The following is a 43,072-nucleotide window of genomic DNA, read 5'->3' as shown; positions in this document are numbered from 1 at the left end:
TTATTTAATCTGATACCTCTTGAGTTTTTGAGTAACAGCTTGCCGGAGATTCAAAGGTGACTACTTTTAGCTGGGCTCATTTTTTAGTCTAAACTACAGTTATAAGATTAGGAAAGAGCGCGATGAAGCGCAACTACATACCTTGGCTCAAGTGCGCCATATCGAGAAAATCCCCAGATCTTAATAGTTGGGGATTTTCGTATTTGAATATGTCATTAAAAAATAGTTGCGAGTAGCGATACTTAAGCTAATTTGAACCAAAAAATCCCGATATTATCTTCGTCAATATAAAATATTTTTTTATATGAAATAACCAAGCACTATCTCAATACGCTAAAGAATTGGTTGAAAGCCTCTCTCTTTGGCGTAGAAATTAAAATCAGACGATTCATTACTCCAATCCTCGGACTTCTAGGTAGAGGTCGCTATCCCAGGTCAACTGTCAACTGTCAACTGTCAACTGTCAACTGTCAACTGAACGAACCTCGTTTCTTCTGTCACTCATCTGAGCTACCTCAAACAAGCGTCACTGAAAAAAGCGACTGTTAAAGCACTTTCCACCACAGCTACAACTAGGGAATAGCAGGTTCAAACAACTTGCAAACCACTAATCCCCAATAAAACCATGCAAACCACAAACGAAATTCACGCTCAATTACCGATGTGCTCTTCCTTGCCCACACTGCGACGAAATGATAGCAGCCCTGCCGCCAATAAAGACGTGCGCTATCTCCAACAATCCTTAGTTAAAAAAGGATATCCCGTAGCAACTGATGGATTCTTCGGCGCCAAAACCGAACAAGCAGTCATCAATTTTCAAAAGAAAAATAAGATTACTGTTGATGGCATTGTTGGCCAGCAAACTTGGACGAAATTAGGCGCTTGCGTTAGCGAACCTCCTTGTTAAATCACTGCCAACATTTGCCCGCACTTCTTTGTCGATCGCAACTTGCAAACAATAAATGGAGAATCCAACCATGCAAACCACAAACGCAACTCGCCTTGAATTACCTTCCTGCCGTTATTTTCCCCTACTCCAACGCAACGATGCTGTCACCCAAAATGAGGATGTCCGCTACCTCCAACGAGTTTTAAATGTCAGTGGAGCTTCCCTAGATACTGATGGATCGTTCGGCGCGAAAACCCAACAAGCAGTCATCAGTTTTCAACAGCAACAAAAAATCGCTGCTGATGGCATTGTCGGCCCAAAAACTTGGAATAAATTGGGCGTTTGTACAACTATATTTTAAAGTTTGTACTACCATATTTTAAACAGAGTAGGGCGTGCCGTGCGCGCCCTATCTTTTATAGCAACCGCGCCCGATGCTGAGGACGTTTTTAATTGCTGACACCAATGCGATCGATTCGGGAGCATCTCATTTTTGAAAAAAGCATTTTTTATTATAGTGCTGTCCCCGCTCAAAAAAGGATCGTAGTACGGACTTCAGTCCGCTCTTTAAAAAATGCTTCTTGCAAAACTGAGATGCTCCCAACTAAAGTCTTCTTCCCGAATCCCTGTTTTTACCAGAAGAGCAAAGCCGAAGCGAACCCTCTTCCTTAGGAGCGCGAATTAAATAATTTACACATATTTGTGGGATGGGCGTCCCGCCCGTCCAGAAAAGACGGGCGGGACGCCCATCCCACAAGAACAATAAAAATTGTAAGTTATTTAATTCTCCTTCCTTAGAAAAGCTGCCTACTTTTCCGCCCCGTCTTCCACCCCAGACCACCCCTCGGGTACTCCATACATTCGATACTTGCGAGAGCGCTTGAAATATAGCGTTGCTACCAGATCCTCAGGATTGATTTCTAAAATATTCTCAAATACTTTTTGAGCAGCAACAAATTTTTTCTGGTAGTAAAAATTGAGAGCTTCTTGAAAAATCTCCGCAGTTTGCTGTTTGAGGAGAATGCTTTGTTCTGTTTCTGCATCATAAATTTCAAATACCGACACAGCAGTTGTCTTTCCTTTCACCGTTACTCGATCGACAAATCTGTAGTTGTATGTTTCTGAATCGTCCAGGCGATCGATAATTTCACCGCTAACGAGAATTCCAGAGCCGTAAACCTTAGTCAATCCTTCCAAACGAGACGCGAGATTCACCGCATCAGAAATCACGGTACTTTCCATCCGTTCTCGCTCGCCAATTGTACCCAACATCAAATTGCCCGCGTGCAAACCAATGCCGATCGCGATCGGCAACAAGCCGTTTTGTTCTCGCTGCTCGTTGTAGATACTCAATTCTTTTTGCATATCAATTGCTGCTCGCACACCATCTGATGGAGATGTCGGAAACAAAGCCATGACTGCATCGCCAATATATTTGTTGATAAACCCGTTGTTTTCCCTGATTGCAGGACTCACCCTTCCCAAGTAACTATTAATAAATGCAAAGTTTTCGGCTGGTGTCATCTGTTCTGAAAGTACCGTAAAAGAGCGAATATCAGCAAAAAGTACAGTCATATTCTTTTCCTGATTGTCGCCTAATTTGACTTCAATAATACTCGGTCTTTCAAGCAAATCTAAAAAATCATGCGGCACAAACTTGCCGTAAGCTGCATTCAGTTTTGCCATACTAATTTGCGTCTTGATTCTGGCTAACAATTCCTTTTTGATAAAAGGTTTAGTTATATAATCATTCGCTTCTGAGTTAAAAGCTTCTACCAAGTCACTCGTTTGATTTTTGGCCGTCACCATCAGAATTGGTATTTCTAAAGGTGAGTATTGTTGGCGAACTGCTCGACAGACTTCATAACCAGTCATCTGCGGCATCATTACGTCGAGTAAAATCAAGTCTGGCTTAAATCCTGATTCAATCAGATTTAAAGCTTCTCTGCCGTTGATCGCTTGAGCGATCGCATAGTTTTCCAGAGCGAGATTATTGATAATGACCTGAATGTTAATTGGTTCATCATCGACCACTAAAACTTTTACTTTTTCACCTTCTTCTATCAAGTCCCTTTTGGTTAAGATAGTAGAATTTACTAGAGATGATTCGGAGTCTAATTCAGGAGCAAGCAAAATCTCCTCGCCCTCGGTTAAACCAGGCTGTTTGCTGTTAATTTCCGGCTGACTCTCTGAGACTGGTAAAGTAAAAATAAATTGGGAACCTACGCCTACACTTGAAGATACCGAGATTTTACCGCCGTGTAATTCCACTAATTTCTTGGCAACAGTTAACCCTAAACCCGTCCCACCATATTCTCTAGCAGTGGAACCGTCAGCTTGTTCAAATGATTCAAAAATTTGCTCTAATTTATTTTCGGGGATGCCAATGCCTGTGTCGGATACAGTAATCGCCAATTGGGGATTAGGTGATGATTCTTCATGGCTCGTTATCAATGCTGCTGAAATCTCAACTGTGCCGCTTTCAGTGAATTTAATCGCGTTGCCGATTAAGTTATAAAGTATTTGCTCCAAACGATTCTCGTCGGCTGCTATTGGTGGCAATTCCGGAGCAACTGAGTTAATCAATTGCAATTTTTTTGTGCCTACCAATGGCTGACATAATTTGAGAATCACAAAGACGATTTCTCGGAGGTTGACTGACTTAGTTTGCAGTTCAAGACTTTTGTGTTTGAGCTGAGAAAAGTCGAGGATATCGTTTATTAAAGAAGCCAATCTTTTTCCTGACGATGCAATCAAAGCTAAGTTGAAATTGGTCGTTTCTGGCAGTTTTCCGGTAGCACCGTCTATCAAAGATTCTGCAATCCCAATAATGCCGTTGAGGGGAGTGCGGAGTTCGTGGGAAGTATTGGCTAAGAATTCGTCTTTCAGTTTGTCCAGTTGCTGCAATTGGGTATTTTTAGTTTCTAAGGCACTAAAAGATGTTTGCAGTTGTGCTGCCATGCTGTTAAAAGCAGTAGCAAGCACGCCCAACTCGTCGGAACGATCGAGCTTGACAGTTCTGTCAAATTGTCCTTGAGACAAATCTATTGCTGCATCTTTTAATTTTAAAATTGGTTTGGTAATCCAGCGAGAAGTGCAAATTCCGATCGCAGTAGCTACAGCCAAAGCTGCCAGACATAGCAAGATTGTAGTTCTATTGCCGGCATTTATTTGTTCCATAAAATCGGCTTCTGGAACGACGACGACAATGAGCCAATCTAAACCTTTGCCATCTTGGAATGGCATAACTTTTAAAAATTGCTGCTTCCCGTTGATTTCAAAATGGATTAGTTTCGATTCGGTAATTTGCTGCAAGTCTTGAAAGTGACTTTCTAAGTATTTAGCTGTACTCTGGGTTACGATATCGCTGCTTTCTTTGACTTGAAACTGTTGTTTTTTACCGTTTTTGTTGCGGAAAGGTTTTTCTGGGGTGGAAGTTGCCAGCAGCGTTCCCTTTCTTTCGATAATAAAAGTTTGACCGGATTTGCCTATTTTGAGGCTGTTTAAAAATTCACTGATACTGTCCAGACGTAAAGCAGTAATTAATACTCCGTCTAGCTGTTTCTGGTTGTTGTAAACTGGTTGCAGCGCGCTGAGGAGCAGTGTGGGTTCTAGCGAGGAGACATCCACTGAACTCCAAGTGGTTTTGCCTGCTACAGAGGCATCTTTGTATAAAGGGTTCTGTCGGATGTCGAAGTTTTTGATGGTGGCTGCTATTTTTGTGCGATCGCCACTATCATTAGTATTGTAGGAATAAAAATTAAATTTGGTAGACGGGCCGGAGGCGTTAATCAATAAAGTCCCATTCGACATCTTTTCGCCAGTGCGGTATTCTCCATTGCGATTGGCGAATGAGGTAAAATTGATATAAGGATATAATTGCACTTGCCGCCACAGATACTTTTCCCAAGCTGGCAAGTCTTTGATGTTCACAAAACCCAACTTCAGTGCATCCAGCTTGCTTTGATTGATCTGGTGCGGAGTTTGCAAATAAGTTATCAAATTTTGCTCAATGCGATTGCTCACTTCCCCCATTAACTGATCTGCAAGATCGTTCACGGCTTTTTGAGAGTTCTTAAATGATAAATATCCCACAATTCCCACTGCCGCAAATACTTGCAAGACAAACGGAACTATGAGTACAGTTTGCAGCGTCGTTTTTCCTGAAAGTTTGGCAGCTAAGCGATTGAGAGAAAAAGTTGACATAACATTAATTTAGATTAAAAGACACGGTTTATACTCGGAGGGAAGCTACACCACTGTTAAGTATTGTAAACCTTGTTGTAGTTGAACAAAAGTTACACAATAACAGCCTGATTCTAGGTTGTTTCCTGAATCGCTGTCAAACCTGAGATTTTTTATAGAAACCAGGTTTTTTTTCGCATAGCTTTACGCATTATATTCGATTATGAAGTCAAACCTAGCGAACTCTACAGCGGATTTTCGGGGAAATTCCCCATTTTGGGTCTTCAGGCTTCGGTATGAATATATTATGACTGAGACTAGCTCCAGAAAAATCGATGAAGACCTGAAAATTTCTGACTTCAGATTGATGCTACTTTTACTACTTTTCATCCAAACATTCTATCCCCGACCATCCTTCTGGAACTCCATACATTTGATGTTTCAGAGAGCGCTGGCAGTAGATTGCTGCCAACTTATCTTGAGGATTTGTTTCGCAAATATTCTTAAAGATTTTTTGCGCTTTAGGAAAATTTTGCTCGACATAAAGCTGTATACCTTGTTGAAATACAGCAGCAGTTTCCTGTTTTAGCTGAATGCTTTGTTCTGTTTCTGCATCATAAATTTCAAACACCGACACGGCAGATGTTTTCCCTTTTACGGTGACTCGATCGACAAATCGGCACAGATATTGCGATCGATCGCCCAAACGCTCTAAAATTGATTCAGTAACGAGAATTCCAGAGCCGTAAACCTTAGTCAATCCTTCCAAACGAGACGCGAGATTCACCGCATCAGCAATCACGGTACTCTCCATCCGTTCTTCTTCGCCAATCGTACCCAGCATTAAAGTGCCCGCGTGCAAACCAATACCGATCGTAATTGGTGCGTAATCCCTTGTTTGTCGGCGATCGTTGAAAAGAATAACTTGTTTTTGCATTTCCACTGCCGCGCGAACAGCATCATCTGCCGACTCAGGAAATAGTGCCATAATCGCATCGCCAATATATTTATCAATGAAACCTTTGTGATCGCGAATTACCGGACTGACTCGACTGAGGTAGCTGTTGAGAAAATTAAAATTTTCTTGGGGAGTCATAGCTTCGGAGATAGTTGTAAAGGAGCGAATATCAGAAAATAAAACTGTCATTTCTTTCTGGATTTGATCGCCTAGTTGAACATCAACAATACTTTCGTGTCCCAAAAATCGCAGAAAGTCGTGGGGCACAAATCTACCATAAGCTGCATTGATTTTTGTGAGACGGATGTGAGTTTTGATTCGAGCTAGCAATTCATTTTTGAGAAAAGGTTTAGTTAAAAAATCATTGGCTCCTGCATTGAAACCTTGCACTAAGTCAGATACTTGATTTTTCGCGGTTAGCATGACGATTGGCAATTCGCTAGCCGTGAATTTCTCCCTGACTTTATCGCAAACTTCGTAACCAGTCATCCGTGGCATCATGATATCTAGCAATATTAGATCGGGTTTGTAGCCTCTCTCGATAAGAGCTAAAGCTTCTCTACCGCTGCTAGCTTCGGCGATTGTATAATTTTCAAGAAGTAGATTGTTAGTTAATACCTGAATATTTACAGGTTCGTCATCTACAATCAAAATTTTTACTTTGTTGTTTTTCAAAGAACATTTAATCGCACTCGAACTGTTATTGTTAAAATTTGGTGGAGCAGCTTCATTAATTATCAACTTGCGCTCTTCTGTTCTCGAAACTAAAGAATGTCGAGCAGTTGCTGGCAACTGCTTGTCATCGAGATATTGATTTTTAGAAATTGGCAAACTAAAGGTAAACTGGGAACCAACACCGAGTTCTGAAGATACTTGAATTTCGCCACCGTGCAGCTCGACTAACTGCTTTGTAACTGCCAAACCTAAACCAGTTCCTCCGTGTTCTCTAGCAGTGGAGCCGTCTGCTTGTTCAAAGGATTCAAAAATTCGTTCTAACTTATCTTCAGCAATGCCAATTCCCGTATCGGATACGGTAATTTGCAGTTTTGACCTGACAATTAAAGATAGAAGCTGGCTCGTTACTGAACTTTCTTTTTTTGCCAACTGCGGCGATTCCAAGCCGATCGCATTCGCCGAAATTTCTACAGTACCATTGTCGGTAAATTTAATCGCATTGCCGATCAAGTTGTAAAGAATTTGTTGCACCCGATTTTCGTCGGCATCCACCAGGGGAATGTCGGGAGTGACTGAATTAATCAACTGCAAGTTTTTTGTGCCAATTAGAGGTTGAGAAAGAGTTACTACGATATCGACAATTTCTCGAATGCCGACGGGCTTGATTTGCAGTTCAATATTTTTGTGTCTCAGCTTGGAGAAATCGAGAATGTCGTTGATGAGATTTGACAGTCTTCTGCCACTAGATGCAATAATTTCTAGATTGGAAATAGTCAGTGCTGGTAATTGTCCTGTAGCACCATCGATCAAAGATTCTGTTAAACCGATAATGCCGTTTAGTGGGGTGCGGAGTTCGTGAGAAGTATTGGCTAAAAATTCGTCTTTGAGTTTGTCAAGTCGCTGCAATTGAGCATTTTGATGCTCTAATTTTGTGAAAGATACTTCCAATTGACCGGCCATGCTGTTGAAGGCATTAGCTAATTTTCCTAGTTCGTTAGATGAGGCAATATTTACCCGAGTTTCCAATATGCCGCTAGTCATTTGAGTAGCTGCGGATGTTAGAGATTTTAAAGGATTTGTGAGCGATCGCGCAAAAGCGACTCCCAAGCCCACGGCGGCGAGGGCGCTGACGGTGGTAACTGCACCCATGACGTAGATGAGCGATCGCACAGGAGCGTAAGCTTCGGCTGTAGGTAGCTCTACAACCACCATCCACTGTACCCTGCGGACGATCGCACCCGTTCCCATGACTTCTTCCCCGTGCCAGCCTCGATAAACCAGCGGAGATTGCATTCCCGAAGCTAAAGCTAATTTCGATAACTCTCCCACAAACGATCGCCCTTTCAAATCTGGGAGTAAATACGGATTAACCTTGTTTCCTGTTTCCGAAATCAGCACCGAGCGGTTGTCGATAACATAGCTGTATCCAGTTTTTCCAACTTGCGATCGGGCTGCAATTTGAATTAAAAAGTTTAGACTTACTCTGGCAAATAATACTCCAGCAATTTTATTTTTACTGTCACGAATAGGTACGGCTAAATTAACAACATTAACCGTTGTCTTCATATCGACATCTACCGAGCTAACATAATTTTGAGCCTGTCGAAACGTCTCCCAAAATAGAGGCGCATCTCCCGAAATACCTGCTAAACTTAAGCTAGATGTAGAGTATGATTCGTAAGGCGACATTACTTGTACGACTTGACCTTTACTGTTTAAAATTCCCACCACTTCGTAGGCGCTGTTGCTATTGATTAATCCTTCAAGAATGCTGCGCTGAGTTTCAGTATTAAATTCTGTTAGGCCACGCAATTCTGACAAATAATTGAGTTGGCGCTGCAAGTTATCCAGATAAGCGCTAATTTGGGCGGCCGCAGCTTGCGATCGCTCGTACTGAAGCTGTTTTGTCTGTTCTATTTGTCCCCGAAAGCTGAGGTAAGCTAACGTACTCCCTGCCATCAATACGCTTGCCACAACAATCGAGACAAAACCATAACGCAGTTGATTGGCAATTGAGGACATTTGATTCTGCTACTTAACAGTTTTAACTCTCTTTCTCTAGGATACACCTAATTTCATTTTTCGTAGCGCTGCTACAATCGCCACCTTTAATTTATCGTTACCTTTGGCTAACTTGTGGTTTTATAAATCTAATTTTTGTTTCCAGATCCGATCTTCAATCCAAATTCGATCCGGCAGGAGTCCCAACCTAAAGAAAATTTCAGCAATGCGTTGTTGTTCTTCAACTGCCCTATCTTGAATTGGTAACAAATCGTAGGTACGGCTTTTAGTTAAACTTCTAGCTGTGGTTTTTTTCATTCCGGTTCGAGCGGTAATAAAGTCTACTGCTCGCTCGGGATTTTTAGTTATCCAATTAGCCATCTGTCGCGTTTCTCCCATGACTGTTTTAACAATATCGGGAAAGTCGCTAGCAAAAGAGCGACTTGCCAAATAGAAGTTTCTGTCATTGATCAGTTGCTCGCTATCAGTCAGGAAATGAGCAGGCATGGTTTCCTGTAACTTAGCTAAAAACGGCTGCCAAACCGCCCAAGCATCAACTTCGCCTCTCAGAAATGCTTCCTGAGCTTTTGGCGGAGACAAATCGACTAATTCGGCATTTTTTAACTTCAATCCGCCTTGAGTTAACGCCCGAATTAACAAATAGTGAGCTGATGTTTTCCGAGTGGCTGCTATTTTCTTGCCTTTAAGATCTGCGAGAGTCCGAATAGGAGAATTTTCAGGAACTATGATGCCAATGCTGCCAGGTAAAGCTGAATCATTAGCAATATAAACGAAAGGTATGCCCTCTGATTGGGCAAAAATTGGCGGCGTAACTCCTGCATAACCCAGATCGATTTTTCCTTGTCCTATTGCTTTTAAAATTGGTGGCCCTGTGACAAATTCCGTCCATTCTACAGACCATCCCATTTTTGCTAAACGGGTTTCCAAAGATCCTTTAGCTTTGAGATAAAACAGGGATCCGAAAGGCTGATGGCCGATTCTTACTATTTTTGTTAAGTTTGAGAATGAGTTTGTTTTTTTTGCTGTAAAGCTATTTATCAGATCGGAGTTGCAACTTGCTACAGTTAAACTCAAGCAAAAAAATAGTATAAATAGCAGCGAATATTTCCAAGCCAAATGCTGTTTAATATTTTGAATCAAAAACGATAATTGAAACCTCGGCTTTTTGTGGCTCATAAAATATCGTCGAAGTAGGTTGTGCAGGAGTAATATTTTCCAGATGTTTTTGACAATACTTATATTACAATACGGTTCAGTTAACAATCTAATTGCTTTGCGCGCAGATAAATTCATTGAGAAGCACCATAGTCTTTGCGATTGCTTCGCTAAGAGCTCGCAATGACATACTTCGCTAACCCAAGCGTATTGACTTATATTATGTCCGCTGATTTCCGGGTGTTAAAAAAGGTAGAATTAAATATAAAATTTTGGCTGGCTGTCTCTGAAATTAGCGACCAAATTAAGCTATATTATAGCAGATTTCAGGAATGTGAGATTTGCTATGGCTGACTCTATTGCTCGCCGTTTGGAACAATACACGATCGCCCGATCGCACGAAGTGTTAATCGTGAAGGCCGAAATAGACGGCGAATTCGACGAAATTGCTATTTTTAAAGGGTTTTCTAGCTCCCTGGTGCGATCGACCGCGAGCGATCCAGAAGTGCCAGTTTTGCCGGAGACAGCAAAGATTGTTAGTGTCGATCGGCTCTATAGTCCCTACAATCCAAATAACCCCCGCTATATCGAGCAAGGGCTATCTTGGGAAACAATGCAATTTCTCTTGTCCGAAGCCGGAGTTTAGAAGACCGGGCGGTTTCAACCGCCGTCTATACAAGAACACCGGGCGGTTTCAACCGCGTCTATACAAACAAAACCCTTCTAGTGCGGGTTGAAGAACTGGCGGTTAACATTACGTTATTTTCTTCAGTCCGCGGAGGCGGACTTTGTTTTTGTAGGCGCGGTTTCAACCGTACGTCCTATCTAAATCGTGCCGCCGGCCGCTTGAAAACGAGCTCTCGCGCGTTTGATTGCTTGCTTAGCTTGAATTTGCTCTTGCAAAGTGCCACTAGCAGAGCTTTCCAAACGAGCTTCTGCTTCGGTGTAAGCAGTACGAGCAGCTTCTTTATCAATCGTTTCGCCTTTCTCAGCGCCGTTGACAAGGATAGTTACTTGGTTTTCTTGGATTTCTGCAAAGCCGCCCATCAGAGCAATAGACACCCATTCCTTACCAGGACGGACGCGCATCACTCCGGTATCCAAAGCAGTCAACATCGGAGCGTGACCGGTCAAGATACCCAATTGGCCTGTCGTGCTTGGCAGAATTACTTCTTCAGCATTAGAATCCCAAACAGTTTTGTCTGGGGCCACTACGCGCACAGTTAATGTCATAAATAGTGAATTGGGAATTGGGAATTGGGAATTGGGAATTGGGCATTGGGCATTGGGCATTGGGCATTGGCCAAACAGGTAATTGGTTATTTGTTAGTTTCAATAACCAATAACCAATTACCAATTACCAATTACCCATTACCCATTACCCATTCCCTACTTTCTACTTAGCGTCAGCCTTCATTTTTTCAGCTTTGGCGATCGCTTCGTTGATATCGCCAACCAAATAGAAAGCTTGTTCAGGTAACTCATCAAGTTCGCCACCCAAAATCATTTGGAAGCCCTTAATGGTATCAGCCAACTTGACGTACTTACCGGGGGAACCGGTGAACACTTCTGCTACAAAGAACGGTTGAGACAAGAAGCGTTCAATTTTGCGAGCGCGAGAAACAGTCAAGCGGTCATCTTCCGACAGCTCGTCCAAACCCAAAATCGCAATAATATCTTGCAATTCCTTGTAGCGTTGCAAAATAGACTGCACCTGACGCGCAACACCATAGTGTTCTTCGCCTACAATGCTAATTTGCAACATTGTGGAGGTAGATTCCAGGGGATCAACAGCCGGATAAATACCCTTCGCAGCCAAACCGCGAGACAACAAAGTTGTAGCGTCTAAGTGAGCAAAAGTCGTAGCCGGCGCTGGATCAGTGAAGTCATCCGCAGGTACGTACACAGCTTGAACCGAAGTAATCGAACCTTCGGTAGTCGAAGTAATCCGTTCTTGCAAGTCGCCCATGTCTGTACCGAGAGTCGGCTGATATCCCACAGCCGAAGGCATCCGACCCAACAAAGCCGATACCTCAGATCCCGCTTGTACGAACCGGAAGATGTTGTCAATGAACAAGAGTACGTCTTGCTTGCTGACATCGCGGAAGTATTCGGCCATCGCTAGAGCCGACAGGCCCACGCGCATCCGAGCACCTGGTGGCTCGTTCATTTGACCGTATACTAGGGCAATTTTCGATTTGCTGCGGTCTTTTTCGTCAATAACCCCAGACTCGATCATTTCTTTGTAAAGGTCATTACCTTCACGGGTGCGCTCGCCCACACCGCCAAACACGGACACGCCGCCGTGAGCCTTGGCGATGTTGTTCACGAGTTCCATCATGATCACGGTTTTGCCGACGCCTGCGCCGCCGAACAAACCGATTTTGCCACCGCGACGGTAGGGAGCCAGGAGGTCGATGACCTTGATCCCTGTTTCAAACACCGAAGGCTTGGTTTCTAGTTCGGTGAAAGCCGGCGGCTGGCGGTGGATGGGCATACTTTCGGAAGTATTGACCGGGCCGAGGTTGTCTACGGGTTCGCCGATGACGTTAAAAATACGGCCGAGAGTCGGGATTCCGACGGGAACTTGGATCGCTTCCCCGGTATCTAATACTTCCATACCGCGCATTAAGCCGTCGGTGGTACTCATGGAAACTGCACGCACTTGGCTGTCTCCGAGGAGTTGCTGAACTTCGCAGGTAACAGAAATGTCTTGACCTGCTTCGTTTTTGCCGGCGATCGTAATAGCGTTATAGATTTGGGGCAGTTTGCCGCCTGGGAATTTTACGTCTACAACTGGCCCGATGATTTGGGTGATGTAGCCTACGTTCGTTTTTGTTGCGGTGGATACCATGAATAGTGCCTTTGTTAGGATTCTATTTTTCCCGTTGTGGAAAAAGTCTTAACATTTAGAAATGCTATTTCTCAGAGTACCACTGAACAGACTCACTATTTAGATTTGTATGGGGATGCTTAAGAGTCATTTTTTTGGTTGCTGCTGTCGCTTTTTTTTGCCGCGAGCCGCCGCCAAAGCCCCGATCCCCAGCATGGTGCCGAACACTGTCACAGGCTCGGGTGCTAGCTCGGCGGAGACGGTGAAGTCTTGGAAGTCGCGATCGTTTCCTCCTCCGGCATCGTCGAAGGAGATTTTGCTTCCCTGAGCCAGTTGGGCCATTGTGAGCGATGAATATTGTTCTGGGCCTTTACCGCCGTTGATACTTGTAAATGAGTCGGGGGAGCGGGGGTTGAGCCCAAATTCGCCAAATACGGCTTGCTGACATCCGGCCACCACACAGTCATCTCTGCGAAACTGGGTGTTGGCGGCAAACCATTCGGGGCTGTTCATGAAGGTGCTGCTGGAGGCGTACTGCTCGAATTGTTTGCCACTGCCGCTGTCACTCCAGAGCAGCAGGGCATAAACTTGATCCTGCAAAAAGGTGAAGGTTTGAGTTGGGGAGCCGTTGTTCGATCCCACGGAGTTGCCGAAGGTTCCTTTCCATTCATCGGCGTTCCCGTTATCTGAGGGTTTGAACTCGTAAAACAGTCGGGTGATGTTGCTGTAGCCATTGGCTCCTGTCTGAGCTTGGGCTACCCACAAGCTAGACTGGTAAGCGCCGTGAGATTGGTCGAATGTAAAGTTGATATTGGTATCTCGATCGAACTGGATGCCAGTGCTGCCAAACATGAAAGCTCGGGCGGGCGTGCAGATGCTGAGCAAGATTGTGGTTGCCAAGCTGGCGACTGTAAAAGATGTTTTTTTGACTAGCGTTAAGGTAGTCATAACCCTGATTCCTCCAATATTGTTAGTTAGTAAGCTGGTCAATGCTATCTTGTCAAGACAGGAATAGACGATCGCGACCCTCGGATATTAAGGGCGATCGTCAAACCGACAAAACAGACTCTACGGCAGTGACTCTACGGACTGATATCACTTAGGTGTTTTTTTGAGTCAATGAGTGCTTGTTTTAAGAGTTTTCACTGACACTCTAGTGGCAGACTACTTTCATCTGTCACAGCCAGATTTTCACTCAGTATAGATTTACAAGCTACTACATCTATTGGTATCGCTAACTGTCTCAAATTGACTGGAAGACTTGCAAATATTAGCTTTCATCAAAAATATATAATTTTTTTTTGTCAATTTTTGTGAAATTTTGGTAAAGCTCATCCCAAACTTATAAAGTTTCTCAGAAAAATTTGGCTGTTGGGTGAGTTGCTCCTGGAAGCGGACTGCAAGCTGCTCGCCCTGGAATCGGCTGTGGCGCTGTCCAGAGTAGGAATTGGAGCGAGTTGTTTGGCACTAGAAGCAAGTTGCAGAAGAGGCGATCGGTACTTACGCATTTTTGACTGCTAATCGTCAAGGTTGTTCAACTGACAGTTGACAGTTGACAGTTGACAGTTGACAGTTGACAGTTGACAGTTGATAGTTGACAGTTGATAGTTGACAGTTGATAGTTGACAGTTGATAGCACTTGACAAAGGAAAGAAGAGGATTGGAGTAATGAATAGTCTGCTTTTAATTTATCCTTAAAAGGGTTCCGGCTTTAAACCAATTATTTATGGTAATTAAATAGATAGATTTCCTGCGGATTTGCTATATTTTTTCGAGGCAAAATACCGTAAATCCTATTGACAGGAGGAACCTTCATGAGTCAGAATAGGGAAAGATAAATACGATCGCACTTTTAGCACAGATCTTTAACCACAATGGCAGCCAACAAACTAAATTTGCTCGGATGGTTATTCATACTTGGCTGCCTCAATGCAGCGGCCGGCTCGGCTTCCGCGCAACCCATCACCCCCGCACCAGACGGCACGAATACAGTCGTGACACCCAACGGCAATCGCTACGACATTTCCGGGGGGTCATTGGGCGGTGACAAGGCTAACCTGTTTCACAGTTTTACTCAGTTTGGTCTCAGTTCCGGTCAAACGGCAAACTTTTTAACCAATCCCAACATTCAAAATATCTTAGGAAGAATTAACGGAGGAAATCCTTCTGTAATCAACGGCTTAATTCAAGTTACAGGCGGCAATTCCAACCTGTTTTTGATGAATCCGTCGGGGATAATTTTCGGACAAAATGCCAGCCTCAACGTACCGGGTTCTTTTAACGCCACGGCGGCGACAGGTATCGGTTTTGGGAACAATCAGTGGTTTAGTGCGATCGCCAATAACAACTGGGCAGCTTTAATCGGGAATCCGAACAGTTTCGCATTTACCAGTCCGCAAGCAGGAAGCATTGTAAATGCCGGGAATTTGACGGTGGCACCCGGTCAAAGTTTAAGTTTGACGGGGGGGACGGTTGTGAATACCGGCCAGCTAAACGCGCCAGGAGGCGGTGTTCTGATTACGGCTGTACCCGGTCAAAATTTGGTGCGGATTTCTCAAGCTGGTAATTTATTGAGTTTGGATGTTCAACCAACAGCAACTGGGGGATCGCTGCCGAATAATTGGACGCAGCCAGTGTTATCTTTGCCGGAGTTGCTGACGGGTAAAGGGCAGGAACAAGCAACGAATTTGACGGTAAATCCGAATGGGGATGTGGTGCTGGGGAATTTGGCTGTGCCTGTTGTGGCGGGAACTGCGATCGCCAGTGGCAGTATCAACGTCTCTGGCAATACTGGGGGTAATGTTAACATTTTAGGCGATCGCGTAGGCGCGATCGCGGCTAACATCGATGCTTCGGGTATTAACGGCGGCGGGAATGTACTGATTGGCGGAGATTTTCAGGGTTTGGGGACTGTGCCGAATGCTGTGCGGACGTTTGTGAGTGCAGATTCGACAATTAATGTGGATGCGATTAGCAACGGTAATGGCGGGCGAGCGATCGTTTGGGCTGATGAAACTACTCGTTTTAATGGGAATATTACTGCCCGAGGTGGCTTGTTTTCTGGGAATGGCGGGTTTGTGGAGGTATCGGGAAAACAATCGCTGGATTTCGCTGGGTTGGTGGATTTGCGATCGACTGTCGGCAGTGCCGGAACCTTATTGTTAGATCCTACTAATATTACTATTAGCACAGCTCCGGATGCAGCCGGTGCATTCGGGGGAGGAGTGTTTACTCCCGGTATCGCTGCGCCTACGGCTACAATTAATAACGGGACGCTGCAAACGCAATTGGGTTTAGGTAATGTCACTATTTCTACTACATCTCTTGGTGCGAGTGCAGGGGATATTACAGTTAGCGCTCCGATTGCTTGGGCTAATAAAAATTCCCTGACTCTGAATGCCAGTAATAGCATATTTGTTAACAACAATATCACAACTCAGGGAGGCAATATCACCCTGAATGCTGATACCGACAATCTCGCCGGTGGTAATGTCACCATTACCAATGCGACGATTAATACAAATGGTGGCAATTTTACCGGTATTGGCCGCGGGAATACTGTCAATGGAAATGGGATTAATATTAATGGTGGTACGATTAATGCTGGTGGTGGGAATATTGACCTCACTGGTAGTAGTGCAGGAAACACGGCAATCAACGTCGGCCTTCAGGTATCTGGCGGAACCATTACACCTACTTTAGTAACTACTGGAACGGGAAAGATTACCCTTACTGGCACTAGCGGTACCAGCCTCAATAGTGACGGGATAATTTTGCGCGGGCCTACTATAAGTTCAGCCAATGGTGAGATTACACTGATTGGTAACGGCAGCGGATCTGGTAACGGCATTCTGATTTTGAGTAATGCCGTGGTGGAATCAACGGGGACGGGAAAAGTTGGCCTGACTGGTACGGGCGGCAATGGGATTAATGGCAGCAATAGAGGGATATCTATTGAGACAAATAGCAGCGTTAAATCATTCGATGGAGATATCAGTCTTATTGGAAAAGGTGGCAGCAGTGGAAGCAGTAATTACGGTATTGCGATCGACAACGCGGCCTTAGTGCAATCAACAGGCATTGGAAGTATTAGTTTCAGCGGTACCGGCGGTGCGGGCAAAAACAATAACTCCGGGATATTGATTAACGCCGCCAAAGTGCTATCAAACAATGGAAACATCAGTTTCGCAGGGACAGGTGGTGGCACTGGAATTGGTAACCACGGTATTCGCATGGAAAACCTGCCGTCGTCAGAGGTACCACTTCTAAATGGATCGTTAGTTGAATCAACTGGAAGCGGAAGTATTTCTTTCAACGGTACGGCTGGTGCGGGCACAGACAATAACAGCGGGATATCTGTTGCTAATTCTAACGTGCGATCGGCGAGTGGAAATATCGCCATGACTGGCACAGGTGCGGGGACTGGTATCAATAAAACAAATTATGGCATTATTGTTGAGGGTAATTCAGCAGTAGAATCGACGAAGGCAAGTATCGATCTGAATGGTAAGGCAGCAATCGGTTCGGCGGCAATTTATCTGAATAATGGAGCGCTCAAATCGACGGTGGGAAATGTTGCTCTGACTGGTAATGGGCCAAGCGGTACTAATGAAATTAACCTGAATAATAGCAACATCAACCTGACGGCAGGAACCGGTAATGATGTTACTTTGACCAGTGATGCAATTACGGTTTCACCCACGTCTCAAGTCAAAGGCAACGGTACTATTCTGTTGCAACCTCTGACTCCGAGTTTAGGTATTACTGTTGGCACTGCCGGTAATTCTGCTGATTTGAATCTCAGCACTACTGAACTCGCAGCTTTCAAGGGATTTTCCCAAATGATTGTCGGGCGGGCGGACGGCAGTGGGACGATCGCAATTGCTGACCCCAGTGCTGTTACTTTTGATTTTCCGGTTACATTTCGATCTCCCCAAACTAACGCCACAACTAGCGGCACAATTGCAGTCAATGGCAACATTAAAGGTATAAATAACGCTTCAATTAGTTTTGATGCTGCCACTACTAACTTAAATGCAAATGTTGTCACCAACGAACAGAATATTACCTTTGGTGGTAAAGTGTCTCTCGTTCAGGGTTCTAATGTCACTCTCGATACTGGGTTGACGAAGGCAGGCGACATTAATTTTAAGGGAACTGTTGACGGCGATGGGAAGCTAACTTTGACTTCGGGAACAGGTATTATTAATCTTAACGGGGCTGTTGGGGGGACTGTGCCTTTGGGTTCCCTGACAATAGTCAATTCTCAGAATGTTACCAGTACCAGTCCGATCGCGATTACCACTACTGGCGATATTACTACAGGCAATATTACGAATCCCGGACGGGCGATCGCGCTTACGAGCAACAATGGTAACATTACGAGGAGTTCCACAGGGGCGATCGATACCAGTTCTACTACTGGAAGTGGCGGCCCGATTGCACTGAGTGCGAACAATATTACTCCTGGTAATCTTAACTCAAGTTCCACGGCGGGCGATGGTGGAAAAATTACCCTCACCGGTAAAACAGGCAACATTTTAGCAGATCCCGGAGTAGTTTGGAACTCTAGTTCTACGAACGGTGCGGGTGGCGATATCGCGATCGCCACACCCAATCTAGTTCGGATCAATATCATTGATGCTAGGGGATTGTCCGGTACGGGAAATATTAGCATTAGCGGTAATGACATGAGCTTTTCGGGAGGCCCAGATTCCGTACAGGGTAAGGGTACTTTGTCAATTGCGCCGTCTTCGCCTAATGTCGGAATTCGCTTCCAGGATGCACTTGCTGACGATCCGAAGGCGATCGATTTAGGAAAACAATTTTTCTCCTCCTTGGCTAATGGATTTAGTGGAATTGCGATCGGAACTAATACTACCGCAGGCAATATCACGGTAGACAATTTGCCTGCTGTTTTCAAAGATCCTGTGACTTTCAATACTCAAGGCACAATTTTTGTAAATAAAGCTCAAGCAATTTCGGGAACTGATGATGCTTCAGTTACTCTCAACGCTACTACTAATAACCTGAAGGGAAATATTACCACCGCCGCTCAAGATATCACCATTAAGGGTAATGTCTTAGTCGGAGATAGCGTCTTGATCGGCAATGGAAATTCAGCAAGTGGCAAGATTCTGTTGAATGATAATATTGATGGCAGTGGCAATCTCACTTTAGAAACAGGTACGGTAAATATTGCGGTGAAAGGTGCTATAGGTAATACCGTACCCTTAGGAAATATTATTGTCAACAGTGGTGGTACGGCTACATTTAATGCTGTCACTGCTAGCAGTTTCACTACCAATGCTGGCGGCAAAACTGAATTAAATGGCAATGTGACTACCACCGGCGCTCAAACCTATGGAGATGCTGTCACGATTGCCAACAATCCAATTCTCGCAGGCACGGGCGTTACTTTCAACGATACTGTGAACGGTAGCAGCAATTTGACGGTGAATGGGGGTAGCGGTAATATTACATTTAGCGGTGCAGTTGGGACTATAAGTGCGATCGGCAATCTGACAGCTAACTCTACAGGTACAACCACATTTAATACTGTCAGTTCTGCCAGCGTCACTACCAATGCGGTTGGTACAACTATACTCAAGGGCAATGTCATTACAACTGGCCCTCAAACCTATGGAGATGCTGTCACAATTGCCAACAATCCGATTCTCTCAGGTAGCGCTGTGACTTTCAATAATAATGTTGACGGCACTGGCGATTTGACTGTGAATTCGGGTAGTGGCAATATTACATTCAGCGGTGCAGTTGGGGCTGCAAGTGCGATCGGCAATCTGAAAGCTAACTCTCAAGGAATAACTGCATTTAATCAAACAGTCAAGGCCGCGAGTTTGACTACAGATGCGGGTGGCACAACTCAAGTGAAGGGAAATGTCACTACAACTAACCCTCAAACCTATAACGATGCAGTCACGATTGCCAATAATCCGATTCTGTCAGGTAGCGAATTAACTTTTAACAATACTGTTGATGGTGGCAGCGATTTGACGGTGAAGGCGGCTAGCGGTAATGTTACCTTCACAAGTGCGATCGGCAAAACAACTCCTCTGACAAGTTTAACTGCCAACAGCAAAACATCTTTAGGTGGCAGTGTTACGACAACTGGCGGTCAAACTTATGCAGATGCAGTGACAATTGCCAACAATCCGATTCTCGCAGGCACCGATATTACTTTCAACAAGACTGTTGACGTAGCTGGCAATCTCGGTATTGCTGCTGACAATGTTAATCTCAAAGGAATTGTCACAACCACCAATGACGGGGCGCTCACAATTACCAATAAGGTTAATCTCAATATTGAGAAAAACCTGAATTTAGACGGTGCATTCAGTCAAAAAGGGGCGGGAACTGTTGCGGTTAGCGGCAATATCGCCACAACTAATGATAACATCAGTTTTCAAGGCCCGGTGACACTAAAAGCTCCTGTAAGTTTTACACCGGGAGATGCAACTATTGCTTTCGGTTCGACTTTAGCAGCAGGAAGTAACTCGCTGAATTTAACAGCAAGTGAAATTAATTTTTCCGATAAGGTTTCTGGTACGGCCTCGCTAGCGTTGCAACCGACAAAGGCAGGACAAAATATTGTGGTTGGTGGCACCGACAACACTACTCCCGCTTTAGATTTGACGGCATCAGAAATTAATTTGATTCAAAAGGGATTTAGCTCGATCGCGATCGGGAAATTGAATGGTAGTGGCAATATTACCATTCCTAACGATCTCACTTTTACCGCCCCAGTCACGATTCAAACGGGAACTGGTACGATCGCACTTAACGCCAATATTACCGGAAATGACAACAGCAGTATTGCTCTTAACAGCAATAATGTCAAACTCGGCAATGATGTCGCTCTCAGCAGTGCCGTCGGTAATGTTAGTATCGCAGGTGCGATCGATGGATCTCGGCGCTTGAACATCAATGCTACTAAAGGCAATGTGCTGCTGCAAGGAAATATCGGAAACACAACACCACTGACAGGTTTGAATGTTACTGCCTTAAATACTAAGTTGGGTGGCAATGTTACCACTAATAACAGCAATATCAATATTAACGGTTCTCTCGGGTTGACGAAAGATGCTGTATTCAAGACTGCTGGCGGGAATATTGGCTTTGGGGGTGCGATCGACAGTATAGATGGCGCCCGGAATCTAAATCTCGCAGCAGGTAGCGGCAGCATCACTTTTAATGGATCGGTGGGCGCAACCACAGCCCTAGGAAATCTGACAGCCAATGCTGCGGATGTTACAGCAAACTCGAATATTAACGCGCAAAGCTTGCAAGTAAATAGCACCGGAAATATCAATTTGTTGGGAAATGTCACTGCTTCAAACGGGCAAAATGGAGGGACAATCGAGCTTTCGAGCCCTACCGGAAAAGTGAATGCTAGAGATTTGAATACAGCGGGAAATACTGGCGGGAACATTACCGTTAAAGCTTTAAATTCAATTACGGCGGGAAAAATTACCTCCTTCGGTACACCCGGAAATGGTGGCAATGTGTTCTTAGATCCGATCGGCGATCTTCAAGTAGAGTCAATTAATGCCCAAGGCGGTACGCGTGGCACTGGTGGCGATGTGTTTATTTCGACGGGGAATTTTTTCCGCGCTACAGGTGGTTTTTCCACCGCACTTTCGCCGACAGGATTTGCTAGTATTTCTACTGCGGGTGGCGCCGGTGGTGGCAAAATTACAATTGTGCACGCTGGTGGAGATCAAGGCCCACCGATTCAACCGTTTGTCGTGGGAGATACTACTATTAACGGTACGGCGGGTGCAATTACAACTGGACAATCTAGAATTACATCGCAGTCGTTTCCGCGTTCTAGTATTGTGGGTAATATTGTGTTGTTGACTGACGACGGCAAAGATCCAGCGCCAACAAATCGGCAGCCAATCCCGCCGACACCTGAAGTAATTCCGCCGACAAATGGGCCGACACCTGAAGTAATTCCGCCGACAAATGGGCCGACACCTGAAGTAATTCCGCCAACAAATGGGCCAAACACGGGCATCATTCCGCCGACAAATGGGCCGACACCTGAAGTAATTCCGCCAACAAATAGGCCAAACACGGGCATCATTCCGCCAACAAATGGGCCGAACACGGGTATCATTCCGCCAACAAATGGGCCGAACACGGGTATCATTCCGCCGACAAATGGGCCGAACACTGGTATCATTCCGCCGACAAATGGGCCAAACACTGGTATCATTCCGCCGACAAATGGGCCAAACACTGGTATCATTCCGCCGACAAATGGGCCAAACACTGGTATCATTCCGCCGACAAATGGGCCGAACACTGGTATCATTCCGCCGACAAATGGGCCGAACACTGGTATCATTCCGCCGACAAATGGGCCGAACACTGGTATCATTCCGCCAACAAATGGGCCGAACACTGGTATCATTCCGCCGACAAATGGGCCGAACACTGGTATCATTCCGCCGACAAATGGGCCGAACACTGGTATCATTCCGCCGACAAATGGGCTAATCTCGGAAAATATTCCGCCGACAAATGGGCAGATCGAGGGTCTTATTCCGCCGACAAATCGGTCAACAATTTCGTCGCCCATAACTGACATCATTCCGCCGACAAATCGCTCGACAGTTTCGCCGACAACCGAAGGAATTGCGCCGACAAATCGCTCGACAGTTTCGCCGACAACCGAAGGAATTGCGCCGACAAGCCGACAACCGAAGGAATTGCGCCGACAAATCGCTCGACAGTTTCGCCGACAACCGAAGGAATTGCGCCGACAAATCGCTCGACAGTTTCGCCGACAACAACAGAAGCAGCAGTACCTGCGATCGATTCTAACCCATTGTCGATCGCACGTGGCAGCACAGTAGGAACAGCAGCATCAGCATCGTCCGCACCGGCAGCTACACCCACACCGGCAGCTACACCCTCAACCCCCGAAACAGAAGACTTGCAGCCCCGGAGTATTCCACGCCTAAACAGTTCCGGTGTTGTTAACGATCGCATTTTAAGACTTGATTCTAGTATCATCAGTAACTTGCCCTCGGGCGAATCACAGCCAACACAAAGCAGCAACGAATCAGCGCCAGCAGCCAACTCTAATTCTCGTTTAGCGCTGGGATATGTCTCGTCTCCCGATCGACTTTTTGAAACTAACGACATCCAGAAAATAGTCTGGGGAGTCGAAGGACTGAGGAATCAAGAATTTGCATCATACCTGGGGATAAAAAGCAACCTCCCAGACGAACAACTCTTGGTTCCGACATTCCAAGAAACATTAAGAAATATCGAACAGCAAACCGGCAAGCGGTCTGGTATTATCTACATGGTCTCGCGAGTCGATCGACTGGAACTAATTTTAATTCCTCCCGTAGGGCGATCGATTCACTACAGCGTTCCGGAAGCCAACAGAGCAGCTCTTTTCCCGGTTGTCAAAGAGTTGCGGGATGAAATCACCACTCCCGCCAAACGCAATACTACCAGTTATCTACCCTCCGCCCAGCAACTGTATAAATGGGCGATCGCACCTCTAGAAAAAGACTTAGAAAGGTTAGGAATTAAGACTTTATTGCTGTCAGTAGATCCGGGATTGCGGAGTGTACCTTTTGCCGCTTTGCACGACGGTAAAGGCTTCTTGATTCAAAAATACAATTTCAGCCTAATTCCGAGTTTTAGTGCCACTAACACTAATTACAAATCGGTTAATAGCACCAGAGTGCTAGCAATGGGACGATCGGAATTTGTGGACAAAAAGCCATTACCCAGCGTCCCCCTAGAATTGCAGATGATTTCTGGTCAGTTGCAGGGGCCATTTTTCCTCAATTCAGCTTTCACCTTAGATACACTCAACTCCGAACACGCCAAGGGAGAATTTCGGATTGTTCACCTAGCAACCCATGCGGAATTCCAACCAGGAAAAGCGAGTAATTCCTACATTCAACTCTGGAATTCTAAATTGCGACTCAATGATATGGGAAGTTTAAATTGGCGCAATCCGCAGGTAGACTTGTTAGTATTGAGTGCTTGTACAACTGCTTTGGGCGATCGCGAATCAGAGTTAGGTTTTGGAGGTTTAGCGGTCAAATCCGGCGCTGCATCTGCCCTAGGGAGTTTGTGGTATGTTGACGATGGAGGCACTTTGGGACTGATGAGCGAATTTTACTACCAACTTCGAGGAGGCACAACTAAGGCAGAAACCCTGCAACTTGCTCAACAAGCAATGATTGCTCGTCAAGTTGGAATTAAAAACCAACAGTTAGTGACAACAGGAGGGAAGTTGAATTTACCAGCTAATATCAAACAAAGAAACCAAGATTTTTCTCATCCTTACTACTGGAGTAGTTTCACCCTGATCGGCAGTCCTTGGTAAGCTACCATATGCAAGATTCCGAACTTACCTAACTGACCAAAAAATTGGGATACAAGCCCCGTCCTTCTAGGACGGCTTTTCTTGATTTCTAATATATTCCTTTAAGACTTCTAGAGGCGCGCCCCCTACAGAAACCGCAAAATAGCTAGGACTCCATAAAGCTTCTTTGTGAGGTTTTTTGTATCCAGCCTGTCCGTAGCGACGGCTAGAAACTCCTTTCAAAGCATTCACTATTTGAGAGATAGAAAGTTTAGGCGGATACTCAATCAGCGCATGAATGTGATTACCTTCACCATTAAACTCCAGAACCTGAAAATTCATTTTTTCAGCAACCTCTCGAAACGTTTTTTCAATCAAATCAAGACTTTCGCCCGTAAATACAGGCCGACGGTACTTTGTCACGCAGACCAAGTGCATTTTAATTTCTGTAACAGAATGCCGTTCTCGGCGGTAAGTAAATAGTTGTCATTGCCTGTAGACCAATATATAATCAAATAATAGACCAATTTTAACACAACCCGTGAAAGCAAGATTTCGTTACAGATTTTACCCAACCGACCAACAACAGCAGAGCCTAGCTCGGTTGTTTGGCTGCGTCCGGGTAGTCTGGAACGATGCGCTCGCACTTTGCAAACAGTCAGACAAAAAACCAAGTTCGGCAGATTTGCAAAAAATCGTCATAACTGGGGCTAAAAATACTGAAGAAAGGGCTTGGCTGGGAGACGTGTCGTGCGTCCCGCTGCAACAATCAGTTGCCGACCTGGATATTGCTTTTAAGAACTTTTTCAACTCCTGCAAGGGAAAGAGAAAAGGTCGTAAAGTCGGATATCCTAAGTTCAAAAAAAGAACCAGCAGTCAATCGGCGCGTTTTAGAGTTGGAGGATTTTCAATCAAAGGTGATGGAGTTTATCTAGCCAAGATTGGAATTGTCAATCCGATTTGGTCGAGGGCGTTACCATCTGAACCTAGTTCCGTCACGGTAATCAAGGATTGTGCAAATCGTTATTTGCTGAGCTTTGTAATAGAAATTCAACCCATTTCATCTGAGGCTAAAAACCCCAGCATCGGAATCGATTTAGGAATCAAAACCTTTGCGGTGATGAGCAACGGCGAGAAAGCCGAAAGCCCTAGCTATAAAAAACTAGACCGCAAAGTTCGCAAATTGCAACGCAAGTTAGCCCGTCAGCCCAAAGATTCCAAGAGAAGGAATGTAACTCGCATTAGAATCGCCAAGCTGCACAATAAAATTGCCGATACTCGCAAAGATTTCTTACACAAGTTTTCAACCAAAGTAATCAACGAAAACCAAGTGATTGTTTTGGAAGATTTAAATGTGTCTGGCATGGTAAAGAATCGCAAACTCTCAAGAGCAATTAGCCAACAAGGATGGTATGAATTCCGAACTTTGTGCGAGGCTAAATCAGAGAAGTTTGGCAGAGAGTTCAAGGTCATCAGTCGATGGGAACCTACCAGTCAGGTTTGTTCAGACTGCGGTTTTAAGTGGGGGCAAATCGATTTGTCTATTCGCTCAGTGCTTTGTTTGAATTGCGGTACTGAGCAAGATAGAGATGAAAACGCCGCTAAGAATATTGAGAAAGTCGGGATGGGGAATCGCCACGACTCTAAACGGGCGCAGAGGGACTGTCAGACTACTTCGGTAGCTTTTCCCCGATGAAGCGTCAAGAATCACCGTTGCTTCAGCACGGTGAGTATTTCAAATGAGGAACTTTGAGGAGTAAGACTAAGGATAGATAAATACATCGCACTTTTAGCACAAATCTTTAAACACAATGGCAGCCAACAAACTACATTTGCTCGGATGGTTATTCATAGTTGGCTGGCTCAATGCAGCGGCTGGTTCCGCTTCCGCGCAACCCATCACCCCAGCAGCAGACGGCACGAACACAGTCGTGACACCCAATGGCGATCGCTACGACATTACCGGGGGGTCATTGGGCGGAGATAAAGCTAACCTGTTTCACAGTTTTACTCAGTTTGGTCTCAGTTCCGGTCAAACGGCAAACTTTTTAACCAATCCCAACATTCAAAATATTTTAGGAAGAATTAACGGGGGAAATCCTTCTCTAATCAACGGCTTAATTCAAGTGACAGGTGGCAATTCTAACCTGTTTTTGATGAATCCGTCGGGGATAATTTTTGGGCAGAATGCCCTGCTCAACGTACCTGGTTCTTTTAACGCCACGGCGGCCACAGGTATCGGTTTTGGGAACAATCAGTGGTTTAGTGCGATCGGCAATAACAACTGGGCAAGCTTAATCGGGAATCCGAACAGTTTCGCATTTACCAGTCCGCAAGCAGGAAGCATTGTAAATGCAGGGAATTTGACGGTGGCGCCCGGTCAAAGTTTAAGTTTAATCGGTGGTACGGTAGTCAATACCGGTCAGTTAACTGCGCCGTCTGGCAATATTACCGTGATGGCCGTACCCGGTCAAAATTTGGTACGGATCGCTCAAACCGGAAATTTGCTGAGTCTGGAAATTCAGCCGACAGCTAGCCAAAGTTCCTTGCCGAATAATTTCGCGCAGCCAGTGCTATCTTTGCCGCAGTTGCTGACTGGAAAAAGCCAGGAACAAGCAACGAATTTGACGGTAAATGCCAATGGGGATGTGGTGCTGGCGGGGAATGTGGCTGTGCCTGTTGTGCCTGGAACTGCGATCGCCAGCGGCAGTATCAACGTCTCGGGTAATACTGGGGGTAATGTTAGCATATTGGGCGATCGTGTAGGTGCGATCGCGGCTAACATCGATGCTTCGGGTATTAACGGCGGTGGGAATGTACTGATTGGGGGAGATTTTCAGGGTTTGGGGACTGTACCGAATGCTTTGCGGACATTTGTGAGTGCAGATTCGACGATTAATGTGGATGCGATTAGCAACGGGAATGGCGGGCGAGCGATCGTTTGGGCTGATGAAACTACTCGGTTTAATGGCAATATTACTGCCCGAGGTGGCTTGTTGTCGGGGAATGGCGGGTTTGTGGAGGTGTCGGGAAAACAATTTTTAGACTTCCGAGGCAATGTTAATACTCTGGCTGCTAACGGTAATCCTGGATTATTGTTGCTCGATCCCACAAATATTACGATTCAAAATGGCGCGGGAACTTTTACTGCACTAACTCAGGTAGATCAATTTGCCGATCCTGACATTGGGGGAAATACGATTGATGCTGCTCTAATTAATAGTGCTGCGACTAATGTGATTTTGCAAGCTACCAATGATATTACTTTTAATGCTCCGGTCAATATAGCTACTCCGGGAGTTGGATTGACGGCTTTAGCTAATAACAACATTGATGTCAAGGCTAATATTACAACTAAAGCAGGTAACGTTACTCTGAATGCTGATGCCGACAATCTCAATGGTGGTAGTCTCACCATTGGCAATGTGACGATCAATACAAATGGTGGGAATTTTACAGGTATTGGTCGCGCGAATGTTGCCACTACACCAGGAATTAATGTTGGTGGAAAAATCAATGCTAATGGTGGAAACATTGACCTCAATGGTAGTGCAGGAAACACAGCAAACAACACTGGTCTTGAGATATTTACTGGCACGTTAACAACAACTGGAACAGGAAAAATTACCCTCAATGGGACTAGCGGTAGTAGTCTCAATAGTGACGGGATAGTTTTGCGTAGCTCTACGATAACTTCAGTCGATGGTGATATTACTTTCACTGGTATTGGCAGCGGATCTGCTAAATACGGCATCCGGTTAGTGAATAACGACTTGGTGGAATCAACGGGGACGGGAAAAGTCAACCTGACGGGTACGGGTGGTAATGGGATAGGTAGCACTGGAGGGATATTTATTGCTAACAATGGCTTACCAGTTCGATCGAAGGTTCTATCGAAGGATGGAGATATTACCCTGACTGGAACAGGTTCGGGGAGCGGGGATAACAACACGGGCATTGCGATTTTAGGGTTGGTGGAATCCACAGGCATTGGGAAAGTGACTCTAAACGGTGTTGCCAGTGATGGGAATGGGAATAACAATAATGAAGGGATATTGATTTCTTTTCCTGCTCAAGTTCGATCGACGAACACTGGGGATATCACGTTTACTGGAACAGGCAAGGGAAGCGGGGATAACAACACCGGCATTCTGATTCAAGGGTTGGTGGAATCCACAGGCACCGGGAAAGTGACTCTAAACGGTGTTGGCGGTGATGGGAAGGGGAATAATAATCAAGGGATAAATATTGATGCTCCGGCTCAAGTTGGATCGACCAAAAGTGGGGATATCACGTTTACTGGAACAGGTAAGGGAAGCGGGAAGGACAACATCGGCATTGCAATTTTAGGGTTGGTGGAATCCAAAGGCACCGGCGGAAATGTTACTTTGACAGGCGATCGAATTCAACTGTTAGCCCCATCTGAAGTCAAGGGTGCTGGTACAATTCGGTTGCAACCTCTGACGCCGAGTTTAGGTATTACTGTTGGCGGCACCGATCTCGATGATCCTAATGTTTTGCAGCTCAGGAATGCTGAACTTGCACGGTTCAAGGGGTTTAATGAAATGGTAATCGGACGGGCTGACGGGAAGGGGACGATCGCCATTAACCCCGCTGGTGTTACTTTCCCTTACTCGACAACTTTGCAATCTCCAAGCGGAGGCGCGATCGCAGTCAATGGCCCAATTACTACTCAAGACAAGAGTATCTCGTTTGTCGGCAAAGTTTCCCTCGGTAATGATGTCACTCTCAACACTAAAAACCTCAGCGGTGGGAATATTACCTTTGGCGGCACTGTTGACGGCAACAATAAATTAAATATTACTGCTGGAACTGGTACTGTCAATTTTAACGGGCCTGTCGGTGACACTAATCCCTTGGCTGCACTTGGGGTAAATCCAGAAGCCAATATTACCAGCACTGGCGCTATAAGTATCAAAACAACTGGCGATATTGCCACGGCCAATATTACTACTAAGAATCCCGGAGGGGCGATCGCGCTTACGAGCAATAAGGGCAATATTACAACATCAGGATCAGTTAACACGAGTGCTTCGGGGGGAGATATCACTCTGAAAGCTTCTAAGAATGTTAATGTGGCTCAAATAAATTCCGGCACGGGAAATATTTCGTTAATTGGGAAAGAAGCTAACTTTGGTGGGGCTGCTAATTCTGTTCAAGGTACGGGTACTTTTTCTCTGCAACCGTTTGATGCAAGCGGTAATATTCAGTTCATAAATGGATTAGCTAATCCTGTCGATCCGAATACTATTTATGTGGGACAGCAGTTTCAAGATGCCCTGCAAGATGGATTTAAGTCGATCGCGATCGGCAGAACAGACGGCACTGGTACAATTACCTTTGACAGACCTCACAGTTTCCAAGATCCGGTGACTGTTAAATCTCCCGGCGGTGCGATCGTTATCAATCAACCACTCACCGGAAAAGATAATGCCTCGATCGTTTTTGACGGCAAGACAACACTCAACGCAGGCGTTAGCACCATCAAGCAAGATATCACTTTCCAAAGTCCTGTACTCGTCCAAGATAATGCTTCTGTCAACACAGGTGCAGGTGCAAATATTCTGTTCAACAACACCGTCAAGGGCGCACTGACAGGAACCAAAGACCTAAGTTTAACGGCAGGTACGGGAAATATTATATTCACCGGTGCAGTTGGGGATAAAAGTGCGATCGGCAATCTTAAAGTTAACTCTCAAGGAACAATTCTATTCAATGAAACAGTCAATGCTGCAAGTTTGACTACAGATACTGGCGGTACAACTATACTCAATGGTAATGTGACAACCACCGGCAGTCAAACCTATCAAAATACAGTTACAATCACCAAAATAAATCCAACTCTCACAGCAGGTAACGGTATTACTTTCAAGAATATTGTTAACCTTAGTAACAGTGGCAGCGATTTTACTGTGGATGGGGGTACTGGTGATGTTACGTTCAGTAGTGCAGTTGGAAATCTAAGTGCGATCGGCAATCTTAAAGTTAACTCTCAAGGAATAACTGCATTTAATAAAACAGTCAATGCCGCAAGTTTGATTACAGATGGTGGTGGCACAACTACACTCAATGGCGATGTCACTACCACCGGCCCTCAAACCTATGGAGATGCTGTCACGACTGCCAAGAATCTCACTCTCTCAGGCACAGGCATTACTTTCAATAATACTGTTAAGTCTAATAACATCAGCGATTTGACTGTGGATGGGACTACTGGTGATGTTACATTTAAGGATGCAGTTGGGGATAAAAGTGCGATCGGCAATTTAACAACTCTATCTCAAGGAACAACTGCATTTAATAAAACAGTCAATGCCGCAAGTTTGACTGCTGGTGGTGGCGGCACAACTCAACTGAAGGGAGATGTGACGACAACCGGCTCTCAAACCTACACAGATGCAGTTACAATCGCCAACAATCCGATTCTCAAAGCAGGTAGCGACGTTACTTTCAACAATACAGTTGACGGTAGCGGGGATTTGAAAGTCAATGCGGGTAGTGGTAATATTACATTCAACGGTGCAGTTGGAAGTCCAAAGGATCTCGGCAATTTAACAACTAACTCTACAGGAACAACCGCATTTAATCAAACGATCAATGCAGCGAGTTTGACTACAGATGCAGGCGGGACAACTCAGGTAAAGGGAAATGTCACGACAACCGGCAATCAAACTTACGGAGATGCAGTGACATTAAATGCTGCTGTAACTTTTACACTAGGAAATGCAACTATTGCTTTCGATTCGAGTTTGTCGGCAGGAAGTAACCCGCTGACTTTAAAAGCAGGTGAAATTAATTTTGCTGGGCCAGTTTCTGGTACTGGTGCGCTCACACTGCAACCGGCAACAGCAGGACAAAATATTGTGGTTGGAGGAACTGATAACACTACTCCCGCTTTAGATTTGACTCCATCGGAAATTAAGTTGATTCAAAAGGGATTTAGCTCGATCGCGATCGGGCGATCGGATGGCAGTGGCAATATTACTATTCCTAGCGATCGCACTTTTTCCGATCCAGTCACGATTCAAACGGGAACTGGTACGATCGCACTTAACGCCAATATTACCGGCAAAGACAACAGCAGTCTTACTCTTAACGGCAAAGTCCAACTCGGCAGTGATGTCATTCTCAGTAGTGACACAGGTAATGTTAGTGTCGCAGGTGCGATCGATGGATCTCGGCGCTTGAACATCAATGCTACTAAAGGTAATGTGCTGCTGCAAGGAGATATCGGAAAAACAACGCCACTGACAGGTTTGAATGTGACTGCCTTAAATACTAAGTTGGGTGGCAATGTTACCACGAATAACGGCAATATCAATATTGATGGTGCGATCGGGCTGACGAATGATGCTGTATTGAGCACGGCTGGGGGGAATATTGCGTTTGGAAGTGCGATCGACAGTATAGATGCGGCCCGGAACCTAACTCTGGACTCTGGTAGTGGCAGCATCACTTTCAATGGATCGGTGGGCGCCAGCAGCAAATTAGGAAATATTCTGATTAAAAATGCTGGCGATGTCACAGCCAATTCGACAATTAATGCAGCACAAGTGACAGCACAAAACACGAAAACATTCAACTTATTGGGAGATGTAACCGCAGGCAAAGTTAATATTACTTCCAACGGCGATATCACGGTTAAAAATATTACTACTAATGGTGGAGAAATTTTCTTCAAAAGCGGTAACGTTTTCACAGCAGGTAATTTGAATACATCGGGAAGTACGAGCGAGAATATCAACGTTAATATTACTGCCACTGGCGATATCAGCGTTAAAAACGTTACTACTAATGGTGGAGAAATTTTCTTCAAAAGCGGTAACGTTTTCACAGCAGGTAATTTGAATACATCGGGAAGTACGGGCGGGAACATCACTGTTAAGGCGATAACTTCAATTACAGCAGGACAAATTAACTCCAGCGGTACAGCCGGAAATGGTGGCAATGTGTTCCTAGATCCGATCGGCGATATTCAAGTCGGTTTCATCAATGCCCAAGGCGGTACTAACGGCAAGGGCGGCAATGTTACAGCCGTCGCGGGAAATTTTTTCCGAGCTACAGGCTCTTTCCCAACAACTTTTTCGCCGACAGGATTTGCTAGTATTTCCACTGCTGGTGGCACCGATGGAGGAAATATTTCAATTGCCCACACTGGAGGAGATGGAGGGGGAGTGATTCAACCGTTTGTCGTGGGAAATGCAACTATAAATGGTACGGCGGCTGCAATTACAACTGGGCCATCTAGCATTACATCGCAGTCGTTTCCTCGTACAGCTAGTGGTGTGCCTAGTATTGTATTTCCTACTGATGATGGGATCGATCCAACTCCAACTCCAACTCCGATTCCAACTCCAAATCCAACTCCCACTCCGATCGCAACTCCAACTCCAAATCCAACTCCCACTCCGGTTGTGGTTCAAACTCCGAGTCCAACTCCCACTCCGATCGCAATTCAAACTCCGAGTCCAACTCCCACTCCGATCGCAATTCAAAACTCCGAGTCCAACTCCCACTCCGATCGCAATTCAAACTCCGAGTCCAACTCCCACTCCGATCGCAATTCAAACTCCGAGTCCAACTCCCACTCCGATTGTGGTTCCGACTCCGATCGCAATTCCGACTCCGATTGTGGTTCCGACTCCGATCGCAATTCCCACTCCGATCGCAATTCCGACTCCCATAGCAATTCCAACTCCCATAGCAATTCCGACTCCCATAGCAATTCCGACTCCCATAGCAATTCCGACTCCCATAGCAATTCCAACTCCGATCGCGCCTATCGCCACACCAGCAGCATCCGCCACGCCCGCACCTATCGCCTCAACCTCCGATCCAGAAGACGTTCCAAGTCGCCGTCGAATTCCACCGTTAGACACTCCCGGCCCTGCTGCGGGTCAAATTTTAACACTGGATTCAAGTATCACCAGTAAGTTACCCCCCAGCCAATCGCCAGTAGTGCCCCGCCGCGAAACACCGCCAGCAGTCAACCCTACTCCTAATTTAGTGCTGGGATATGTTCCGCCTCCCGATCGACTTTTTGAAGGTAACGACATAGAAAAAACAGTCTGGGGAATCGAACAAATCAGGAATCAAGAATTTGGAGAATACCTAGGCGTCAAAGCCAACCTTCCCAACCAAAAAGTGATGATGGCGCAATTCCAACAAACATTAAGAAATATCGAACAGGAAACTCACAAGCGGTCTGGAATCATCTATATAATCTCGCGAGTCGATCGACTGGAACTAATTTTAGTTCCTCCCGTAGGGCGGCCGATTCACTACAGCGTCCCCGAAGCCAATAGAAAAGCTCTCGATCCCATAGTTAAGGAATTCCGCGAACAAATCATCAATCCCGCAAAAATCGGTACTAGCAGTTATCTTCCCTCCGCCCAGCAACTGTATCAATGGGCGATCGCACCTCTAGAAAAAGACTTGCAAAACTTAGGAATTGACACCTTGTTGCTGTCAGTCGATCCCGGATTGCGGAGTGTGCCCTTTGCCGCTTTGCACGACGGTAAAGGCTTCTTGATTCAAAAATACAGTTTCAGCCTAATTCCGAGTTTTAGCTTGACTAATCGCGAATATAAGACAGTTAGAGACGCCACAGTGCTAGCAATGGGACGGTCAGAATTTGTCGATAACAAGCCTTTGCCCAGTGTGCCGATCGAATTAGAAGCGATTTCTGCCCAGTGGCGCGGGCAATCTTTCCTCAATTCGAGTTTCACTATAGACAATCTCAACTCGCAACACGCCAACAAAGGATTTCGGATTGTTCACCTAGCAACCCATGCTAACTTCACCTCGGGACAACCGAGCAATTCTTACATTCAACTCTGGAATTACAAATTGCAGCTCAATGACATGGAGAGTTTAAATTGGCGCAATCCGCAGGTAGACTTGTTAGTGTTGAGTGCTTGTAGAACTGCTTTGGGCGATCGGGAAGCAGAGTTAGGTTTTGGAGGTTTAGCAGTCAAATCCGGCGCCAAATCTGCCTTAGGGAGTTTGTGGTATGTTGATGACGGAGGCACTTTGGGACTAATGAGCGAATTTTACCACCAGCTTCGAGGAGGCAAAACTAAGGCAGAAACTCTGCAACTTACTCAACAGGCGATGATTGCTCGTCAAGTTCGGATTGAAAATCGGCAATTAGTGACAACAGCGGGCAACTTAAATTTACCGAATAACATACAACAACAAACCCAAGATTTTTCTCATCCTTACTACTGGAGCAGTTTCACCCTCATCGGAAATCCTTGGTAAGAAGAGTTGACAGTTGACAGTTGACAGTTGACAGTTGACAGTTGACAGAAGGAAGAATTCAAGGGTAGGGTGCGTCAGGAAAGGTAATTTTAAATCATTACCCCTAATCTAATTCTGACGCACCATTTATGCTTGGCATCGGCATCATATTTTCGGCAAAGCTAATCAAAAGTTCTCTCAAACTAGCAAAGGAAGAAGGAAGAAAGAACAATTCAAGGGTAGGGTGCGTCAGGAAAGGTAATTTTTAATTATCACCCCTCATCTCATTCTGACGCACCATTTATTGGAAGTATCTCAGTTTTGCATTTAATAGTGCGAGCGTCCCCGCTCGCGAGCGATGCAAGACTCGCGAGCGGGGACGCTCGCACTACAATAAAAAATGCTTTTTGAAAAAATGAGATCCTCCCTCATTTATGCTTGGCATCGGCATCATATTTTTAGGATGGCAAAGCTAGTCAAAAATTATCTAAAATCAGCAGAAGCTCTGGGCCCAAGCTGTCTCGGATTTGGTGCCGCAGTTCCGTAATTGACGCGACAACCGATGTTTAACAAACTAGAACTGCATTCGAGAGGGACAATTTGCTGGTCGAGGAGGGCGCTGCAACTGACATACTCGTCGTTATTAGTATCTCTTACCATACATTCGATCGCCCTAGCGCCCGATCGAGCCGCCCAACTGTTCATACCTACAACTGCAATCATGTGCTGCCAGAAAAACGACAACACTAAGACTCCCAATAGTACAGCCACTCCCAATCCTGCTTTCACCTTCCAACTGCTCAGGATGTTTCCCACGCTACTTTTTACGTTTTCAGTCCAAGAAATAGAGCTTTCGGAACTTGTTTCTGGAGCCGACAAATTTGTTTGTGTTTGTTCTGGGGTTTCCGACATCACGTATCTCCTCTGATTGCTGGAACTTTGTTCGGTTGGCAGTTACGCGCGATCGCAAATCCCAACTATATCAAATTTTAGCAAAACTAGCCTGTGCCGACAACCGATTCGGGCGCCCAGGCGAGAGAAGTATGTATATTGACGAAGTGCGATCCTCTTTTGCAAGCTTCGCTAACGCAATTTCTATGCCTTTTGAGGTATTGCACAATTTGCGATCGGCTATTTTGCGCCTGCCGCAAAACAGGTTCGTAGTGAGGACTTCAGTCCTTATCAAAATCAGAGGAATGAAGTCCGAATATCAAACACAAAACAGGTTCGTAGTGAGGACTTTAGTCCTCATGAATTTAGAGGACTTCATTCCTGACTACAAACATTGCTGATGGCTACACCTTACGAACAATTATCAATTTTCAAGTTGCCAAAAGTTCCAATAACTCAGCCTCCGACAGTAGCTTAACTCCCAAAGATTGAGCCTTTTCCAACTTAGAGCCAGCATCTTCACCTACAACCACATAATCGGTTTTAGCACTGACAGAACCTGTGACTTTTCCTCCAGCTTTGACAATCAAATCCTTAGCTTCATCTCGTTTCAGAGTCGGCAAAGTTCCGGTAAGTACAAATGTTTTACCTGCAAATTGTAAATTTTGAGCTGCCGAGTTCTGAGTTTTCATTTCTGAATGCAATTGCAATCCCGCAGTTTGCAACCGTGCAATTAAACTTTGATTTGCCGGAACTCGAAACCACTGATAAACAGCTTGTGCAATTTCCGGGCCGATGCCGTAAACTCCCTCAATTCCTGCCGCCGATACCGCTGCTAACTCTTCCACATTGGCAAACCTTTCTGTCAGCAATTGAGCGTTGACACTACCGACATGGCGGATGCCCAGGCCGTAAAGTACCCGCGCATAAGGTTGATTTTTCGATCGGGCGATCGCACTTACCAACTTTTCTGCTAACTTTTTACCCATGCGTTCCAAACCCATCAACCTGTCAGCAGTCAAATCAAACAAATCCGCCGCCGACTGCACCAGATTGCTATCCACCATCTGCTGCACCAACTTTTCCCCAACACCGTTAATATCCAGAGCATCCCGGCTGCAAAAATGAATCAGGGAACCCCTCAAAATCGCCGGACAAGACGTGTTGATGCAGCGAGTCACGGCCTCCCCCTTTTCGCGAACCACAGGCTGCGTGCATTCGGGACAGCAGCTAGGCATTTGAAAAAGTTGAGCATTTGGGGGACGAAGTTCTGCTAAAACTCGGACAACTTCTGGTATAATTTCCCCAGCTTTTCTGACAATTACAGTATCGCCGATATGGAGATTGAGATCGGAAAGTCGATCGCTATTGTGGAGAGAAGCCCGCGAAACCGTCGTTCCAGCCAACTGCACCGGTTTGAGTTCCGCTACGGGAGTCAGCGCGCCGGTTCTCCCGACTTGTACAGTTATTGCTTCTACAATTGTAGGGACTTCGGCAGCCGGATACTTAAGTGCGATCGCCCAACGCGGAAACCTCTGAGTAAAACCCAATTGTTTTTGCAGCCAAACCGAATTAATCTTAACAACAACCCCATCAGTCATGTAAGGTAAATTTCGCCGTTCAGTATCCCAATATTCGTAATACTCCCGCACCTCATCCAACGAAGAGCAAATTTTCCGATTGGGATTCACCTTAAACCCCATCCTTCGCAACAATTCCAAAGATTCCCCTTGCGTCTTTTCCTCATTACCCTCATCTAAATGTAGAGTATAAGCAAAAAAATCCAACCGTCGCTTATCTACAATCTTAGAATCCAACTGTCGCAGCGTACCCGCCGCAGCATTGCGAGGATTAGCAAACAATTGTTCCCCCGCTTTTTCCCGTTCCCGATTAATATCCTCAAACACAGCCAAAGACAAAAAAGCCTCTCCCCGCACTTCCACCACAGGCGGCGGATTATCTAAATTAAGTTTGAGAGGAATCGAGCGAATAGTCTTAACATTTTGAGTAATATCCTCTCCCGCAATCCCATCTCCCCGCGTTGCACCCCGAACTAAAACCCCATTTTCATAGGTTAACGCTAAAGCAGAACCATCAATTTTTAACTCACAAACATAGGAAACCCCCCCCAACCCCCCCTTGCTAAGGGGGGGAGTAATTTCCTGGTAGGAACCCCCCCCCAGCCCCCCCTTGCTAAGGGGGGGAGTAATTTCCCTGTTTTCGTCATTGCTAGGTAGATGTGCAATTCCATCTTGTCCCCCCCCTTGATAAGGGGGGGTTAGGGGGGGTGCATTTCCCCCTTGATAAGGGTGGGTTAGGGGCGGTGAAATGCCATCCTCGGAAGGTAAAATCATATCTTGTCCCCCCCCTTGATAAGGGGGGGTTAGGGGGGGTGCAATTCGCTGCCAGCGTTCCTGCCATTTGGTCAATTCCTCAAAATTAAAAGCATTTTCCAAACTGTAGAGAGGAATATTGTGCTTGACGCTAAAAAATTGAGTAGCCGGCTTTTCTCCCACGCGCTGAGTCGGACTTTCCGCAGCAATCAACTCAGGATAATCTGATTCTAACTCTTGCAACTCTCGGTAAAGGCGATCGTACACCTCATCTGCCATCATCGGCGCATCAAGAACATAATAAGCATAGCTAGCTTCCTGTAGCTGCTGCCTCAATTGTTTAACTCGCTGCTGAATTTCTGGTTGCATATTAATTTAAAAGTGTATATTGTCTAACCGCAGATACTAGAATATAGCGGTTCTCAAAAAGATCGGGTACGTAGTTGGGCTTTAGCCCTCCTAGTTTAGTAGTTATATTAAACTGTCAGTCATACCTCATCTTTTTGAGAAAGGCTACAAACACAAACCATAGAAATTTTAGCATTATCTGCGCTGCTCTGCGGGGTGCATCTGTTTTTGGTAAATATGTTTGTAGGGGCGAAGCATGACCGTAGTCAATATGGGATTATAACTAATAACTTATATGCGGTCATGCTTCTTCAGGCTTCAAAAGTGAGATGCACCCTACTCTGCGGTTGTAGTTAGGACATTTAAAATCGATTAACGATCCCAATCTTCAACTTCATAAAGGAAACGAGTTCCCCCCATCAGCTTGCGATTAGCCGAGGTACTTTGCACAAAAACCGCATACTTTTCTAGATTGCTCGGCTTGATGCGAACTGTCTCCCCCATTGGCAAACCCAACATTTCTCGGGCCGCTTCTCCTTCAAATAAATCCCCTGTCGAACGTTCCATCAGCACAATTTCTTTCTTACCTTGGATAGTTTCTGTTTTGGTAAATTCATAAAACCCGCGCCCGGTTTTAAAAGCCAAACCATTTTCCAGAACAAAAGCTTTAATAGAAATCTCGTTGTCTACTTCGAGAATCTGAAATCTCCCCGGTTTGACAGCGCGCAATTCTACTGACTCATAAACAGCAGTCCCTTCCCGCTTCATCATGGTATCAAACATCTTGTTTAAGCCGCGACTCATGCGACCTTGACTGACAACTTCTTGTTCGTAAGCTTGTAGTTGTTCGTCAGATGATTGTTGGTAACAAACTGCTAAAAAGAAATCTGTGATGTAGGAAAATTGGTCGAGATTGAGGTGAAAACCGCCAGATTTTTCCGCTAGTTCTTTGTAGAATAAAGTAGCATGGGGACGGTTGAGAGCTTGGATGCCGTAAACGGCAATTCCCATCTGTGCTAACTTATCTACTTCTTGACGCCAGTTAAGTTTTTGGGGAGTTTGAGCGGGTGCGTGGGGGATATCGTCGCCAATTAGTACGAATGTTTTGGAATTAGTGGGAGTCCAGGAAAGTGATTGAGCTTCGTGCAAGACTAATTCATAACATTCTGGAGCATCGCCGCCGCCAGTAGGTTCGACATTTTCCACAAAATTGCAAATCTTGCCGACATCGCCAGACAAATCGAGGTGTTTAGTCACGTAGGTGCTGCCAGCATCGCAATAGTCGCCGTGAGCAATAATGCCAATGCGAATGCCAGGAATTTCATCAAGCAATCTTGTTACCGTCTCTTTGATTTTCCGACGAACTTGCGTCAAGCAAGGGTACATACTGCCAGTTGTATCAAAGCTAAAAACGACTTCAATGTTGTTGGTTGCCATGACCTGAATTTCCCTAAGGGACAACGATTTCTTACTCTTATTATAGCTCAATACATTTTACTTAAGATTGTCTTAAAAGAGCAAGGAAGCAGATGAGGTACGTTGTTGGGCTTCAGCCCTCTTTCCGAATATTATAAAGAGGGCTAAAGCCCAACAACGTACCTAATTTGTATTACGAATCTAGTAAACAGTATTTATTGTAGCTCAAACAAAAAGGAGCCAGCAAGTAGAAAATCTTAAAACTTTCTAATGATGACTCGCGTCGATAAATCATGAATTATGCGAAAACACTCTCACAAATTCAGGTCGGAAAAATCGCTAAACTTCTTGTTGTTATCTCCACCGGACATGGAAGGTTGAAGATTATCACTATTTTTTTCAACCTTCGAGTTGCCGTTGGCGCAGGACTTGAGCGAATCTTGAGAGTTCGGCTTGGTGAAAGCAAGCGGTTCAGCGTGTTCTACTTGAAACACGTTAGCGTATAGGTTGGCAATAATCTGTTTGCCACCCTGGGTCAATTCCAAGTAGTTCAAAGCTGCTGGAATGTATGGGAAAACTCCGTTCCAATAAAACTTGGCGTAATTTTGGCGCAAATCTCCCGGGGATTTGTAGCCCAAGATTTTATTAGTGCCGACTTCCTCAAATTCGTAGAATAGGGCGCTGATTTTGCGGAGGTAATTTGGGTCACTCAACTGACCGATTAAATCGGCGGCCCTGGCGAGCCCAGAATAGTTGTTTCTGTCTTGATGGGTTTCGCTAGCAGGAACTGGGAAGCGTGTCAACTCAATATTGCGCTTGATTTGTTCGGCATCAATTAATGTGTGGCCGCCGAAGCGTTCGTCTATTACGAGTTTTCCTCGATCGACATGATAAGGAGTTAGACTAGCAGAAGTGGCGCCGATCGCCACAGAAACCATGCCTCCATCAATACCAGTAGCATAGAGTCCCACAGATTCTTGGTCTTGGCGGCAAACACCTTTCACGTAGCCGATATCGTGGCACAGCAGCGAGATCAGGTAGTGTAGCCAATCTTCCGGCGACACACCCCCTTCGCGAATATGCTTGCCGCGAAGAATCTCTTGTCCCACCAAGGCCACGAGCATTGTGTGTTCCACATTGTGGTAAAGAGCATCGCAGTTAGCGATGTTTTCGAGAGCCATAGTCCCCGCCCAGGCGATAATTTCAGGGTAGTCAGGCTTGTACTTGCCGTAGGTGCGGCGGTAGCCGGCCTGTAGCTCTTGCACAAAAGCGTCAATCAGGATGGCAGTTGCATTGAACATGATAAATTCTCTCACTCAGGCTATAGTTGCAAACTCGATCGCAAATATCTGGGATAGCTGAAACAATAATCAATGGGCATTAGAATAGGTTTGACCCCTCGCCCAAAGACGGATACAAGCGTCGGCTTAAGTCCTAGATGCTACCCAAATTTTAGACCCAAGTTTCAGCTTCCAGATTCATCTGCCGAGTAAATCTCAAATCTCAACTCTCAACTCTCAAATCCAATCACCCCTCGGCGTTGAATTTTAAAGTTCAGCTAGTCTTGTTAGGTCAGAAAAATGCTCTTTTGGATATACTTCCCACGATAACCTAATTTCCCCAGTAAAAGATCGATTTTTTGTTATTAAATATTAGTGAAACAATTTACATCGTTTCACCGACTAATTATTAGGAGTCCTAGGTGTTAAAGTTATGAACTGTCTGTTTCCGAGTATCTCTACTGCGGCAATTCGCGCTCGGCGGTCGATCGCCCCAAAATACCTAGGATTGTTTGCATTCACGGCTGTTTGCACTGCTGCACCGGCCTTGGGAGCAGAACGAATCTATATAACTTACGGGCCGCTAGAAGTATCAGTGCCGATCGAATCGCTGACACTCTTCGCCAAAGAAGGCAAAATAGACTCAAACTTGGACGGCTTCGCTCAGTACGCCAAAAAATCACAGCTAGCGGAGATTCGCAACGGCCTGCAAGCGAAAGCAGAAATCAGCCACGTGACGATCGCCCAATTCCTCTACACGCCTCAAGGAGAATTGCTGCTGGAACGCTTGGGGCGAGTAATTCAAACCAAAGCTCGGCAGCCCGGATTTTATGCCATCCGAGCGGCCCTAATTTTAGCAGCCTCAGATCCAGAAGGCATGACAATTCTCAACGTGCTGCGGAAATTCCCCACTTACGGCATCAGGATTGACATTGCGCGCGGCTTGGGTATCGCCAACGAGCTGACATCGCTGATCAACCGTTCCAATCGGACGATCGCCGGAGTCGCCAAGTTGTCGGAAACACAAGCAGCCGAGGAGTCTGGGATACCGCCTGCCGAAATGCTACAGATCCAGGAAAAGGGCCCCTATAATTGGAAAAAATCATCGGTAACTCTGACGAGTCCAAATCGCGATCGTACCTTTGATATCGACATTTACCTGCCGCTCAAAAGTCCGCAACCGGCTCCAGTCGTAGTAATTTCTCACGGTTTAGGTTCCGATCGCATTTCCTACGAGTATTTAGCCAAACACCTAGCCTCCTACGGCTTTGCCGTCGCCGTCCCCGAACACCCCGGCAGCAACGCCCAACAAATCCAAGACCTAGTAACAGGCAGAGCCAGCGAAGTAGCAGAACCAGCAGAATTTGTCAACCGCCCCCTAGACATCAAAGACCTGCTCGATTATTTAACCCAACTTTCGACAACCAATCCGGCCTACCGAGGACAGCTAGACTTGCAGCGAGTCGGCGTCATCGGCCAATCTTTCGGAGGCTATACGGCTTTAACATTAGCGGGAGCCGAGATTAACTTTGCACAGCTAGACAAAGACTGCAAGCTGGAAAATGAAACTTGGAACCTCTCGCTGCTGTTGCAGTGCCGCGCCCGCAGCCTCGATCGCAACCAGTACAATTTCGGCGATCCGCGCGTCAAAGCTGCGATCGCCATCAACCCGATCGTCAGCAGCATTTTAGGAGAAACAAACCTCAGCAAAATCCAAATCCCAGTCATGGTAATCGCAGGCACCGCCGATACCGTCGCCCCCGCTTTGCTCGAACAAATTCAACCCTTCACATGGCTGACATCGCCGAACAAATATCTGGTGCTGATGAACAACGGGACTCACTTTTCCACGATCGACCAATCCCCTCAAAGCGTCTTTTTGCCACCAGCACAGGCGATCGGGCCCGAACCCGCCTTAGCCCGCCGCTACCTCAACGGACTCAGCCTAGCGTTCATGGAAAGCTATTTGAACAACAAATCAAAGTTCCGCCCGTATTTAGAGCCAAACTACGCCCTGGGCATCTCCCGAAATACTTTGGGACTGAGAATTTTGCGATCGCTCACCCCCCAGCAACTGCAACAGTTCAGCAGTGCTCCACCTCCTCGCAGCCCTGCACCTGCACCTGCGATCGCTCCAGTTGCTCCACCTTCTCCAGTTGCTCCACCTCGGGTAGCTCCTGTTCCCCGTTAGGGTTAAGTGCGATCGAAGCGACGCAATCTTTTCGCCTCTTTATCGTTTCATCAGCTTTCCTGATGACTCTCATCAGTTAAGCTGTTGTTACACCCCTTTACAAACCGAAATAAAAGGTTTATATTTATTTACATGGCGGAACACAAAGCCGTCACGAACATTGAAAACCAAATACAGCAATCATAAAACCATGACAGCAACCTTACAGCAGCGCGAAAGCGCCAACCTGTGGTCGCAGTTTTGCAACTGGGTCACCAGCACCGACAACCGCATT

19 protein-coding genes and 1 pseudogene are annotated in these 43,072 nt (G+C 45.6%); 9 read left to right on the top strand and 11 right to left on the bottom strand.

Translation table 11 applies throughout. The features are described 5' to 3' along the window. Positions 1 to 625 precede the first annotated feature (625 nt). Together JGK14_RS27030 and JGK14_RS27025 are read left to right on the top strand one after the other, a co-directional pair. Positions 626 to 907, top strand: coding sequence for a peptidoglycan-binding domain-containing protein (locus tag JGK14_RS27030; RefSeq protein WP_293183021.1), 282 nt, complete (start codon positions 626 to 628; stop codon positions 905 to 907). Between the two features lie 70 nt (positions 908 to 977). Continuing rightward, positions 978 to 1,250: a peptidoglycan-binding domain-containing protein gene (locus tag JGK14_RS27025; RefSeq protein ID WP_293183023.1), complete on the top strand. Its 273-nt coding sequence runs from the start codon at positions 978 to 980 to the stop codon at positions 1,248 to 1,250. Positions 1,251 to 1,696: 446 nt separating this feature from the next. On the opposite strand, the gene JGK14_RS27020 is transcribed toward JGK14_RS27025, so the two are convergent. The 3 genes from JGK14_RS27020 to JGK14_RS27010 all read right to left on the bottom strand — a co-directional run bounded on the left by JGK14_RS27020 (position 1,697) and on the right by JGK14_RS27010 (position 9,803). After that, positions 1,697 to 5,095, bottom strand: a complete 3,399-nt coding sequence (locus JGK14_RS27020) for an ATP-binding protein (RefSeq protein ID WP_293183025.1) — start codon at positions 5,093 to 5,095, stop codon at positions 1,697 to 1,699. A gap of 358 nt (positions 5,096 to 5,453) precedes the next feature. Continuing rightward, complete coding sequence (locus tag JGK14_RS27015) at positions 5,454 to 8,729, bottom strand: response regulator (RefSeq protein WP_293317690.1); 3,276 nt, start codon at positions 8,727 to 8,729, stop codon at positions 5,454 to 5,456. A gap of 120 nt (positions 8,730 to 8,849) precedes the next feature. After that, entirely contained in the window at positions 8,850 to 9,803 is a 954-nt protein-coding gene (locus JGK14_RS27010) for an aliphatic sulfonate ABC transporter substrate-binding protein (RefSeq protein WP_442921484.1), read from the bottom strand. 427 nt (positions 9,804 to 10,230) lie between these two features. Between JGK14_RS27010 and JGK14_RS27005 the strand changes: the two genes are divergently transcribed. Next, on the top strand, positions 10,231 to 10,530 hold the full coding sequence (locus tag JGK14_RS27005) for a DUF7734 family protein (protein ID WP_293151314.1): 300 nt from the start codon (positions 10,231 to 10,233) through the stop codon (positions 10,528 to 10,530). A gap of 179 nt (positions 10,531 to 10,709) precedes the next feature. On the opposite strand, the gene atpC is transcribed toward JGK14_RS27005, so the two are convergent. The 3 genes from atpC to JGK14_RS26990 form a co-directional block, all read right to left on the bottom strand. After that, positions 10,710 to 11,117 (bottom strand): ATP synthase F1 subunit epsilon, encoded by a 408-nt coding sequence (atpC, locus tag JGK14_RS27000; protein WP_293151311.1) that lies wholly within the window; start codon positions 11,115 to 11,117, stop codon positions 10,710 to 10,712. Positions 11,118 to 11,280: 163 nt separating this feature from the next. Continuing rightward, positions 11,281 to 12,738: a F0F1 ATP synthase subunit beta gene (gene atpD / locus JGK14_RS26995; RefSeq protein WP_293183033.1), complete on the bottom strand. Its 1,458-nt coding sequence runs from the start codon at positions 12,736 to 12,738 to the stop codon at positions 11,281 to 11,283. Between the two features lie 126 nt (positions 12,739 to 12,864). Beyond that, positions 12,865 to 13,665, bottom strand: coding sequence for a PEP-CTERM sorting domain-containing protein (locus JGK14_RS26990; protein WP_293190619.1), 801 nt, complete (start codon positions 13,663 to 13,665; stop codon positions 12,865 to 12,867). Between the two features lie 926 nt (positions 13,666 to 14,591). Between JGK14_RS26990 and JGK14_RS26985 the strand changes: the two genes are divergently transcribed. Continuing rightward, entirely contained in the window at positions 14,592 to 22,598 is an 8,007-nt protein-coding gene (locus JGK14_RS26985; protein WP_325315697.1) for a two-partner secretion domain-containing protein, read from the top strand. Next, entirely contained in the window at positions 22,571 to 24,097 is a 1,527-nt protein-coding gene (locus JGK14_RS26980; protein ID WP_293196351.1) for a CHAT domain-containing protein, read from the top strand. Before JGK14_RS26985 ends, JGK14_RS26980 begins: the two co-directional genes overlap by 28 nt. 66 nt (positions 24,098 to 24,163) lie before the next feature. Here the strand turns inward: JGK14_RS26980 and tnpA are convergent. Further along, a pseudogene (tnpA, locus tag JGK14_RS26975) lies at positions 24,164 to 24,547 on the bottom strand (IS200/IS605 family transposase); the annotation flags it as partial. Positions 24,548 to 24,617: 70 nt separating this feature from the next. On the opposite strand from tnpA, the gene JGK14_RS26970 reads away from it, so the two are divergent. From JGK14_RS26970 to JGK14_RS26960, 3 genes are all read left to right on the top strand, one after another. Beyond that, positions 24,618 to 25,772: an RNA-guided endonuclease InsQ/TnpB family protein gene (locus JGK14_RS26970; RefSeq protein ID WP_293183043.1), complete on the top strand. Its 1,155-nt coding sequence runs from the start codon at positions 24,618 to 24,620 to the stop codon at positions 25,770 to 25,772. Positions 25,773 to 25,887: 115 nt separating this feature from the next. Then, positions 25,888 to 33,030 carry a two-partner secretion domain-containing protein gene (locus JGK14_RS26965; protein WP_325315696.1) on the top strand — a complete coding sequence of 2,381 codons (7,143 nt, stop codon included), beginning with the start codon at positions 25,888 to 25,890 and terminating at the stop codon, positions 33,028 to 33,030. 214 nt (positions 33,031 to 33,244) lie between these two features. Next, on the top strand, positions 33,245 to 34,360 hold the full coding sequence (locus tag JGK14_RS26960; RefSeq protein WP_325315698.1) for a CHAT domain-containing protein: 1,116 nt from the start codon (positions 33,245 to 33,247) through the stop codon (positions 34,358 to 34,360). 462 nt (positions 34,361 to 34,822) lie between these two features. On the opposite strand, the gene JGK14_RS26955 is transcribed toward JGK14_RS26960, so the two are convergent. The 4 genes from JGK14_RS26955 to JGK14_RS26940 all read right to left on the bottom strand — a co-directional run bounded on the left by JGK14_RS26955 (position 34,823) and on the right by JGK14_RS26940 (position 40,628). Then, positions 34,823 to 35,251: a hypothetical protein gene (locus JGK14_RS26955; RefSeq protein WP_293190627.1), complete on the bottom strand. Its 429-nt coding sequence runs from the start codon at positions 35,249 to 35,251 to the stop codon at positions 34,823 to 34,825. A 410-nt stretch (positions 35,252 to 35,661) separates the two neighbouring features. After that, on the bottom strand, positions 35,662 to 37,932 hold the full coding sequence (gene ligA / locus JGK14_RS26950) for an NAD-dependent DNA ligase LigA (RefSeq protein WP_325315695.1): 2,271 nt from the start codon (positions 37,930 to 37,932) through the stop codon (positions 35,662 to 35,664). A 351-nt stretch (positions 37,933 to 38,283) separates the two neighbouring features. Then, positions 38,284 to 39,348, bottom strand: a complete 1,065-nt coding sequence (locus JGK14_RS26945; RefSeq protein ID WP_293183051.1) for a vWA domain-containing protein — start codon at positions 39,346 to 39,348, stop codon at positions 38,284 to 38,286. A gap of 293 nt (positions 39,349 to 39,641) precedes the next feature. Next, complete coding sequence (locus JGK14_RS26940) at positions 39,642 to 40,628, bottom strand: Npun_R2479 family HD domain-containing metalloprotein (RefSeq protein WP_293204729.1); 987 nt, start codon at positions 40,626 to 40,628, stop codon at positions 39,642 to 39,644. A gap of 412 nt (positions 40,629 to 41,040) precedes the next feature. Between JGK14_RS26940 and JGK14_RS26935 the strand changes: the two genes are divergently transcribed. Further along, the gene (locus tag JGK14_RS26935; protein ID WP_293216180.1) at positions 41,041 to 42,798 is read left to right on the top strand and encodes an alpha/beta hydrolase; all 1,758 of its coding nucleotides are present in this window, start codon (positions 41,041 to 41,043) and stop codon (positions 42,796 to 42,798) included. Positions 42,799 to 43,072 lie beyond the last annotated feature (274 nt).

Origin of the sequence: Microcoleus sp. PH2017_28_MFU_U_A, from assembly GCF_020738035.1 — a bacterium.
Classification (GTDB): domain Bacteria; phylum Cyanobacteriota; class Cyanobacteriia; order Cyanobacteriales; family Microcoleaceae; genus Microcoleus.
This window is presented reverse-complemented; position numbering and strand designations above follow the sequence as displayed.

Excerpts from the sequence above, each read along its gene's own strand:
- JGK14_RS26940 (WP_293204729.1), bottom strand. The coding sequence starts at position 40,628 with ATGTTCAATGCAACTGCCATCCTGATTGACGCTTTTGTGCAAGAGCTA.
- JGK14_RS26945 (WP_293183051.1), bottom strand. The coding sequence starts at position 39,348 with ATGGCAACCAACAACATTGAAGTCGTTTTTAGCTTTGATACAACTGGC.
- JGK14_RS27015 (WP_293317690.1), bottom strand. The coding sequence starts at position 8,729 with ATGTCCTCAATTGCCAATCAACTGCGTTATGGTTTTGTCTCGATTGTT.
- JGK14_RS26990 (WP_293190619.1), bottom strand. The coding sequence starts at position 13,665 with ATGACTACCTTAACGCTAGTCAAAAAAACATCTTTTACAGTCGCCAGC.
- JGK14_RS27030 (WP_293183021.1), top strand. The coding sequence starts at position 626 with ATGCAAACCACAAACGAAATTCACGCTCAATTACCGATGTGCTCTTCC.
- JGK14_RS26955 (WP_293190627.1), bottom strand. The coding sequence starts at position 35,251 with ATGTCGGAAACCCCAGAACAAACACAAACAAATTTGTCGGCTCCAGAA.
- JGK14_RS27005 (WP_293151314.1), top strand. The coding sequence starts at position 10,231 with ATGGCTGACTCTATTGCTCGCCGTTTGGAACAATACACGATCGCCCGA.
- JGK14_RS26965 (WP_325315696.1), top strand. The coding sequence starts at position 25,888 with ATGGCAGCCAACAAACTACATTTGCTCGGATGGTTATTCATAGTTGGC.
- atpD (WP_293183033.1), bottom strand. The coding sequence starts at position 12,738 with ATGGTATCCACCGCAACAAAAACGAACGTAGGCTACATCACCCAAATC.
- JGK14_RS27025 (WP_293183023.1), top strand. The coding sequence starts at position 978 with ATGCAAACCACAAACGCAACTCGCCTTGAATTACCTTCCTGCCGTTAT.
- JGK14_RS26935 (WP_293216180.1), top strand. The coding sequence starts at position 41,041 with ATGAACTGTCTGTTTCCGAGTATCTCTACTGCGGCAATTCGCGCTCGG.
- atpC (WP_293151311.1), bottom strand. The coding sequence starts at position 11,117 with ATGACATTAACTGTGCGCGTAGTGGCCCCAGACAAAACTGTTTGGGAT.
- JGK14_RS26985 (WP_325315697.1), top strand. The coding sequence starts at position 14,592 with ATGGCAGCCAACAAACTAAATTTGCTCGGATGGTTATTCATACTTGGC.
- JGK14_RS26960 (WP_325315698.1), top strand. The coding sequence starts at position 33,245 with ATGATGGCGCAATTCCAACAAACATTAAGAAATATCGAACAGGAAACT.
- ligA (WP_325315695.1), bottom strand. The coding sequence starts at position 37,932 with ATGCAACCAGAAATTCAGCAGCGAGTTAAACAATTGAGGCAGCAGCTA.
- JGK14_RS27020 (WP_293183025.1), bottom strand. The coding sequence starts at position 5,095 with ATGTCAACTTTTTCTCTCAATCGCTTAGCTGCCAAACTTTCAGGAAAA.